Consider the following 56,862-nt stretch of genomic DNA (forward strand, 5'->3'; position numbering starts at 1 on the left):
TGGCCAAGGAGAACCGGGCCAGCCGCGACTGACCAATGCCGGGGGGTTAATTTTCCCGGAACCGCGCGGGGTCACTATCGCGCGTCCGTTGACAGTGGAGAGTCACCCAGAGGGACGGACGCTCCCAAGCGATGCGGCCTCCAGGGTCGTGACTCGTTGGGGTGCGGTCCGTGCCGCAGCGCTCCCAGTACGGCCGTCGTTGGCGAGGATCAAGGAAGCGAGAGATCAATGGACTTGAGTAGGGCCGAGTGGCGGAAGTCCAGCCACTCAGGCGGGGATGGCGGACAGTGTGTCGAGGTGGCCACGAACCTCCCCGGCGTTGTTGCAGTGCGTGACTCCAAGGACCCGAACGGCCCTGTCTTGTCGTTCACCACAAACGAGTGGAGAGCGTTCCTGAAGAACGCGAAGGGCGGCATGCTCGGCATCTGACCCCGCACGCTGAGGCCCTCACCGCCCTGGTGGGGGCCTCCTGTCCGCGTACGACCTCGCATGTAGGTCGGGTCGGCGTGATCAGTCTGGCCGCGCGGCGGCACATGCTAGTTCCGGCCGCGCTCGCGTCGCCGTCGGCGTGTTCTACCCGCGGCCCGTCAGAGTGCTACATCCCCCACCATGACCAGCCCCAGTGGGGCCGGCTCAAAGTGCTGCGGTGGGTCCATTTCAGAGTGGCACGGCTACACGGGGCGTTGGGCGCCTCGGCTTCCGGGAAGCTGCCTCCACTTGCCTACCTTCGTACCGATCTCGCTAGCCGGTCCTACCACGCCCTCTCCGAACATGGGTTAGGAATCGGCGATACCCCAACCCCGGTACCAGTCAACTCTGCCCCTCCGCTGGATAGCCCCACGCCGCTCCCGTTAGGGTGATGCGAATGAACGTCCCATCGGCTGACCTCGGCATACCCCGTAGCTCTGCCTACTCGGCCAGATCAGACGGGAACCTCGATCATGGAGAGGTGTTCACTCGGCGCTGGGTCGTAGAGATGATCCTCGATCTTGTCGGTTACACCAATGACCGCGATCTGGCACAGCTGCGGCTAGTGGAGCCGGCCTGTGGCGCTGGCGCGTTTCTCGCCGTGATCGCACAGCGGGTCAGTGACGCCTGCCGTAAACATGATCGATCGATTGCTGATGCCGCCGATGCCGTCCGCGCCTTCGATCTGCTGCCTCGTAACGTCACCCATGCTCGTGCGGTCGTACGCGATCTCCTTGTGGCACAAGGATGGGCTGGCACGGCGGCCGAGCATATAGCCACGACCTGGGTGCAGCAGGGCGACTACCTACTCCGCACAAGTGACGACGACGTAGATGTCATTGTGGGAAACCCTCCCTATATCCGCATTGAGGATGTGCCCGAAGAACGGATGGCACGGTATCGATCGCTATGGTCCTGCATGACCGGCCGTGCCGACATCTACGTAGGCTTCTTCGAAGCTGCTCTTCGTTCGCTTGCTCCTGGCGGCGTGCTCGGTTTCATCTGCGCTGACCGGTGGATGCGCAACCAGTACGGCGGTGCTCTGCGGGAGCTGATCAGCACATCCTTCGCGGTGGATGCCTGCATCATCATGCACGATGTGGACGCCTTTGATGAGCAGGTGGCCGCCTATCCGGCAATCACCGTGCTCCGCCGCGCCGCGCAGGGCGAGGCCGTGGTCGCCGACACAACCAAAGGTTTCGGCCCATCCGCCGCCACGCAACTCACCAACTGGGCCCGTGCTCCCCACCAGCCAGAGCCGGTCGACACTGAGTCCTATCAGATCGCGCGCCTGCCCCACTGGTTCACCGGTACCGACTCCTGGCCTCTAGGATCACCGGCCCGGCTAGCAGTACTGGAAGACCTCGCCGATCGCTTCCCGGCCCTGGGCGATGAACAGGCAGGGGTACGCGTGGGCATCGGTATTGCCACCGGCGCCGATAAGGTCTTCATCACGACGGATGATCAGCTCGTCGAGGGCGACCGGCTTCTCCCATTGGTGATGGTCCGCGACACCACCACCGGCTTCCTGCAGTGGGGCAAGCGCTACCTCGTCAACCCCTGGGATGAGCACGGCCAACTGGTCGACCTGGATGACTACCCCCGACTGAAGCGCTACTTTCATCAGCACCACCAGGCCCTATCAGGCCGCTATATCGCCCGTCGGAACCCCGCCGTCTGGTACAAGACCATCGATAAAGTCGAAGCCGCGCTCACCGCCCGGCCCAAGCTGTTGTTTCCGGATATGAAACTCACCAGTCATCCGGTGCTCGACGAAGGCGGCCACTATCCCCACCACAACCTGTACTTCATCACCTCTGACGTATGGGACCTGGAAGTCTTGGGAGGGCTGCTGCTATCCAAGGTCGCCGAAGGCTTCATCGAGGCTTACGCGGTGAAGATGCGTGGTAAAACGCTGCGCTTCCAGGCCCAGTACCTTAGGCGTATCCGTGTGCCCAGCCCTGAGACAATCTCCTCCCACCATCAGCAAGCGCTCATCTCGGCTTTCCGTGCTCGTGATGTTGACGCCGCCACCGCCGCCGCGTTAGAGATATATGGCTTGAGTGAATGGCCGGGCTGAGGCGACCAGGAGGATACGCAGGTGGCGGTGACGCGGGCCGATTTCGAAGCCGCTATGCTCGCCTACTGGGGGGCTAAGGAGCTGCAGTTGCAGTCCTCGGCGATCGCTGAGGCAGTCGGGGCCGGCACGGCGGGATCGGTACGGGGCGGCAAGCACTTCGATGCGATCGCCGCCCTGCTCGCGAAGTTCTTCGTCGAGGCGGGTTACCCGCCCGCCGCCATCAGGATCAAGAAGAGCGACCGGCTTGAACTGCCAGGCTACTACCGGCCATCCAAGCAGTGGGATGTCGTCGTCGTGCACGATAACACCCTGGTCGCGGCCTTCGAGCTCAAGGCCCTCGGCGGCCCATCCTTCGGTAACAACTACAACAACCGTGTCGAGGAAGCCCTCGGCAGCGCCATTGATCTGCGCCGCGCCGAACTCGCGGACATCTTCCCCGGCGAGAAACCCTGGCTGGGCTACTTCTTCATCATGCAAGATGCCGAAGGGTCACGCAGACCGGTGGCTCCCCAGGTCGGTGCTTTCGACGTCGACCCGATTTGGAAGAAAAATCAGTCCTACCAAGAGCGCTTCGCGGTTTTTTGCCAGCGTCTGCTGGACGAGCGGCTCTACGATGCAATCTGTTACCTCACCTCCTCGGCAGAGGATCCTGCCCATCCCGGTGAGCCTGTCGATGAGCTGAACTGGCAACACTTCGCCGCCCATATCAACGCCCGGATCCGCTACCTGCACGACGTGGGTATCCCTCGCTAGCCGGACCTTAGGCTGATCTGGGATCGCTTCGACAGCAGTTCGCGGCCATGTCGTCGGGGAAACCGATCCGCGTGGCTGGTAAGCGGGCCTTCCTGGACTGGCGCGGGGCCTCGATCGCCGGGCCGGTACAGCCGGCCTTCGGCGTGAAGCCGTCGGCGACATTCGTCGGCAGGCGAAACCAAGCTGACCGTGCCGTCGATCTACGGGATCCCCAAGGCGGGCAACGGCAAGTCCGCCTACGAGTTGTGGCCGGCCGCAGGCAACACCGGCACCGAGGCCGACTTCCTGGACTCGCTGAAGGCCCGCCGGAACCTGCCCGCCCGGTTCGCGATGACGTTCGAGGGCGTCACCGTACGATGAGCGAGGTGTTGGTAATGGTGGTCACGAGCCGGCCGCCGGGGTTGAGCGCGGCCGGCCAGGAGCCGGGGATGGGCCGCACCGACACCACCGCCACGATGCGATCGAAGCTCCCCGGGATCGGCCCGGTGGCGTCCACGGTCGCGACGTGCGGGTGCAGCCCGAGCTCGCCCAGCCGCCGCGCGGCGGTCGTGGTGAGGTAGTCGTCCACGTCGACGCTGTTCACCCGCGCGTCGCCGAGCAGGTGACAGAGCAGGGCCGCCGTACCCCGAGCCGGTCCCGACATCCAGCACGGCGTCCTCCGGCCCGATGCGGGCGTGCCGGTACATTTTCAGCACCAGGCCTGGCAGCGTGCCGAAGGGGTGGGCCAGGGGCTGCATCGCCGGGAAGAGAGTGCTGCTCGGATGTCCTATTTCTTCTTGCCGCCGCGCTTATCCGGATTTTTACCTTGCTGCTCGCTCTGCGTAGTGGCCGGAGGCTTGAATTCGCTAACCGGAGTCACTTGCATTATCGCAGCGCAGTTCTGAAAAAGGCAGTACTGCACCATGTTATCGCCTACCCGTTGTATTGGGCCTGGTCTATGCGCACCCCTACACGTCATGAGTCTTCCTTGTGCGAGAGAAGAATTTAGCGTGTGGTTTTCAGTGGCGTTTGGGCTGGCCGCCTGTGCCGAGGTGGCGAGTGCGGGCTGATCCCGGCGGCCTCGCGGCCGAAATCCTCCAGCGCTGATCGATCGGCAGGGAGCCCGGGATGACCGCCTGGCGAGGATGCACGGGCGGGCTGCGGGCCCGCTCCTCCAGGATTGCCTGCCGCCGCACCCGCTCGGGCATTCTGTCTCCTTCCGTTCAGTGGAACTCACCGAGCAGGTGCCAGTCGATGTTTTTGGGATGGAGATCCAGTTCCAGGACGATTCCGTAGTGGTCCGAGTGGCACTTCGGATCGATCCGGTTGTAACTCTTGAGGGCGCGCCGGAGCGCCAATACCGCCTCGAACCGGTCGACGCGCATCTGCCCGTACACGCCTGTGGGGGCACGTAGCTCCGGTCGGCCGTCGCGGTCGGCGATGAATGCGGCGGCGTCGACCATCTCGCCGGCCAGAAGCTGTTCTGCGACCCGTGTGTTGGGCCGCCAGGGGCCCTCCCACGGGCACAGGGGGTCCTCCGGGACGCCGCGGATCATCCGAAGGTGCGGCTGCAGGGCGGCGAAATCGGGGGGCGGGTCGTCCAAAGGGGGATGATTGAAGTCACCCGCGATGAGACCCAGCCCGCCATGGCGACGGGCCCGCGTCACCAGTGGCTGCACGTCGATGAGACCCTGCTGGACGCTGTATGGGCTCACGTGAGCCGATATAACGACTAAGGGGGCGGGTAGGTCGGCGACGGCGAAGCGCCCGGCGCTATACCCGCGGGAGACCTCTTTCACACGGCCGGCGTCGAAGCCCTCCAGGGAGAGCCCAGGCTTTGGCCGGTAGGCGATGGCCGTGTTGGCGGTTCGGCCCACGCGGACCTCCATGCCGAGGTCCTCGGCGGCTTGCTTCGCCAGCGCGTAGCCGTTGTGGTCCCACCGGTGGGTTTCCTGCAGGCACAGGATGTCCGGCTTCTCCTGGGTGATGAGACGCACCAGTCCTGGCCAGCGGCCTTCTGGGATAGCGAATTTCTGAATGTTCCAGCTCATGATGCGAACCAGAGGCCCCTGCTCTGAGGGCTGATTGCTGTCTTCGCTGGATTGCGACACTGCGATGGGCACGCTGACCCCCTTACACGTCACAGGGAGCAAAGCTCCTGGAAGGTGTAAAAGATGACGAAAGCGGCGAAAGCGATGATGAGCAGGATCACTACGACGTGCACAGCGCTGCGGAGGCGGGAGGAGCGGGGGTCGTCATGCCTGCCCATGGCCACCTCCGAGGGCCCGGCAGTACCAGGCGCGCATCCGGAAGGGGGGATGCATGGGCAAGATCCGCATGGGCAGCGCGAGCAGGCGGGCCCATGCAGACATCGCGGACCGCAGGCGTCGCGCCTGGTCGATCCGTCGGTTCCAGTAGGCTCGGGCCCCAGCCCCGTGGCGTCTAGCGGCACGGATGTCGCAGCCGATTTCATTGATCGCGTACCAGAGGCTGCAGAAACAGCGCCAGGCCACGAACCCGGTGATCAGTGCCAGGCCATCGGCGTGGAGACCGATCACCGCGAACCCCAGGGAGTTCGCTGCCGCCCATCCGTTCTGGGACAGCCGATGCGGGCGGCCGACCAGGTGGCCGACCTCGTGTGCGAGCACGAAGCGCAGCTCCGCAGGAGCGTCGAGGCGATCCCCGACGGCGAGGATCGCGTAATCCTTGCCGAACGGAGCTACCGCAGCTCTGACCCGCCCTTCGCACACACACTGCCGGGTGCGGCCGCAGGTGCACGTGATGCGGTACAGGTCGACCGCATACCCGTGCGCCTTGCACTCGGCGACGGCCTCTTCCAGGATCTCCATCGCCGTGGAAGGCGTCTCCGCCTGGAGCCGTTGGGCATATGTCGTCACGCTGGCGGGGTCGAAGCCGGGCCGCCCCCTTCTCCTGGTCACGAGGTAGCCCGTGATCAGGACGCCGGTGCCGATCAGAGACCCGTACGGCAGGCCGCCCAGCAGCAGGCCTACCACGGCGCCCACCGCGGTCATCAGCGCGGGCAGCAGGTAAAGCCCGGCGTACCGCCGCGGCAGTGTGTCCTGGAAGACGCGTCGCCCGAACTCTTCGAACGTTACAGTTGAGCGTTTTCTTGAAGCAGTACTCGGGGGCATGATCCTCGTTGTTTTATTGGTCTAAGCGATCCCGCCCCCGAGGCGGGACCGTAACCGGGGTGATCTCCGTGCCGGACGGCACGGGCAGGGTGCTGCTAGCGGGTGACGACCTGCGTATCGAGCCGGCGCCGCCGCGCCATGTTCCGGGCGAGGTCGGCTCTGGTGAAGACCATCAGGACCATGTCCAGAGGGAGTGTGGCCCTTCTGATGAACTGAAACCCAGCGGACTTTGCGAGCGCGCGGTATTCCTCCTCGGTCCGCTCACGTCCCCCGGCGAGGCCCAGCATCACCAGATCGAGGTCCAGCGCCAGGCCCATCTGCCTGTCCTGCTCGGGCAGCGGGGTCTCGATCACCCACAACTCCGAGTGGTTGGGCATTACATGGGCGATGTTCCGCATCAGGTCCAGAACGCGGTCTCTCGGATGGTTGTGGATCACCCTGGACAGCAGGTAGGCGTCCGCTCCCGCGGGAAGTGGGCTGGAGAAGATGTCTGCCGCTCTGGCCTGGACGCGAGTCGCGAGATTCTCGGTCGCGAACAGTCGGGCAGCGCGGCCCGCGCTTTCCGGCAGGTCCACGAGGACGCCCTTCACATGCGGGTTGGCGTGCGTGATGGCGCGCAGCATGGTGCCGGTGCCACCGGCCACGTCGACGATGGTCTTGATGGCTCCTCGGGTGAGCTCCGGCTGACTCGCCAGGGCGCTGCCGACCTGTCGGGCACCGGACTCCATCGCTGCGTCGAACAGGGCCCGAAGCTCAGGCTCCTGCTGTAGGAGTCCGTAGATGCCGCCGTGTTCCAGCACCATCGGCGCCGCGCCGCGCCGCACGGTGGTGGACAGGTCCGCCAAGGCGTCACGCCAGGGCTTCAGCCCGCGCATGATGACCATGGGCCACTGCGAGTCGGGGTGATGAGTTATGAGAAGCTCACCGACCAGCGTGAGCTCGTACATGTCGCCATCGGTGATGACACCGTCCACCTGCACCCGGCGCAGCACACCGAGGCCGGCGAGGTACCTCATGATCCGTCCCAGAGGCGAGGCACTCACTCCGAGATCGTGGGACAGGTCCGCTGCCGTCCTCGGCCCGGGCACCATGTAGTCGGCGACCTTCAGCGCCGCGAAGGTGTAGAGCGCCTCGAAAGCGCTCACGCCGCCGATGATCTGGCGCACGGCCTTGGCCGCCTGATCGGTACTTGTCATGCCACCCTCCCGGACGCGGCGCGTCCCATCGCGCGCATGCCGACCTTGATCGGCTCACCGCTGACCGGGGTTGCCGGCTCGCATACGCCGCCACCCGAGGCGAGGGCGGATGGCGGCGATGTGCGCGCCGTTGTGAATAGCGCCGATACTGCCGTAAGCAGCATCGCCACTACAGTACGTAACCACATGTGATGTGTTGCCTCCATCGCTATTGATGACGGGGGTGCGCGCCCCGAAAAGGGGCGGCGACGTGGAGGGGAGGAGGGTTCGAACCTCCGAAGGCGCCTTTCGCAGGCTGTAACGCGTAACAGCCCTTTTCGTCGATATTGCGGAAGGTCGCCGCCTTCCGGCATCGCATGCGAGGTTTCGCTACTCGGCCCTGCATCCGCGCATGGCGGATCGCCCTTTCTTCCGCTTATTTCCCCTCCGGGTGCCCCTGGCCGCTGTTACGGGGTGTGGGGTGGCGAGCCAGGGGCGTTCCCGGCGGTGGCTACCGGGACACCCGGCCCAGGTGCTCGCTTGAGCGTCACGCCTGGGCGGGAATTTCCATACCGATCAGTGTCGTCTTGGGTCCCTGGAAGCGGTGCCGGCCCGACTCGACCTGAGCGACGAACCGATCCCAGGCGTGGACGGTGGTGATCACCACGCTTCCGCGCCCGAAAATCGGCGCTGAATGCACCTTTCCCTCCAGGTAGACGGCAGCCACCTCGCCCCGCGTCTGCGGGGTGAAGGCGCCGCGCCTGATGTCGTCGAGAAAGGCGTTCCACTCGGGCATGGCGACCTTCACATGCCCGAGATGGGCAATGGTTGCGCTGTCCCGGAGCCGGACGTGGTTCCGGTGCTCATCAAGCTCGATGTGGATCATCGGCTCAGCCCGTGCGGCCGACGACGCACAGCAGCGGCAGCCGCGCCAGCGGGCCCTCGTCAAGGACGCTGCCCACGTCGAACTCGTCGAGCTCCAGCCAGGCACGGACGTGATCGACACCCGGCGGGACGAGTTCCAGCCCCTCGAACAGGTCGGCGATCTCGGCCGCGGTGCGGGCCCGGACCGGTGTGACGGTCTCGGAGTACACATCCTGCGCGCCTTGGACATCGTGGCCCGCGATCGCGGCGAAGTGCGACATCACGATATGGCTCCCGGCGGGGAGCTGTCTGCGCAGGATCTGGACGATCTCCCTGGCGACGCCCTGCCGCGCTACGAAGTGCATGACGGCGATCAGGAGCACCGCGATGGGCTGGGTGAAATCGAGGTGGTCACGCACATCCGGGTTTTCCAAGATTCCCCAGGGATCGCACAGGTCACCCTTCACGACGAGGGTTCCGGGATCCCCCTCCAGGAGGGCTCGGCCATGGACCAGTACCACCGGATCGTTGTCGACGTACACGACTCGCGCATCGGGGGCGACGCGCTGGGCGACCTGGTGGGTGTTGTCCACGGTCGGCAGGCCGGCGCCGATGTCGAGGAACTGACGGATCCCGGCCTGGGCGGCGAGGTGGCGGACCATCAGCCGAAGGAAGCTGCGGTTGATCACCGCGCCGAACTTCGCGTCCGGGAGCTGCTGCAGGAGTCGCTCGGCCGCATCCCGGTCTGTCTGAAGGTTGTCCTTTCCGCCCAAGAAGTCACGCAACTTGGGGCTAGGTACGGCCTCCCTGGCCAAGGGGTCGATGTGCGGCCTGAGCTGGGAAGATGCGATTTGTGAGGTTGGGGGTTGTCTCACTGGTACTCACCGAATCTCACTGTGGATCACGGTTCGCGGGCCATGCACGGGCCGGATTGGCGGCCTGAACTGGGAGGTTGGCGGGGGTGCGGCACGCATGCGGCGGTGCCCGCCTGTCATCCCGTCCGCCGTCGCCCACCTGGAAGGGAGCGGGCCACGGGCAGGGGGGCAAGGTGGAGCCCCCGACTGGAGGAACGACCTTGCCCCCCTGCCCGTGGTCTGCTCGGCTCGTCCTGGGCGACGGCGGGCGGGATGACAGGCCGAGCCTGGCCACAACGGATCTCGGGCGTGTCCCGGCGATCCCGGAGCCGGAGCCCCCGCCGGAGGCGTGGCTGACTCGGCGTCAGGGCCACGGTCCTATATCCCTGCGGCGGGGTATGCCGGGCAGGGGCCGGACACCCATCCCGGCTCTCCGATGATGACGACCTCCCGTTTGGAGGTCAGGGCGCGCTCGATCACGTCGAACACGTAGTTGATCTCGAAGACGCTGCCCCGCTCGGTGATCTCGCCGTCCCTGCGGAGCGCGGCCTGATCACCGCAGCGAAGCTCCTCCAGCGTGATCCCCTGGACGTTGAGCGTCCGCTCTACTCGCCACTGGTTGGTTTCCATGCCCCCCAGGAAACACGGATGATCGTGATTGGGGAGTAGCCACCGGGGGTGGCCGCCGGGGGACGATCAGGCATCAACGGGCACAATGTAGACGTTCGCGAACCATGTTCCGACATGGGCCGCGTGCAGGTGACCCGATATGCCCTTGTCGCCCTCGACGGCCATGACGGCGTGAACATGCGGGTTGCCGTTAACGATCTCACCGGTTCCGGTCATCTCCGCCGGAAGGTCGTAGTCGGTGACGATGTCCTTGGTCGCGTCATCAGCGGGCATCGTCGAGATGCGGAACGAATCGACGGCACCGATCAGTGAGACGATCGCCCCGCTGGCGATGCCGAGTTCGGCAACGCGCGTCTTGAGCGTCTCGATCAGCTCACCGTTCTTGATCTCGATCAGATACACGGGTCTACTCCGTTCAGGATCATGCCGATGGTCCGGATGTTCTCCGGAATGGGCTCAGATCGTAGAGCAGCGCGAAGCGCCGATGTGACCACCGGGCTGTCTGTGTTCCGCAGCAACATCGCCGAGCACCATCGCGCCCCCGCGTCCCGTGTGTTGTACAGCTCTTTGAGCAGCGCACGAGGGTCGGTACCCACTCGGTTTTCGACCGCTCGCAAGTAGAGGTCACGGATCTCTGCGTCTCGCCGTAGCGCATGGGCCGCCGAGTCGATCAGGTCGAGCTTGGCCGTCTTCGCCACGATGCCGCAGGCGTTGACCCTAAGTACGGCCGGACCTTCGTCAAGCCAGTGGGCCAACCGGCGTACGGTGGTGACGTCCTGTGACGCCAGGTGCGAGATGAGTAGGTCCGTCTCGTGGGATGTCTGTACGTTGGCCAGTGGGCTGGGGTCTCCGCCCGCGATCGATGACACGATCTCGACTGCCGTGTCCTTTGTAATGTCCGACATCAGCGGGCTTACCGCAGACAGAGCGGTACTGACGACGAACGTTCGCCGCTTCACTTCCCCGATCTCCAACACGCTCAAGGGAACGTCCAGAGCCGCCGCAAGATGCGGAAGCCAGAACGTTGGAGTCCGCTTCCCGTTCTCCCATCGGGAAACCATCTCACGCGTGACGGTAGATCGTCCCGATACATCACATAGGAGACGGGCAAGTTCGGATTGCGATAATCCGGCTACTTCGCGAAGTTCCTTGAGCAGGGGGCCGATGGACACGTCAGGATCGTACGTGCGGTGGCTCCCATGTGGCGAGGGTTTACCGGGCTCAGAGCGCGTATTGCCGCTGGTACCAGTGGGGCATCGGGCTGGCGGAGGTTCGGGCAGGTTGGGGATGGGATGTGGAGCGGCCGGCGGAGTGCCCGGAGGGCACCCGTAGGGCGAGCGAAGCGAGTTCGGCCGGCGGCGGAGCGGTGCGGTACGGGTGAGGTGCCGGTGTTCCGGGCGCGGTATATGAAGAACGTGTGTGTGCACGCTTCCGCAGGAACCTGAGCGGGAGAGTTCCGGCGCGTGGTCCTGCGGTGGAAGGGGTGGGCGGACGGTTGGTGTGTCGGTGATCCCCCCGGGTATCGCCGTGTGTCCAGCCGTCGCGCCGTGATGATCGGGAGTGTGGTGATGCGATCTCGATCACCACGCAGAGCATAGCATTACGGTGTGTCGCCGATGCCCCGCTTTAAGTGATTATCTGGTCGGGTTTCGTCGTGTGTGCGGGCGGGGCCGCTCTGGAGCGGCGGGCGGCGGGCGAGCACGGCCCCCCAGGGCCGCGCGCAGGCCCGCCTGGCCCGGGAGCGGAGGCGCGGCGGCTCCGCCCGTGGCGCGCGGAGCGCGCCCTTGAACCAGTAAAGAACCTTTGAGCCAGCTATAGGGCGAGGATGACCGGGCCGTCTGGGTCGATGGTGGGCCATCGGCCGGTCTGCTGGCGGTGCTCGTCGATGTCGATGTTCTGGTCGAGCAGGTATTCGGCGTATTCGGCGGAGTGCTCGGGGTCGTCGTCGTGGATGTGGGCGGTCTCGAACTCTTCGGCGGGGGCTTTGACTTCGGTGACTTCGATGGGCTGGCCGTCGCGGTTGGTCATGGTGCGGCGGATGAGCAGGATGGGCGCTCCGACTTCCAGGTGCAGGCGTAGGCGTTCGGTTTCGTAGGGCATGCGGGCGGTGACGGTGGTTCGCCAGATGATCGGGGTGCGGCCGGAGTCGGCTTGAATGGCCTTGTAGAAGGCGTGCGGGGTGGTCTGGTATTCGGTGGCGCGGTTCGGCCAGTCGGGGATGAGGTCGGCGTTGGTGTAGGAGTTGACCTCGATGTAGCGCTGTTTGGTGTGTTTCCACAGGCTGTAGCGGTGGAAGACGCGGTGTCCGATTCGGGTGTACAGCAGGCCCGCGATGTCGCGGTTGGCGGGGATGAAGGTCTGTCGGCCGTAGACCTCGGGGTCGTCGTCGGTGGCTTCGTCGGGGATGGGCGCGCGCTGCCATCCCCATGTTTTGGCGGTGTCGGTGAATGTGGGGCTGGCCAGGTCGGGGGCGGGTCGTGCGCCAAGCAGGATGGTGAAGCGGTCGGGGATGGGGCGGACGAAGGTTCCCCGTCCGCGTACGACGCTGACCAGCCCTTCGAGGACCAGAGTCTTCAGGGCGTCGCGGACGGTGGGGCGGGAGACGCTGTAACGCTTGGCGAGATCGTTCTCGCTCGGCAGAGGGCTGCCGGGGGTGTGGTGGCCGTCAAGGATGTCGGCGCGTAGGGCTGAGGCGATCACCTGCCAGAGCGGGGGGTCGTCGGGGTTGTGCGTCGGGCCGGTGGTGTGGGCCGGTTCGGGATTCATACCTACTCCGCATGTCTGGGGTGCCGGATCGTCTCGTCCCTCCACTTGTACTACATGTCGCGCTACACTAACAAGCAGGACGACATGTCCTACAGGTCGGATGACAGGTCGGGTGAAGTGGAGGTGATGCCCCTGTGAGCACGGGGGCAAAGGACGGGGCGGGCGACGGCGAGGCGCATCGGCACGGCTGGATGATCGATCCGGTCATTGCCGGGGAGCTGGCGGATGTGGCGCGGGTGATGGCCGATCCGGGTTATGTCCGGTGGCGGTCGATGGTGGCGGCGACGGGCGGGTGCGCGCACCCGGTGCACCTGTCGGGACGGTCGATGATCGTGGACACCACGACGGGCGAGGTGCTGCACGAGTACCGGACGGCGGATGAGCCCTCGGGGCGGCTGCTGGTGGCGTGCGGCAACCGGCGTTCTGCGGTGTGTCCGGCGTGTTCGCGGGTGTATCAGGGCGACACCTTCCAGTTGATCCGTGCGGGGTTGTCGGGTGGGAAGGGTGTTCCGGAGTCGGTGAGCGGGCGGCCTCGGGTGTTCGTGACGCTGACCGCGCCGTCGTTCGGGCCGGTCCACACCCGGACCGAGAGCCCTGATCCGTCCGGGGAGAGGGTGATCGTGCGGGCGTGTCGTCCGCGCCGGTCGGGCGGGGTGTGTGAGCACGGGCGACCGGTCGGCTGCCCGGTGCGGCATGAGGCGGGGGATGCGCGGCTGGGGCAGCCGATCTGTCCGGAGTGTTACGACTACGTCGGGGCGGTGCTGTGGCAGGCGCACGCGGGCGCGCTGTGGCACCGGTTCACGTTGGGGGTGCGGCGGGAGCTGGCGCGGCTGGCGGGGATGAGCCGTCACGCCTTCGGCAAGCGGGTGCGGGTGTCGTTCGCGAAGGTGGCGGAGTATCAGCGTCGGGGGCTGGTGCACTTTCACGCGATCATCCGCTTGGACGGCCCGAAGGGAGCCGGGCAAGATCCGCCTTCCTGGGCGCATCATGGGCTGCTGGCGGCGGCGATCCCGGCGGCGGTGCGGGCGGTGGAGATGACCTCTGCGGTGAGTGCGCTGGGCCGGTGGCGGCTGGCCTGGGGCGATCAGCTTGATATCCGCCCGATCATCCTGCCTGACGGCCTGGAGGGGCTGAGCGAACGGGCGGTCGCCTCCTACATCGCCAAGTACGCCAGCAAGGGGGCCGAAGCCTCCGGCACCGTGCAACACCGCATCTCGTGCGCGGCCTGCAAGGGGCGCGGCGTACACGCCGAATCTCTCGCGGCGTGCTCGCGCTGCCGGGGCACGGGGCTCAAGCCGGGGTTGCACCTGGAGGAGTTGCCGGTGACCGAGCACGCGCGGCGGATGATCCGCACGTGTTGGGAGCTGGGGGGCCGGGTGGAGTTCGCGCATCTGCGGCTGCGGCCGTGGGCTCACATGCTGGGCTTTCGGGGGCATTTCTCGACCAAGTCACGGCGGTACTCGGTGACGCTGGGCGAGTTGCGCAAGGCGCGGGCCGAGTATCGCGCCGACCAGGCCCGGCAGCGTCATGGGCTTCCGGCGGTGGATGACGTGACGACGCTGGTTGTGGGTCATTGGCGGTTCGCCGGGACGGGGTACACGGCCGGTGAGGCGATCTTGGCCGGGCACATCCGGGAGAGGATCGCGCAGGCCCGGGTGATCGCGTGGAAGCAGGCCGACCACGACGGGCACGGCAAGGACACCGGCGGTGATGAGGGGGCGGGCCGCTGATGTCGGCCGGTGTCGTCCCTGGTCAGGGCGATGATCGGGGCAGTGCTCCCGGTGACGGGTGCTTAGTCTGCGGGTCGGGCCGGACGGTGCTGGGTGAGGGTCGCCGCAGAACAAGGCGTGCCGAAGGCTCCGACTGCATTGCGTGTTGCCCGCTGGGCTCCGGCACGGGCGGACGGGAGGCGAGCCACGACGGACCCCCGGGCGGGTGGGCGGGCTCGCCGCCGTTGACACAGGGTAACTGTGATCATTCGAAGAGTGGGAAGGGGGACAGGCCGGGGCCTGGGCCGTCGGTGGCTGGCCCGCTGGGCGCGGACCGTGGATGCGCCTTCCCGGGAAAATCGGCCGAAAGCGCAGGAATGCGCGATTCTAATCATCGGGAAGGGCCACTTTCCCAATCGAGGAACGGCGATCAGAGTGAGGATAATTCCGCGGGGGCCGCAACGGGGCATGCGACCGCTGGCCCGTGGATGGCCCGTGAGAATCGGACGACAGAAAGGCTGCCATTGGCGGATAGAGAATTCCTGACCATCGATGAAGCGCGGGCTGTCCTGCGGGTTCCTCGCTCGACTTTCTACCGCTGGCTTTCTACCGGAAGGGGGCCAAAAACAGTCAGAATGCCGAACGGTAAACGTAGAATAAAGCGAGAGGAATGGATAAAATGGTTGCAGGATCGCGAAACCGATTAAGGGGGTCGCATTAATGGCGGCAAGCCTGGACCTGCAATTCTGGGCCATTCGTAAGCGGGCGGGCCGGAAAAAGCCCTGGGAACTGCGCTGGCGCGTCGGCACGAAACAGCATTCTAGGTCGTTCCTCACCAAAGCCCTAGCCCAAACCCATCAAGCCAAGCTCACCAAAGCGGCAAAGGAGGTCGGGGAAGAGTGGGACCCCACCACCGGAGAGCCGGTGAGCTGGGGCCGCGCCCACCGCTCCTGGTTCGATCACGCGGTGGAACTGGTCACCACCGAATGGGACCAGGCCAGCGCCAACTACCGCAAAATCCTCGCGGGCATGCTCACCGACGTCACGATGACCATGGTCGAAGACTCCGCGCGGGCCCGCCGCACCCGTCCAGACGACAAGATCCTCCGCAAGGCACTCAACCTGTGGGCCTTCCGCCCCGGACGCGCCGACAACGAACCGGTCCCCGAACCGATCGCCCAAGCCCTCACCTGGGCGGCGGCACACACCCGCCCCGTAGCCGACCTCGCCGACGACGAACACCTACGCGCCGTGCTGGCCCGCCTCGGCAAACTGCAAAACGGCAAGCAAGCCTCGGCGGGCACCCTCACCAGCCGCCGCGCCGCGCTCTACCGGGCGCTGGATCTGGCCGTACAACGCAAACTGATCAGAACCAACCCCCTACCGGCGATCAAGACCAAACGCCGCGTCCGCGATGAGGCCCTGTCCCCGGTCGTGGTCCCCACCCTCGACCAGGCCCGGCGGCTGCTCGCCGCGCTCCCCGCGCTCACCAACCGCAAACCCGCCTGCGAAGATCGCGGCAAGCGGCTGCATGCCTTCTTCGCCATCATGTACTACGCGGGCCTGCGACCCTCGGAGGTCACCGCCCTGTGCGCGGCCGACTGCACGTTGCCCCCAACCGGCTGGGGCAAGCTCACCCTGCGCGGGGCCTGCCCCTACGTCGGCGAACTGTGGACCGACGACGGCCAACGCCACGACCCGCGCGGGCTCAAACACCGCGCCGACAACGCCATACGCGTCGTCCCCATCCCCCCGCTGCTGGTCGCCATCATCCGCGACCACATCGACACCCACGGCACCGCCGACGACGGGCGGCTGTTCTGGGTGGAAGGGCCACAGCGCCCACCCCTGCCCCGATACGTCTACGTCGCCACCTGGAACCGCGCCCGCAAGGCGGCGCTGACCCCCCAGGAGTACGCCTCCCCGGTCGCGCGGCGGCCCTATGACCTGCGGCACGCCAACGCGTCCATGCTGCTCGCGGCAGGCGTGGACTCACTACAGGTCGCCCGTCGGCTCGGCCACACCATCCGCGTCCTGCTGACCGTCTACGCACACTGGATCGACACCGGCGAAGACGCCGCCAACACCAAGATCGAAGCGATATTCGACACCCCCACCCTCAAGGCTGTGACCAGCGAAAACGACCCTGCGGGCCACGGGCCACCCACGGGCCAACACCCCCAACACCCCGCAGCATAGCCACAAAACACCAGGTCAACCGCCTAGTCCCCAAGTCGCGCGATTTCTCCGCCCAGCAGGTAGTCGTAGACGCGGGCGACGTTCGGTTTGTTGGGATCGATCGCCGGGGCGGGGACCGCCCCGGCGCGGGGAAAGGCCGCAGCAAGAAAGCTCCGCGACCCGCCATCTTCGACGTTGGTGTGTGGCACAGATCGACCTCCAGGTGGCCAAGGGGGAATTTGCCGAGTTCTTCTGGGCCGGCATGTGGGGTTTCTAGCAGTGGGGCGTTGAAAGTGCGACCGGCCTGCGCACCAAGGGTTCACCCTTGGTTATGTGGCTGACCAGGTCATCTCATTGCCATCCACCCGTCGTCTTCTCTACCGTCAGGTGGGCATCTACCTGACTTCTACCTGACTTCCTTGACGCATCCCGCAGCCCGGCCACATGACCGCCTAGCCGTAACCCGTGATGTGCTCTACGGTGGGGAGTTAAGAGTCGCGCTCGATGCAGATACATGCCCGTGAGGACAATGGCCGAGAACGGAAATAGTGCCCTGAAACGGGCACGAGAGGAACTGAACCTCTCTCAAGAGGCTGTCGTGGAACGCCTCGCAGAGCTAGGGCGCCAGATGTACGAGATGCGTCAGTTTCGGCGACCGATGTCTATCGGCATTCGACAGTACGCACGCTGGGAGTCCGACTCGCCCCCATGGCCATATGCCGATAATCGTCGACTCCTAGAGGAATTCTTCGGCAAACCAATCACCGAGCTTGGTTTCAAACCGCCGCGTCAGCGAACCAGTCGACCTGAGCTGGAACCGTCAGAAAATGTGATTCTTGATCGGCGAGAGCTGATCGTCGAGGCCGGGCTTCCCTGGTTGCTGTCGAGTGGCTCACCTCTCGAAAAGGGTGAGAGGGAACTGAAGGTCGGCGAAGACGAAGTCGGTCTATTGCTCTCTATCGCCAGGGACCTGGACGAGATTGACCAACAGTTTGGCGGCGACCGGTTGTGGCGCTCGGCAACAATCCATCTTAAGTGGGTGCACTATCTGATTGAGCAGGGCACGTATCCCCCCTCCATCGCCAGCGACCTACATGCGATCGCTGGCCAACTCACGACCTCGCTCGGCTGGTACTGCTACGACGCCAACCAACAGAGCCAGGCGCGAGTGTACTTCAGCGAGGCTCTGAATACTGCGATGCTCAATAACGACGACATGCTGGCTACGCGGACTCTTGCCAACATGAGCCGTCAGTCCGTAGATCTTGGCAAACCCCGTGAGGCGATACGGTTCGCGCAGATCGCCCAGGCACACGCCAGGAAATGGGCGACGCCTCGCGTAACTGCTCTTCTCGCCATCCGGGAAGCCCAGGGGCACGCGCGGAACGGCGATGATATCTCCTGCCGCAACGCGGCCAGGACCGCTCGGCAAGCGTTTGAAAGGGGCCCCGACGAACGTGACCCGCACTGGGTCGCGTTCCTTATCGAGCCCGAATTAACCACGCTGGAAGGCATGTGCATGCTGGACCTCGGCCAACACGGCAGCGCGGTACCTCTGCTGGAGGAGGCCGCCCGACAGCAACCCGCTAAATACTCCCGCAACCGGGGCATAGCGTTGAGTCGCCTGGCCCACGCGGTACTGGCTCACGGAGACCTGGACCGCGCAATCGACATCACCCAAAACTGTTTGAGCCTCATCGCTAGTGGCGTAAGTTCCGCCCGCGTCAAGAATCATCTGGCGATCGTTCGCGGCGGCCTGGAACCATACAAGAACAACAACAGCAGGGTCCGTGATATCACAGAGCAAGTTGGGCTCGCTATCGCGTAGCCTCCATTAGGAACAGGAACATGCTCGATCTTCAAGTCTGTGACCGCAATGCCGTGGCAGCGATGTTCAACGAGTTCGTGGACGTCTACGCCGAAGTCTACGGTGTGCCCCCATACGCGGATGACCCGTTCTTCTCGGTGGAGACCTTCGCCGATCGGCTGCGCGCCACCATCGAGCTCGATGGTTTCGAGGCTGTCATCGCCAAAGTGGGCGGACAGCTCGCTGGCTATGTGTACGGCCCTAAGCTGCCGGCCACTCAGCCATGGTGGGTTGCGCTTGCGGAGGCTCGCCCCAAGGCGGTGGACGAGGCCGTATGGAACGGACAGGTGTTCTGGCTGCGCGAATTGATGGTCTGTGAAAGCTTTCGCAGCCAGGGCCTTGGTCGACGACTACACGACGCCATCCTTGAGGTTCGCGCCGAACCGTACATCGCACTGACGTGCATAGTGGGCAACGAGCCCGCGTACAGTGCGTACCTACGTTGGGGGTACCAGATTTTGGGTCGGATTAAACACGCTCCAGAATCGCCACTATACGACGCAATGCTATTTGAGAACTCAACGAATTAGAGGCTCACAAAGATGGTCCTTGGTTGCGAGGCATTTATTGTGTCACATGCTTTGATATGGCCATCTAGAAGTGTGAGGAGTCCATCCGAAATATCGGCGGAGAGAACTGGATACCACCATGCATAAAGGCAAGCCTTGGGGGCTGCGGTTCATGAGCAACCGGCTCTCGGCGGCACCCGCCTCGTATGAAAAGGTCGCACTAGACCCGGTCACGCAGACCGCTCAGTATTTCGACGCGACCGGCCGACTGTTGGAGATGATGGGCAAGCATGGAACCAACAAGGAAGTGAACACTCCATCCAGATCGATCCCTCGAGGAGACGGTGGAGCTCCTCCGGCGGAAGTGACCGATGATCAAAACAAGGATTACGTCCCGGACTGATCATGGCCGCAGTGTTGATCCTCACGGCTCTTGAAGACATCACGGCCGATCTGGTCATCCACGTGCTCAACGGCCGCGGCATACCAGTAGTCCGCGTCGATCCGGTCGATATCGGCCCCGACCTTCAGTTCAATGCCAGGATCGGCCCGGATCGACAGTGGGCAGGCCGGCTCCGAACCCCGAGCAGGAAGGTGAATCTAGAGGAAATCACGGCTGTGTACTACCGTCGCCCTACTCCTATTCGTTTCCCTCACCTGGAAGCGTTCGGGCAACAGGTTCATGACTTCGCGGTAGATGAGGCAAAATACGGGTTCAACGGCCTGCTATGGCATCTACCTAATGCCGTCTATGTCAACCCACCCTTCTCCTCTACGCGGGCCGAATTCAAACCCGCACAACTCCAAGTCGCCACCCAGATGGGATTCCAAATTCCGCCGACGATCATCACGAACGATGCCGCCGAAGCCCGAAAATTTGCGTTCGAGCATGCACCCATCGTCTACAAGACGTTCAGAGGTGTCCCCCCATCCAACGACGGATACTACGGGGTGATTTGGACTCAAAGGGTGGATGCGGACTGCTTCGATGACTCAATCGCGGTGACCGCACACATGTTCCAGGCAGAGATACCCAAGATGGCCGACGTACGACTCACCGCTATCGGGCCGCAGATTTTCGCGCAGCGAATCGAGACCCCGGACAGAGCGTTGGACTGGCGGTCCGGCGACTGGGACGACCTCATCCACACTCCGATCAAGGTCCCGGATACGATCGCAACGGCGGTCCGCTCCTACCTTGACCACTTCGATCTTGTCTTCGGCTGCTTCGACTTCGCCTTGGTCGGCGATGGAACGTCGCCAGAGCACTGGATCTGGATGGAGTGCAACCCCAACGGCCAATGGGGATGGCTACCCGACGCGGACGATATCGCCGAGGCGTTCGCCGACGTTCTTCAGGGAGGGCTTGGCAGTGGGTGACACTCAGGCCGATGCGCAGTTGCTTCGCATGCGACTAGCGGAAAAACTGACCGTTGAAGGGCGCGATCCCGAATGGTGCAAAGTGGTGGGGAGTGTCCCTCGCCATAAGTTCCTGCCCGGCTTCTTCGTCCCCGCCGGAGAACAGAACGGGATGACCGTCTGGGAGCCCGTCACCGAAGCGCTGGATCGCGAGCGGTGGCTGACATCGGCCTACGCTGACGAGACGCTGATCACGCAAATCGACGAAATCGAACCGGGTTGGGACGCTCCGACTCCCCACGTGGGCGGTCGCGCGACCTCCTCCGCCACCTTGCCATCCCTGGTGGTCCAGATGTGGGAGGACGCCCAACTGGAGGACGGCCATCGCATCCTAGAGGTCGGCACCGGGACGGGTTACTCCACAGCCCTGCTTTGCGAGCGTTTCGGGTCCTCGAACATCGCCTCAATCGAGATCGACCCTCATCGCCTGGCGCAAGCCGCAGACGCCATCCACTCCTGTGGCTACGCGCCATGGATCGCCGCCGCTGATGGCCTGTACGGATACTGGCCTCGTGCCCCCTATGACCGAATAGTGGCGGCCTGCTCAGTACGGGCGGTCCCAAGGGAATGGGTGAACCAGACGCGCAACGGAGGAAAAATTCTCACCACTCTCGGTGGGTGGCTGTACGGCTATGCACGAGTCCTACTGACGATCAGAAGGGACGAAACGGTCAGTGGCCCCCTGCTGCCGGGAACCATCTCGTTCATGTCCGCTCGGGGACATGAACGGCCGGCGCCCGGGAACCCGGCCCATTGGGAGAGCCTTCCCGCATCTGATCCGAAGGAAGCCCGCCACGCCCCGTGGTTCCTTATGGAGGCGTCGACGGATGCCTTCGCCACCAGATTCATCGTTCAAGCCGCGATTCCCAACGCCCAGCACATGCCGGGCCTGGACGGGTGCCTTCACCTTGTCGATGTCGTCTCTGGATCCGTGGCGACCCTTACCCCGAACGACGGCACATGGACGGTACGACAGGGTGGTCCACTCCGGCTATGGGACCGAGTAGAGGAGACACTCGATCGGTACGAGACCGCTGGGCGACCCCCCTTGGACACGTTCAGCCTGGACGTTCATGCCGACGGCCAGTACCTTTCCCACCCCGATATGCCTCGGCTGAGGATCTCGGCCTGAGTCGTTTCGTCGCTCACCTTGTCTCGGTGTAGCCCTGGCTACCAACTAGTCACGAACGACATCGCCCGCCTCGTGTCGCCCATGTAGAGGAACCTCAACCGGTCCCGGTCGGCCTTCGCCTGGTGGTGATGTCGGTCACGCCGCCCACTTCTCCTTCTGAGATTCCACCGGACCCCTGCTGCGACGCCGAGCGTCGTTACATAGATCGCGCAGATCAAGAAGGCCTGGCAGGCCCGGCGGCGGGCGGCGCGTCTACCGGCCGTGGGTGCCCGAGCCGGGGATGTGGCTGCAGTGGGACTGGGGCGGTGCGACACGACGTGGCGCATAGCGAGTGAACTCACAGATTGGAGGTCGGCCATGTCGGATGCGTAGTTCCCGATGAGTGTTCGAGATCGGTCCCCGCCCTGACGTGCGTCCGCAGGTCCTGCCTGCCGGGGTGCGGAGCTCAGGGAAGACGCCCAAGGGCCTCCGTTCCGTCCGGAGGAGCAACCATCGGTCGGCCTTGATGCGGTCGATGGCGACGAGCGTGCCGTCCAGGATCAGGTGGTCCAACCCGTTCTTGGCGGCGGCCGACAGCAGCTTGATCGCCTCTTGTACGTACCGCCACGCGGTCACGAACGAGACTCCGAAGCCTGCGGCGAGTTCGGTGAAGGTCTCGCCTTGCGCAGGTGAACCAGGACGAGCAGGGCCTGCTGGGCGGGGGTGAGTTGGCGCTAGGGCGAGCCGATCGTCTTGCGGTGGTCCCTTCTTTCTGGCAAGCGACAGCCTGGGCTCCGGAGACGGAGGGCGGGCCTTCGATCGTTCCGGGCTGTGTGGCGGCCGACGTGATGCGGGCACATTCTCCGTGGTGACGATGTGCGGTGGGCACATACTTTCCGCAGGTCATGAAGGTTAGCGTGGGGTGGAGCGCGCGTGGACCGCCGTCTCCGGTGGACACGCCCATCACCGTTTGGAGGGCTGCTCCATGACCGCCTACCGTCATTCCGACTGCCGTGAAGCCGCCGCGCAGCAGAGTCGGGAGAAAGGTGTGTCTGCGGGCGGGCCCGGGGTGAGGTTGTCCCCGGAGCGGCGTGGGCGCGTGGTGGACGAGGCGGTGGGGGCGACCAGGATTCCGGTACGGGTCGCCGCCGGCTTCACGGTCAACGGCAGGGATGTGCCGGTGCCGATGGCGATCGAGGATCCGTCGGTGGTTGCGGGGGCTGCGGAGATGGCTCGTGTGGCGGGTGCCAAGGGCGGGTTTGAGGCGGTGTCGATGTCGCCGCTGGTGCAGGGGCAGATACAGATTCTCGATGTCGCGGATCCCGCTGCGGCGCGGATGCGGCTGTTTCAGGCCGCGCCGGAACTGATCGATTTGGCGAACGCGCAGGAGCCCCGGCTCGTTGCGCTGGGTGGTGGTGCCCGGGAGATCATCGTACGGCTGGTGCGTGGCTCGCGTCAGACCTACGTCGTCCTGCACCTTCTCATCGATGTGCGGGACGGGCTTGGGATCGGGCCGGTCGAGACGATGATGAGGGCGGTCGTCGCGCGGGCGGCCGAGGTCGCGGGCGGTCGCGCCATCGTGCACGGGGTGGCGGCTAAGGCCGATTTGTTGCTCACGCGGGTGCGGGCGGTGTTCGACGCCGCCTCGCTCGGTGGGGCGCGGGTGGTTGACGACATGATCGACGCCGCTGAGTTGGCGGAGGCGGACGCGTACCGGGCCGCCGGGCAGAACAAGGAGATCATGGACGGCGTCGCCGCCGTCGTGCTCGCCACGGGGAACGACACCCGGGCGGTGCAGGCCGCCGCGCACGTGCACGCGGCCGGAGAGGATGGTCGGTACACCTCGCTGTCGCACTTCGCGAAGAATGAGGACGGCGATCTCGTCGGCACGATCGAGTTCCCGGTTCCGGTCGGGCTGGCCGACGTCGCGGCGCACCCGATGGTCAGGGCGAATCTCGCCCGGATGCGGGTGCGCAGCGCGATGGAGCTTGCGCAGGTCATCCTGGCCGTCGGGCTGGCGCGGAACGTGGCGGTCCTCCACGACCGCGTCGCTGGGAATACCGAGCACGACAGGGGTGCCGAGCACGGTAGGGGCGCTGCATACGACAGGGCCGCTGGGGACGGCGGGTCGAGCGGGGGATCGAGCGGGTCGAGTAGCGGGTCGAGCGGATCGAGTGGCGGATCGAGCGGGTCGAGTAGCGGGTCGAGCGGATCGAGTGGCGGATCGAGCGGGTCGAGTGGGTCGAGTGGCGCGGGCGGCAGGCGAGGCGGGTTTCGCGCCCGGTTCGACGCCGTGACCGACGCCGTGACTGGGGTGGAGGCGGGCCTCGACGTGGGCTACGGGATTGACGGGGCGGACGGGATCGACTGGGCGGACGCACGGGTGTGCGCGCCACGTCGTGCCCATGAGCAAGACCGTTTCCGTGAGCGTGAGAAGGTCGAGACGGCTTTGCGCTCCTGACCGCCTGCGAGCCTCACGCCGTTTCGGGTGCCCGTGCGGCGCTGAGGCCGTCGCCTTTCAGCTCCTGTAGCCGCAGGGCGATGTGCAGGTCGAGCCGGCGCGGCGATTCGCGCCAGCCCGCGCCGAGCAGACGGTCGATCCGTGTGATGCGCTGCGACACGGTGTTGGCGTGGATGCCGAGCCTCGCTGCGGCGGCGGCCGGGCTTTGTCCCGCCTCCAGGTAGGCGGCGGCGGTCTGCACCAGCGTGGTGCCGTGGCGGGAGTCGTAGTCGAGGAGCGGGCCGATCTGCGTGTCGATGAGGTGGTCGAGGCCCTCGGACGCGCCCTCGGTGAAGAGCATCGCGTAGATGCCGAGCTCCGCGGTGGTCGCCCAGAAGGAGGTGCGTCCCAGCCGGTGCATCAGTCGCAGGCATTGGACCGCCTCCCGGTGGAGGTGACGCAGGTCCAGGGGCGAGGCCGCCGGGCCCGCGGCGGCGACGGTCGCGGGGGCGCCGGCGGCGGAGCGTAGCCGCTCCCAGAGCAGCGCGGCGACCTTGGTGGGTTCGGCGGGCTGGATCACGACCAGGAGGTCGTCGTAGCGGGCGGCCAGGCCGCCCTGTTCCGCGCAGAGCGCGGTGGCGGCGGTGAGCTGGGCGTTCGCGCGCTCGCGTACGGGGTCGGCGACCGCGACCGTGATCGGGCCGGTGGAGAGCCGATGGCGGCGGGTGACCCGGTCGAGTTCCTCCGGGCTGTATCGGCTCGGGTCGATGAGCCGTCTGACCAGCTCGGCGGAGGCCCGGATGTCCGCCTCGGCGATGGCCGCGTCGGCGAGGCGGGAGACGGAGACGGTCTGGGCGACCTGTTCGAAGGTGCGCAGCTCGGTGTCGGTCAGCTCGCGGTCCGCGGTGAGCAGGACCGTGCCGAGGACGGTGTTGCCGGCCGCGGCGGTGCCGACGTACCAGAGACGGCCGTCGGGCCCGTCGGCGCGCGCCGGCCGTCCCGTTCCCCGGCTGCGGTCGAGTGCTTCGCGGATCGGCGGCGGGAACGGAGGCTCCGGTGGGCACGTTCCGTGCCGGGCCAGGACGACGTCGTCCGCGTCGAGGATGGTGGTCGGCATGCCGAACGTCTCGCCGACCACCGCGGCGATGGGCCCGGCGCCCTCGCCGCGCAGCAGCACCTGGGTGAGCCGTTCGTGGACCTGGACCGACGCCTCGATGGCGGCCTTTTGGGCCTGCAGCAGCAGTGTGGATCGTTCCAGGGCGGCCATCGCCTGTTTCTGCGCCTCGAACAGCTGCGCGTTGTTGAGCGCGACCGCGGCGTGCGCGGCCAGCGAGGACATCAGCGCCACCTCGGCGTCGGTGAACAGGCGCCTCTCCCGCCGGGCGGCGAACAGCAGGCCGAGCAGGCGGCCGTCGAACTCCAGCGGGACGCCCAGCAGCGTGTGGAGGTCTTCGGCGCCGACACGGTGGTCCAGGTAGTCGTTGTGCTTGATCGCGGCCGCCTGGACGTAGTCCTCCACCTGCAGGGGCTGCCGGGTCGCGGCCACCGCGCCGCCGACGCCGACGCCGATGCGCACCCTCGTGCCCTTGAAGTCCGGCGAGAGCTTGCCGGACCAGGCGCGCACCGCGAACCACTCCTCGTCGATGCGGTCCGACAGGTAGGCGGCGTCGCAGCGCATCAGCCGTTTCGTCCGTTCGCAGACGGTACGCAGGGCGTGGTCGACGTCGCGGATTCGGGTGAGGTCGTGGGCGGCGCCGTACAGCTCCTCAAGCTCGGCCTCGCGCCGGACGTGCTCGGCCATGACCTCGCGCAGTCGCGTCACCACCGCCGCGGTCTGGGGCGCGAGCGCCCGTCGTCCGTCCACCGCTCGGCCGTCGAGGGCGGGCGTCCCGTGGCGGAGGCGGGTGGCGTCGTCGATCAAAGCGGTCACGAGATCGTCGAGCTCCCGCGCTCCGGGCGGTTCGGGGCGATGCCCTGTCATGAAATCGGTCCTCCATGCGGAACCCTCCCCAGCAGAGTCTGACACGGATAATCAACCCATTACGCTATTGATTGCTCATTTAACCGCAAAAGACGCCGAGGCGTACCCGCGCCGTGCCGCCGGGACGGCCAGGCTATTGGCCGGGGTGTCGGCCGGGTAGGTCTCAGATCTCACGGGGTGGATCACCGGACGTCCCCGGTCGTGTCGCCGCTCCGGGCCGCGACACGACCAGGGGGCTTGATCGGCGACGGGTGGGAAATAGGTAGTATGCGTGGTATCGCCCATATTGCGATCCGATGAGCTTGGTGGCCGACCTCGCTGCCCGCCGTACCTGGGACCGCCCTGAGGCTTCGCGGATCGCCGCGTGAAGGAGGACGATCGCGCGTGGCCGGTACGGGCAAACTCCTGTACGTGATCGTCTGTGCGGCGGCCCCGGCCCGCCAGGCCGGTCGTCTCGTCGCGCTCGCGCAAGACGAGGGCTGGACCGTGCAGGTCGTCGCCACGCCCTCCGCGCTTCGCTTCGTCGACGTCCCCGCCCTTGAGGCGCAGACCGGGCGGCCCGTACGCAGCCGGTATCGCGATCCGAGCGAGCCCAAGCCTCCGCGCGCGGACGCCATCGTCGTCGCCCCCGCCACTTACAACACCGTCAACAAGTTCGCCAGTGGCATCGCCGACACCTATGCGCTGGGCGTGCTCGCCGAGGCCGTCGGCCTGGGCATCCCCGTCGTGATGCTGCCCTGCGTCAACGACGCGCTGGCCTCCCGCGCCCCCTTTCGCCGGGCCGTCGATTCCCTTCGGGCCGAGGGCGTCCGGGTCATCTTCGGCCCCGGCGAGCTTGAACCCCATCCGTCGAACTCCGGGCCGAGTCTGATCGATACCTACCCCTGGCACCTGACCCTGCGGAGTCTTTCGAGCTGAGGCGCGCGGCGGCCGGGTCGGGCGGGCCGGATCAGTCCGATATCAGCTTCGTCGCCACCCTCATCGCCACCGCCGCGCGTTCCTCCTGCGAGAGCTCCGGGCCGAACAGCACGGGGACGCCGGTGAGGATCACGGCGATGACGGCGAGTTTGGATTCGAGCTGTTTGACCGGATCGGCGTCGGGACTGGTCAGGACGGACAGCAGGTCGAGCATGTGATCCCGGAGGCGTTCGCCCGCCGGGATACTCTTGATGACGGTCTCGTTGAGCCGGGCGAATCTCGCCAGGTGGCCCATGCTGCCGCCCATGAAGTCGGCGATGCGACGCAGGATCTCCTGGCGGGCCTCGGGGGTGGCGGGCTGGGCGCGGGCCCACTGGATGAGTTCCTCCATGGAGGCGGTGAGGTCGTCGATGACGCTGACGAGGATGTCCTCCTTGGCCTTGAAGTGGTAGTAGAGCGCCGGGCGGGTGATCTGAAGGCGGTCGGCGACCTCGCGCAGCGTCGTCTTGTCGTATCCCTGCTCGGTGAACATCTCCAGTGCGACCTGCTGAATCCTGGCCCGTGTGTCCGTGCGCCGGCCGACCATCGTGCCCTCACTCCTTGACGCTCCCGCCTTCATTGCTTACTTTCGTGTAAGTAAGCAATGAAGACCACCATGTAAGGAGCAACCTTATGGCGCATCCCTTCCCGATCAAGCGCACCTGCCCGGTTGCGCCCCCCGACGAGTACGCGGCGCTCCGGGCCGAGGCCCCGCTCGTGCGGGCGCAGTCGCCGGGCGGCCCGCTCTGGCTGGTGACCCGGCACGCCGAGGCGCGGCAGGTGCTCATCGACCCCACGGTCAGCACCAGCCCGGCGACGCCGGGTCATCCTCAGAACCTCATGCGGACCGCGCCGCCGCCGGGGGAGGAGGGCGAGAGCGAGGGGATCGGCGGGGCGGAAGCGGGCTTCTTCATCGACATGGATCCGCCGGAGCACACCCGGTTCCGTCGGCTTCTGATCCCGGAGTTCACCGTTCGCAAGATCAAGACGATGCGTCCGGGCATTCAGCGGATCGTCGACGCGCTCATCGACGACATGCTCGCCGCCGGTGACCGGGCCGACCTGGTCGAGGCGTTCGGGTTGCCGGTCCCGTCGCTGGTGATCTGCCAGTTGCTGGGCGTGCCGTACGAGGAGCGGGAATTCTTCCAGTCGAGGACCAGGACGATGGTCAGGGACATCGAGGACCCGGAGCGGGGGGCGGCGGTCAACCGGGCCATGCAGGAGATCGCGGAGTTCCTCTCCGGGCTCGTCACGGCGGCGGAGAAGAGCCCCGGGGACGATCTGCTCGGCGTGCTGGTCTCCTCGGGCGAACTGTCGCATCAGGAGATCGTCGGCGCCATATTCCTGCTGCTGGTCGCCGGGCACGAGACGACCGCCAACATGATCCCGCTGAGCGTGCTGACGCTTCTGCGTCATCCCGATCAGCTTCAGGAGCTCAAGGCGGATCCGGAGCTGTGGCCCGCGGCCGTCGAGGAGTTGCTGCGCTACCACTCCATCGTCGACTGGATCGCCTTCGACCGGGTCGCGACGCGGGACCTGGTGGTCGGCGGGCAGGAGGTGAAGGCGGGGGAGGCGATCTTCGTGCTGGGCGCGTCGGCCAACCGGGACGAGCGCGCCTTCGAGCGGCCCGACGAGTTCGACATTCATCGCGACAGCCGCCACCATGTCGCCTTTGGGCACGGCGTACACCAGTGCCTGGGCCAGAACCTCGCGCGCGCCGAGCTGGAGATCGCCCTGCGGACGCTCTTCACGCGCATCCCGGACCTGCGCGTCGAGGCCGCCGACGAGGAGCTTTCCTTCAAGTACGACGCCGCCGTCTTCGGCCTGTACGAGCTGCCGGTCGCATGGTGAAGATCATGGGCAGGATCATCGCGGATCGGGATCGGTGCATCGGCGCCGGGCGATGCGCCTACACCGCGCCGGAGCTGTTCGACTCCGGCGACGACGGGCTGGTCTGGGTGCTGGACCCGGAGCCGTCCGGGGAGCGGGTGCGGCGGGCCCGCGAGGCGGTCCGGCTCTGCCCGGTGGGCGCGCTGGCCCTGGACGAGAGCGACGGCGCGGGCGGGGGCGACGGCGAGGGCGCGTAGCAGAAGCCGGTACTCCGCCTCCCGGCGAGGGGAGGCGCCTGTGCGGAGGGGAGACGGGGCCACCGGGGCCCTGAAGACAAGCCCGAAATGTGCTTGTTTATGACGGTGAAACCCTGGTGATGATTTCTACGCCCTGCTAGATACCTTTATAGGGTGATCGTGCCCCTTCTCCCCACTTCAGCATGACCTCGGCAACGCTGACCCGTGCCCGTCGCCTGCACCTCCTCGTCACCCTGGGCGTGCTCTCCGCCTTCGGCCCCCTCTCGCTCGACCTCTACCTGCCCGTCCTGCCGGAACTCGCCGCCAGCCTGGACACCACCGACTCCCTCGGCCAGCTCACGATCTCGATGTGCATGATCGGCCTGGCCACCGGCCAACTGCTCGCCGGGCCGCTGAGCGATCGCACCGGCCGCCGCGTCCCGCTGCTGGTCGGGGTGGTCCTCTACGTCGTGACCTCGGTGCTGTGCGCCCTCGCCCCCAACATCTGGACGCTCATCGTCCTGCGCCTGCTGCAGGGCCTCGCCGGAGCGGCCGGCCTGGTGATCGCCCGCGCGATCGTCCGCGACCTGTTCGACGGCGCCGAGGCGGCCCGCGTCTTCTCCCTCATGGTGCTGGTGACCGGGCTGGCCCCGATCCTCGCCCCGCTCGCCGGGGGGCAGATCGCCCGTTTCACGGACTGGCGGGGCCAGTTCGTCGCGCTCGCCGTCATCGGCGCCGTGATCGCCGCCGCCGCGTTCACCCTCCCCGAGACGCTGCCCGCCGCGCGCCGCCACGACGGCGGCCTGCGCGAGGCGCTGCGGCACTTCGGCCTGCTGGTCAGGGACCGCTGGTTCCTCGGCCACGCCCTGGTGATCTCCACGAGCTTCTGCGCCCTGTTCGCCTACATCTCCTTCAGCTCGTTCGTGCTGCAGAGCGCGTACGCGATGAGCCAGCAGGGCTTCTCGGTCGTCTTCGCGGTCAACGCGCTGGGCCTGATGATCGCGGGCCAGGTCAACGGGGCGGTGGTGCGCCGGTTCCCGCCGCGTCGCATGCTCGCCTTCGGCGTCGCCTACGGCCTCACCGGCACGTGTCTCGCGGTCGCCGCCGTGCTGCTCGGCTGGGGGCTGCCCGGCCTGCTGCCCGGGATCTTCGTCACGGTCTCCGGCATGGGCCTGATCATGCCGAACGCGACCGCGCTGGCGATGGAGCCGCACGCCGAGCGGGCGGGCACCGCGTCCGCGCTCATCGGCATGCTGCAGTTCGTCACCGGCGCCGCCGTGCCGCCGCTGGCCGCGCTGGGCGGGGCCACCGCCCCGGCCATGACGTTGACCATGGTCGGCTCGATGGCGGTGGCCCTGCTGCTGCTCCTGCTCCTGCGGACGATCCGTCAGCCGATCACCACCCCGACACCGCGGTGATGTGACCGAACCCGCCGTCGCGCCGCCGGTAGAGGAGGGCCCCCCGCCCGGTCAGCGCGTCGGCGTAAAACAGGAAGAGCCGGTCGGCCGGCGCGAGGCGCTCGATCGCCTCGTCCAGCGTGAGCGCGGGCGTCGGCTCCTCGTCCACGGACACCGGCAGGTACGTCACCGGCGGCCGGACCGCCTTCAGCCACGCCATCCGGTACCCGTCGCCGGAGCGCCACACCACCGCGTCGCCTCCGGTCGCCGCGTCCGTGAACAGGTAGAAGTCGTAGTCCCGCAGCTCCATGTCGAAGATCGCGTGGTCCACGGTGGTCGGCTCCGGCTCGACGTACTTGCGCCGCAGCACCGCCTGGCGTCCCGGGGCGAGGGCCGGGGTGGCCGTCCGGATCGTGTTCCGGTGCCGCCTCCCCTGCAGGGACCGCCAGTCGCGGGCGGTGCGGTCCAGCCGCACCCGGAGCCGTTCCAGCAGCTCGGTGAGGGCCTCCCGGACGGTCATTCCCTCCGCCTCGGCGCGGACCATGCGACCGTTCACGTTCAGGCTCGCCTCGGCGATCGGCAGCCGGTCCGGGCCGGGCTCGGCGGGCCGGGTGAGCTTCACCCGCGCGGACAGGACGGGTTCCCCGCAGTTCTGGGCGAGCGCCGCCACCTTCTCCTGCGCCCGCGTTACGACCGCCCGCGACACTCGGCCACGCGTCACCGTGTGAACGTCCTGGGCGGCCAACGCGGCATGCGCCGTTCTGGTCATAACGGCCCCTCCTTCTCAGTGGTCCCACTGATGAGCCTTCCGCCCTAGACGATCAAGCAAAAGGGACCTTCGTCCCCCGCGCCGCCGGTCCTAGGTCCCGCCGCCGGGCGGGCCGTACGCGATGAAACCGCAGGTGGCGGCCGGTCAGACGGCCTCGCGCGACGCGGCGATCGCGTCGGCGAGCCCGGAGGGGAGCGGATAGGGCCGCTCGGGCGGCAGCAGCGCGGCGGCCCGCTCAAGGTCGCCGGCCCGCACCGCCGCGTGCACCGCCCGGGCGTCCTCGGTCACATCCGTGATCGCCACCGTCCACTCGTCCACGTACCGGCGCACCGCCTCGCCCGCGAGCCCGATCTGCACCGACCGGTAGGGCAGCGCGTTGAACGCGAAGTCGCGCTCCGGATCCCACTGAATGCGCACCGGGCTCTCCCGCAGCCGCCGCGCCCACGCGTCGTGGTCGGCGTGCACGTCGGCGTCGAAGTGGCTCAGGCACGCGTGCGCCAGCGCCCACTCGAACCCGTCCCGGGCGATGTCGACGGCGAGCACGTGCTCCTGCCCGGGCTTGGTCGCGTAGCCGCACCGGTACATCATCCACAGGAACGACGGCTTGATCCACGTCATCCGCTCGCGTTTGAACGGCGGCACGAACCGCTGCGCCTCGACGGCGGGGACGGCGATCTCCGGTCGATACGCCTGATAGACCCTGACCGTCGTGTCGGTGTACGCGGCGCGGATCTGCCGATAAGGAACATCCATGTCGCCCGAGGGTGCCCGTCGCACGGCCGCCCCGGCAACCGCGATTTCCACCGGGCGGTCAGCTCCGGGTCGGCGCGCGTCGCTGGGGGACCTTCTCGATGACGGTGGTGCCGGTCTCGGACTCCAGGATCGGGGCGTACCCGGCGGCGCGCAGGCCGTCCAGGGTCTCGCGTTCCGGCGCCGAGCTGATCAACACCGTGGGGGCGATGCGGCGCAGGCGCAGCGTGCGGAGGGCGCGGGCGCGGACGAGTTCGTCGAGGAGGGCCTCGTCGTCGGAGCGGATACAGCAGCCGGAGCGGACGACGCGCATCCGGCCGTGGGTGCGGCCCACGTCCTTGATCAGGTATTCCAGGGGCTGGGGGAGCGGGGATTCGGCGACGTCGGCGAGGCGGGTCAGCAGGCCGTCGGCGGTGTGGCCGGAGTCGAGGGCGCGACGGATCGTGGCGGGGGTGAAGCGCCAGACCACGGCGTGGCCCTCCGACTCGCGGTCGGCGGCGGCGTCGAGGAGCTCGGCGAGTTCGGGGGCGGGGGTGCCGCCCGCCATCGCGGTGAGGTCGGCCTGGAAGACGGCGGTGGAGCGGGCCCGCGGCAGGAGTTCGGTGAGCGCCTGTCGCAGGGACTCGTCGGCGGCCCGCCACGGCCGGCCGCCGCGGAGCAGGTCGAGGACGGCCCGGCCGACCCGGGTCAGCGCCCCGTGCGCGACCACGCCGAGCAGTTCGGCCTCGTTCAGGGTCGCCAGGACGCGTTCGGCGACCTGGGGGCCATCGCTCACCTGGTGCGGGCGGTGCCATCGGGCCCGCTCAAGCACGTACGGCACGGGCGCCCCCGGCGCCGCGTCGAGCGCCTCGAGCACGCCGTGCCGCAGCCCGACGGCGGTCCAGTCGGCGGGCCGGACGAGCGCTACCCGCGTTTCCTCCGGATCCGGCCAGTACGTGAAGATCTCGTTCGCGCTGGCCCAGGCGGCGATGATCGGCGCGAGCCGTTCGGCGGGGGGCAGCCGCAGCCAGTCGTCGTAGGCCGTGGTCGGCATCGCCGCGCTCGGCGGCTCGGACTGGCGTCCCCGCCGGCCCCGGACCGCCTGAGGCTGTTCGCTCAGCACCCCGAGCAGATCCGCCTGGGCGCACAGGTCCAGCCACAGCCGGGCGACCCGCTCCTCGACCCCCGCCGCCTTCGCCGCCCGCTTGGTCTCCCGCACCGCCACCCCGCCGGCCTTGCGCAGCCCCAGCGGCTGGGCGGCGCAGGCGGCGAGCAGCCGGTCGATCTGGGCCGCCGCCGCGATCGCCGCCGCCTGGGCGGAGCCGTCGACGTCAACCGGCGCGGGCGGCTCTGCCGGAGGCTCGGGCGGGTGGGGCGCGAAGGGCGCGCGCACGCCGCCGAGCAGCGCCACCGCCACCTCCCGCGGCAGCTCGGCCATGTCGGGGAGCCCGGCGGGCAGCAGCAGGCCACGGGCGGCGAGCCAGTCGGTGGCGGCGTCGCCCTTGCCGGCCGCGTACGCGTACCGAGGGTTCGCCAGGTGGACGAGGCCGCCGAGGGGGCGGAAGGCGAGCGTGCGCAGCCGCGACCCGTGTTCGAGGATCTCCCGCGCCCAGTCCACGACCCCCTCGGGGGCCTCGGCGAGCAGGGCGAGCACCCGCTCCGGATCGGCCAGCGTCGCCAGCACGGCCCGCTCGGCCGTGTCCCTGTTGGGGGCCTTGGGCAGGCCGAGCGCGTCCGCGACGCGGTGCACCTCGCCCGCGTTCAAGTACGCCGCCATGAGCTCCCCGGCCGTACGGCCGAGCCCGAGCCCGCCGCCGAGGTGCAGGTGGGCGAGGTTCGACACGATCACTTGGTCGCCGTGCGGCGGCAGCACCACGGCCGCGTCCTGCAGCGCGGCGAGGACGGCCTCGGCGGCGGACCGCAGCTCGGGGTCCGAGCCGCCGACGATGTCGAGCACGTCGGCGCGAGGCACGGCCCGCCGGGCGGGGTCGTCGTGGCTCCAGTAGCCCTCCTGGAACGGCCCGTACGCCTGCTCGGCCAGCCAGACGACGGCGGCGAGCACCTGGGTCTCGGGCAGCGTGCAGTGCGCGATGAGGGCGGTCGCGGCGGGGTGCCGCAGCAGCAGGTGGGCGGCGTCGTGGTCGGCGTTTCCGCGCATGACGAGTTCCGCGCGGGCGAAGATCGCCGCCTGCTGCTCGGGGGTCCGGGTGCTGAGCCAATCGGCCAGTCGTCGCTCGGTGCTCACCGTCGAAGCCTAGCGACCGGGGACGACAGCGGCGGGGAATCTCCGCTGGTCAAAACCGACATCCCGGTTGATAGGTTTTGCCGGTAATAGCGTAGACGTATGGACAATCGGAGGATTGGCGGGGTGGAAGTCGAACAGACCGTGCTGCCCGGCATCGGGTTGCGGCACGAGTTCACCACGCGTTCCGGCCGTCGGATCGGCGTCGTCTCACATCGTACGGGACGCCGAGATCTCGTGATCTACGATCCGGACGATCCGGACAGGGTATGCGAGACGGTCAAACTCAACGACGAGGAGGCGGACGCGCTCGTCGAACTGCTCGGCGCCCCGCGCATCGTGCAGCGCCTCAACGCGTTGCACCGGGAGGTCGAGGGCCTGGTCAGCCTGCAACTGCCCATCCCCTCCGGCACGCCGTACGTCGGCCGCCCGATGGGCGCGGCGAGGGTGCGGACCCGCACCGGCGCCTCGATCGTGGCGGTGGTCCGCGGGGGGCAGGTGTTCGCCAGCCCCGGGCCCGACTTCACGCTGGCCGCTCAGGACATTGTCGTCGTCGTCGGCAGCCCGGAAAGCACCGCGGCGGTCGCCGACATCTTCTCCCACGGTTAACCGATAAGGGCGGCGCGTGCACCATACGGCGATCCTGTTTCTCGAATTCGGCGCGGTCCTGCTCGGCCTCGGTGTCCTCGGGGCACTGGCCTTGCGGGCCGGAATATCCCCCATCCCCCTCTATCTGATCGCGGGCCTGGCCTTCGGCACCGGCGGTTTCCTCCCCCTGGCCACCAGCGAGGAGTTCATCGCCACGGGCGCCGAGCTGGGCGTGATCCTGCTGCTGCTCACCCTCGGCCTGGAGTACAACGCCGACGAACTGGTGACCAGCCTGAAAGGCAACGCCCCGGCGGGCCTGGTCGACCTGGTGCTCAACGCCGCGCCGGGCGCGATCTGCGCCCTGCTGCTCGGCTGGGGGCCGGTCGCGGCCGTGGCCATGGCGGGCGTGACCTACGCCACCTCCTCGGGCATCACCGCCAAGGTGCTGTCCGACCTGGGGTGGATCGGTAACCGCGAGACCCCGGTGGTGCTGTCGCTGCTGGTCTTCGAGGACCTCACGATGGCCGTCTACCTGCCGGTGCTCACCGCCATGCTCGCCGGGGTGGGCCTCGCCGCCGGAGCGGTGACGGTGGCGGTCGCGCTCGCCACGGTGAGCGTCGTGCTCCTGGTGGCGCTGCGCTTCGGGCGGTGGATCGAGGCGTTCGTGTCCAGCCCCAACTCCGAGGTCCTGCTGCTGAAGGTGGTCGGCCTGGCGCTGCTCGTCGCCGGCATCGCCCAGGAGCTCCAGGTGTCCGCCGCGGTCGGCGCCTTCCTGGTCGGCATCGCCCTGTCCGGCGAGCTCGCCGAGGACGCCCAGGCGCTGCTGGCCCCGCTGCGCGACCTGTTCGCCGCGGTCTTCTTCGTCTTCTTCGGATTGCAGACCGACCCGTCGAAGATCCCCCCGGTGGCCGGGCTCGCCATGGCGCTCGCCCTGGCCAGCATCGTCACCAAGCTGCTCACCGGCGTGATCGCCGCCCGCCGGGCCGGCATCGCCAAGGCCGGCCGGATCCGCGCGGGCATCGCGCTGGTTCCCCGAGGCGAGTTCAACATCGTCATCGCCGGTCTGGCGGTGGCCGCGGGCGCCCACCCCGATCTGGGGCCCCTGGCGGCGACGTACGTGCTGATCCTCGCCGCGTTCGGCCCGCTGGCCGCACGTCTTGTCCAGCCGCTCGTCGAGGCGATCGCGAAACGGGCCTGACGCCGGGCCGGTTGCGCCGCCAGGCCCACGCGCCGAGCGCCGCCGCTCCGATGAGGAAGGCCACGTTGTGGGCGTACTTGGCGGTTTCCGGCACGTCGCCGAACGGTACGGCGAGGAACCCGATGACCGCCCGCGCCAGCAGAGCGCCCGTCACCAGCGCGACCAGGTGACGGGTGCTCCACCGTTCCGAGCGCGAGAGCGCGGCCACGCCCGCCGCCGCGGCGGTCAGCAGGGCGAGCCCGGCGGCGACCCCCGGCCAGGTCTCCGGCAGCAGGTTGAACGCCAGCGCCGCGGCCAGCGAGACCAGCCCGGTCACGATCGGCGCGGATACGGCCCGCTCCCGTCGTGGCCGTTCGCGGCGCCACACGGTGACGGCGGCGGCGACCAGCAGCGCGATCACGACGAGCGCGCCGACGATCTGCGCGGCCGAGGCGTGGTCCCGCTCGCTCGCCAGATGGCCGCGCAGGACCAGCCAGGCCGCCGCGACGTACAGCAGCGCCGTGACGGTCAGGCCGGGCAGGCGCAGCCAGGGGCGCTTGGCCACCGGTGCGGGCCCGGCCAGCGACTCGACCAGGGCGATCGGGATCGCGAAGCTCCAGATGACGTGCCCGGGGATGAAGTTCAGCGCGTGGCTCGCGCTGATGCCCAGCGGCTCGATCAGGGTGCCCAGGCGCTGCTCGTTCCAGCCCTCGTAGCCCTGGTAGCTCTCGCTGAACAGCGACTGGTCGATGACGCCCGCCTGCGCCACGCCGAGCGCCGCCGCCAGGGCGAGGATCCCGGGCCAGTGCAGGCCGAACCGCCGCGCGAGCTCGCGGATCAGCAGGGCGGGCGCGCCGTACAGGGGGGCGAAGATCAGCAGCCCGGCGGCCAGCGCCGCCGGGTCCCCGGTGATCTCCAGGTAGCCGGTGATGTACTCCGCGCACAGCGGGGCGAGCAGCACCAGCCCCGCCGCTAGGGCCCACCGGGTCAGCCGGGGGTACGGCTCGCCCCCCGCGCTCATCGGCGGCCCGCCGATGCGGCGGCGAGCAGGGCGCCTCCCAGCACCGCGATGGACAGGTTGGCGAAGATCTCGTAGCCCCGCAGGGCGGCGATGTACGGGATGACGAACCGGTTGAAGACGTTCACCCTCAGCCCCCCATGATCTGTCGTCGACGAGACGGCCCCGGCGGCCGAGCGTGGCCTCCACCTGGTAGCGGTCCTCAGCACTCATGTTCCCTCCTTGGTCTCGTCAAGGAGGTTAGGTCCGGGGGCGGCCCGCGTAATTTACGTTCTCGCGAGCTGTGGATAACTCACCGCTGTGGAACCAGATGCCAGGCGCCCCCGATAACGGTACTGGCCGGAGGTGCCGATGTTGAGACACACGTGGTACTCGTCGTGCGCGTGGCTGGGCAGCGGGACCTTGGGGCCGCGCGGGTAGCGGTAGCGCTGCAGCAGCACATCGTCCTAGAGCCGCCCCTGCACCCGGGTACGGCCCGGCCCGTCGTCGTCGGCGCCCATGACACCCCCTGCCAGCTGATAACCGACATCCTGCGCTTGTATCCATAAACCAGATCGAAACGCCATGCGGGATCGGCGTCCTGGTGGCGAGCGGGTCGCGAGTGTCGGTGGCGTCCAATACGGTCGTGGACTCGGAAGGGGGTGTCGTGTGGCGGACCAGCGGGCGCTGAGTCTGGACTCGCTCGCGGTGAGCGACCGGTTCAGGCTGTTCAACTTCACCCGGCGCGACGATCACGTGGAGTACCTGTGGGTGCTGCGCGCGATGGACCGGCTGCGCGAGGTGCATCACGTGCAGGTGGACGGCGAGCAGGTGGCGGCGGCGCTCGCCGAGTTGGCCGAGCTCCACGACGACGTGCCCACGTTCGACGGCAACCTGCGCGACCGGCTGGACGCGCTGTACGAGGACGGGGTGGTGCACCGGTTCGACGACGCCTCGCGGGCCGGCAGCCTGATCCGCTACCGCAACCGGCAGTCGGTGTACCAGTTCAGCGAACTGGGCTACTGGGCGTACACGGCCGTCGAGGGGCTGCTCGCCGCGCGGATCCAGGACGCCAACCTGTCGCGGCTGGTGTTCTCCGACATCCTGGAGGACCTCAAGGCGCTCGCCGCCGCCAACCGGGCCGGCCGTCCCGAGCAGGTGTACCGCAGGCTGTCCCGCCTGGACTCGGTCATGGAGGACATGGGGCGCCGCTCGGCCCACTTCCACGTGACGCTCGGCGAGATCATGCGCTCCACCGACACCTCGCCGGACACCTTCCTCCGGCACAAGAACGCGCTGCTCACCCACATGTCGGACTTCATGTCCGAGCTGGACCGCTACCTGCCCCGTCTCGACCGGGCCGTACGCGAGGTGGAGGAGACCGGCCTGGCCACGCTGCTCTCCCGGGCCGCCGAGGCCGACGAGCGGCCGTTCATGAGCGAAACCGACCGGCTGGAGGACTGGCGGCGGCGGTGGGACGCGCTGCGCGCCTGGTTCGCGCCCCCCGCGTCGCCGTCCGGGGGCGGCACGTCGCGGGCGCGCGAGCTGCGCGCCGCCACCCGCACCGCCGTGTCCGGGGTGATCGCGCTGCTGCGGCAGATCACCGAGGCGCAGCGCGGCGGCGTCAACCGGTCGTCGCAGCTTCGGCACCTGGCCGAGTGGGTGCACAACTGTCCCGACGAGGGGGCGGCCCACGCGCTGATGGGGGCCGCGTTCAACCTGCGCTCGGCGCGGCACGCCGGCGGGGCGCATGACGACGACGAGCAGATCTCACCGCGATCCACCTGGTGGGACGCGCCCGGCGTGGAGATCTCGGTCACCCTGTTCCGCAGCGGCAAGGCGCCCACCCCCGGCCTGCCGCAGCCGGTGCGCGCCAACCGGGGGGCCCGCGCCGCGCTGCGCGAAAGCCAGGCGGCCGAGCGTGCCGCCGAGCGCGCCGCCGCGGGCGGGCTGGTCGCGGCGGGGGCGTACGACCGGGTGCTCGACCCGACCGAGACCCGCGTGCTGCTGAAACTGCTGACCAAGGCGCTGGAGAGCCGCTCGGTGGTGGCCGGGCGCCTGCGCGGCGGCACGGGGGCCAACGACGTGATGATGATCCGCCTGGTGCCCGACGCGGCGGGGAGCACGATCGCCACCACGCAGGGGCGGCTGCATCTGCCCGGGTTCCGGGTGGAACTCGGGGGACGTCCGTCCGGGCAGGGGTCGTCCGGACCGCTGGGGGTGGTGTGATGGCGTTACGGACGCGTGCCGCGCGCGATGTCGAGCCGGGCGACCTCGGGTCGTACCAGCAGGCCGTACGGCGGGTGCTGACCTGCGATTTGATCACGCCGACGCGGCCTCGGCCCGGCGTGCTCGACCAGGTGCTGCGCTGGGCCGACGAGCTCACCCGTGACATGCGCGAGTTGTTCGGCTACACGCTCATCGCCAGCACGCACATGGTCAGGCTCGTGCGACGGCTGGACGCGCTGGATCCGACGCAGCGGTCGGTGTTCGCGCGCAAGGGCAAGCCGTTCGACCGGCGCAGGCTGGCGTACCTGTGCCTGGTGCTCGCCTCGTTCCAGCGCTCCCGCGTCGAGATCAGCCTCGCCGACCTGGTACGGGTGTTCACGCCCGCGGCGAACGCGATCGAGGGGCTGGGCTTCGATCCGACCGTGGTCGCGCACAAGGCCGCCGTCGTCGACGTGCTCGACTGGCTCGTCGACCGCGGCGCGTTGCGGCTGTCGGACGGCTCGCTGGAGTCGTGGGTGCGCGACACCGAACAGGGCGACGCGCTGTACGACATCGACCACGAGATCTGCGCCGTGCTGTTCCGCCCGGCCCGGCCGATCCAGCATTTGACCAGCGTGGCCGGGCTGCTGGACGAGCCGATGGGGCCGGGACTGCCCCGCGACGCCGTGTTGCGCCGGGCGCGGCGGCTGCTCGTCGAACATCCCGTCGTGTACTTCGCCGACGTCGACCCGGCCATCGCCGACGCGCTGCGCACCCCGGCCCTCGCCGCCGATCTTGCCCGGCTCACCGGGCTGGTGGTGGAACGGCGGGCCGAGGGCATCATGCTGGCCGATCCCGGCGGCACGTTCACCGACCGGCCGTTCCCGGGGCGCGGCGGGGCGGTCAACCGTACGGCCGGACTGCTGCTGGCGAAGATCGCCGATCTTTTGGAGGACCGCTCGCACACGCCCTCGCGGCTTCCGGCGCCGCCGCCCGCCGAGGACCACGCCGACCTGGTCGCGCGCGTCGACGCCGGGCTGCCGCGCGAGGGTGTCGTGGCCGAACTCGCCTGGACCACCCCCGAGCCGGAGTACGGCGCCGCGCCCGGCCCGGAGCCGTTGCCCCCCGCCGAACTGCCGCTGGTGGAGATGAGCCGGCTCGAGACGATGATCGACGAGCTGTTCGAGGAGTTCGGTCCAGCGTCGTTCACGGGGCTGTGGCAGCAGGATCCGCGTGGCCTGCTCACCGCCGCGATCTCCTACCTGTCCGACCTTTCGCTGCTGCGCCCGGTGCCCGGCGGAGTGCTGGTGCCGCCCGCGGCGCTGCGCTACCGCAACATCAGGGCGGCCCTGCCCGAACGACCCCAGGACGACCAGCTTCCGCTGGAGCTGCCCACCACCGAAGGACGAGGAGCGTCGTGAACCTCCGCAGCGACCGGTTCAAACCGAGCCGGGCCGGGATCATCAACCTGTGGGACTACGCCGACGAGGAGTTCGTCTTCGGCGACGGACGGCTCGTGCTGCGCGGGCACAACGGGTCCGGCAAGACCAAGGCGCTGGAGGTGCTGTTCCCGTTCGTCCTCGACGGCGTGGCCGACGCCCGGCGACTCGACCCGTTCAGCGGCGAGAACCGGACGATGAAGTCCAACCTGCTCTACCGGGGGCAGGAAGCCGAATACGGCTACGTCTGGATGGAGTTCGCTCGTACTGCCGACTCGGGCAACGGCGCCGACTCCCGCGACGGCACCGGTTCCGGTTCTGGCCGCGGGTCGGGCATCGGCAACGGTTGTGGCCCCGAGTCCGGCGCCCCTCACCGCACCGACGCTGACACCGCACGGGGTCCCGGAGCCGACGGCGTCGAGACCGTCACACTGATCATCGGGTTGCGGGCGCACCGCAATCGCGATGGGGTGCGTACCTCGTTCTTCGTCACCGGGCGGCGGCTCGGCGTCGACTTCGGGCTGCTCACGCTCGACGGGCGTCCGCTCACCGAGAATCAGCTCAAGACGATCCTCGAACCGGGATCGAGCTTCTCCACCGCCACCGAGTACCGGGCCGCCGTGGACGCCCGGCTGTTCGGGCTCGGCCGTGAGCGCTACACGCAACTGCTTGACCTGTTGCTGGCGCTGCGCCGCCCGCTGCTCGCCAAGGACCTTGACCCGGGCAAGGTGTCGGACACGCTCACCGCCGGACTCAGCCCCATCGACGAACTGCTCGTCGACCAGGCGGCCCGCGACTTCGAGAACCTCGCGGCCGTGCAGAAGCAGTTCGACGACTACAGCGTCGCCGACGCCGCCGTCCGGACGTTCCTCGCCGACTACACCGAATACCTGCGTACGCACGCCCGGCACCGGCTCGACCGCATCGAGGCGTCCAAGGCCGTCGCCGTCGAACACGCCGGGACGATCGCGCGGGCGACCGCGGAGCTGAGCCGGGCCACCGCCGCGCACGAGGCCGCCGTCGAGGCGAGGCAACAGGCCGACACGGAGCGGCAGGCGCTGGAACGGCGGCTCGCCGCCCTCCGGGAACACGACGCATACCGAGCGCAACACGACATCGAGCTGCAGCGGCGGCAGATCGCCCGTACCCAGGAGGAGATCGTCAAAGAGCGGGCCAGGCTCGCCGCCGGCGCCGAGCACCTGGCCGCCCTGGAACGGGAGGCGGACGAGCTGGCCGAACGCCTCGAACGGGGGCGATCGACCATCGACACCCTCGCCACCCACCTCGCCGACGCCGCCGAACGCGCCGGCATCGCCTTCGACGGCGACGGCCCGGCGGACACCGGCGCGGACCTCGCCGTCACCTCGCGGGCGCGCAGCACCGCCCGCCGTGACGACATCGCCGAGGTGCGTACGCACCTGCGGCAGATGCGCGACGCCGAGCACGACCGGCAGCGGGCGGAGAGCGATCTCCACACCGCCGAGGAGGCGCTCACCGAAGCCGAAGGCCGCTGCGAGGAGGCCGGCCGCGACTTGGCGAAGGCCCGCCGCGCCACCCGGGACGACCTGCGGCGGTGGGCCGAACGATGGACGTCCGCAGACGAGCCGGTCGCCACGCCGGACGACGCCGAAGCACTGACGGAGGCGGTCGAACGCCTCGGCGAACCCGGCGCGCCCACCCTGGTGGAGATCTTCACCGCCCGCTCGGACGCCCGCCGCCTGGAGATCGCCGCCCGCGCCGAACGCCTGGCCGCCCGCGTCTCCGCGATCGACGCCGACCTGGACCGGCTCGCCCGGGAGCGGGCGGCGATCGCAGCCGAGCGGGACGACGCCCCTCCGACGAACGACCTGCGCATCGCCGACCGGGACGGGCGGCCCGGTGCGCCGCTGTGGCGGCTCGTGCGGTTCGGCGACGACGTGGACCCGGCGCGGGCGGCGAGCATCGAAGGCGCCCTGTACGGAGCCGGGCTGCTCACCGCCTGGCTCCACCCCGACCCGGCGCTCACCGAGGCCGCCGTACGGGCGGGGGAGGCGGACGGCTACCTGATCGCCGCACCCGAGGACCACCGCCCGGCCGGCCCGACGCTCGCCGACGTCCTGGTGCCGGAAGACCAGGACCTCGTCCCCGCCGAGGTCATCACCGCCGTTCTCCGCTCGATCCGCCTGGCCGACGACCTCCTCCCACCGCCGCACGATGCCGCCCCGGCCCCGGCCACGACCGGCCATGTCGCGGACCCGTCGGGCCAAGTCGCGACTCCGTCGGCCTCCGCCATGACCTCGCAGGGCGCGCTTGCGGCGGACCGGATCGCGGCGTCCGCTGCTCCGGTTTCTGCCGTGTCCCACCAGGATGTGGTTTCGGCTGGTCAGAATGGGGGTCGTGCCGGCCAGGTCCCGGGTTCGGCGGGCCGTAACGCGCTGCCCACCGCTTTGGTCCCCGTCGTGACCGTGCGGGCGCAGTTCGGGTACGGCGTGTACGTCGGCGCACGCCCCAAACCGGCTCCCGAGTTCATCGGCGCGACGAACCGGGCGAACCGGCGGCGTGCCCGGCTTTCCGAGTATGACGAGCTGCTCGCGGGCCTGCGTGCCGAGCGGGAGATCGCCGAGGAAGAGTCGGCGCTGGTGGCCGCCCTGGTGAAAGACTTTCGCCGGGCCCAGGACGAGCTGCCCGCAACCCAACCGGTCAGCAGGGCCGTACGCGCTGTCGAGCACCACGCCACGCTGCTCGCCGCCGCACGAGAGACCCGGGCACGGCACGCCCGAACTCTGGACTCGGCCGTCGCCGAGGTCGATGCCCGCCGTCGTCGGCTGCGGCAGGCCGCGGCGGAGCGGAACATGCCCACCGCTCCCGACGACGTGGACGCCGTGGCCCGTGCCGTCGATGACTTCGACCAGACCGCTCAGCGCCTCGACGCCGAACGCCGCCAGATCACCATCACCGAGAAGGACGCCGCCGCCCGCCAGGCTGCGATAGCCCGCCAGCGCGGGCAGCACGCCGACGACAGCGAGGCTCTGCGCGTCAAGGAGGCCGAGCACAAGGCCTCCGTCGAGGAGTTCGAGGCGCGTGAGCAGTCCCTCGACGCTCCGCTGAAGGAGGTGCTCGCCCAGATCGAGGGCATCGAGACCCGCCTGAAGGCGGTCCGCGCGGCGTACCGGGACGCCGACGGCCGGGCCTCTACCGAACACGACAACGTGATCACGGCGAGGAGCGACCTCAAACACGGCCGTACGTCCCTCGCCGAGGCACTCGACCACCTGTACGAGCACATCGCCGCCTTCGCGCCGTACGCCCACCGCGACCTTCGCCCGATGCTCGGCGTCACGGCCGCCGCCCCGTGGCCCGCCGAGCTCGGACGCCCCGACCCCGAGCAGATCATGGCCCCCGTCCGGGCGGCGGCCTCCGAGAGATCGCCGGGGCGTGCCTCGACGGATGATCGCGCTGCCGATCCCGCTGCGAAGACCGACGCGAGAGAGCCGAACGGCGGGCCCGGCGTCGCCGGGGCGGCCGAAGGTGGCGGGGCCGCCGGGCAGGGCGGGGCCGCTTCCGGCGTGGGGGATCACGCAGGTCCGGCCGGGGGCGCGATCGATCCCGATACGGCCGTTCGTGCGGCTCTGCCGGAGGGGGTCGCCGAGTTGCTCGACGCCTTCCGGGAAGCGTTGAGCGGCGTCCGGGTCGTCGGCGAGAGCGCGTTGAAGAGCGTCTCCGGCCAGATGTCGGCGGCGTTGCGTGCCTTTCAGGAGGCGCTCGACGGCTGCGGCGAGGACTACCGCGTCGACCACGATCCGGGCGCGACCGGCGTCGTCATGGTCTGGGTCAACGACGAAGGCGGACGCAACCCGGTCGCCGCGTTCGCCCGCCGTATCGCCGACCGCGTGCAAGAGCAGGGCGTGTTGCTGGAGGAACGGGAGCGCACCGTTCTGGAGGACGAGCTGCTGACCGGCCTCGCCCAGCAGATCCACGACCGCGTGCTCGCCGCCAAGGATCTGGTCGTCGGCATGAACCAGGACACCCGCTCGCGGCGCATGTCCTCCGGCACCGCCATCGGCATCCGCTGGGGCCGCTCGGATCGCATGACCGACCGCCAGCGCGCCGCGTCCCAGCTCCTCGAACGCGACGCGCACGGCCTCGGCCCGTCCGGCCTGGCCGAGCTGCGCGGCCTGCTGCGCGAGATGATCCGCGACTATCGCGCCACCCACCCCCGCGCTACCTACCGCCAGGCCCTCGCCGACGTCCTCGACTATCGCACCTGGTACACCTTCGAGCTGCGCCTCGCGGTCCCGGGCGAGCCCGAGGTGAAGCTCACCAAGGCCAAGCACGAGGAGATGTCCGGCGGCGAGAAATCCGCAGCCATCCACCTGCCGCTGTTCGCCGCCGCCAACGCCCTGTACTCCTCGGCGAAGCCCACCTGCCCCCGCCTGATCGCCCTCGACGAGGCCTTCGCCGGCATCGACGACCGCTACAAGCCCGAACTGCTCGGTCTCACCGTCAAGTTCGACCTGGACCTGTTCATGACCGGCCACGACCTGTGGGTGCACTTCGACACCGTCCCCATGGCCGCCCACTACGACCTGCACCACGACAAGTCCGCCCACGCCGTCTCCGCCATGCTCATGCTCTGGGACGGCACCCAGACCATCGACGCCGACGCCGGCTTCGCCGGCAACGACGACCTCGCCACCCTCCTCCTCGGCATCGCTCCCACCCGCCACGCCCCGCTCAGCGCGGACGACACCCTCCTGTCCGCGATGGCCGCGGCGGAGCCCATCCCCGAGGAGACCGGCTCCGAAGAAGTGGACGCCACCGCATGACCATCCCGCCTGCTCCGAACATCCCGCCTGGTCCGGCCGTCTCGCCGGGTTCGAGTGTTCCGTCTGGTCCGGTCGTCTCGCCCGGTCCGGTCTCGCCGGGTTCGACCGTCTCGCCTGGACCGACTGGTGTCGCGCGCTTCAACGACCCTGAGTTCCACCGTCTTCTCAAAGCCGTCAGGCGTTCGCTGGAGCGTACGGGCTGGGACCTCGGCCGCACGATCGTCGTCAAGGACCCCACGGAGGCCGAGCGCAAGGCCATCTCCGGGATCACCGGCAAATATCATCGCCCCGGCATCGGCCGTATCGAGATCCCGCTTCGCGACCTCGACGCCGCCGTACAGGCGTCGACGGGTCTCACCCTGCCGGCCCTCTTGGAGGAGATCGGCCCTCCGCTGCGCGATCGCCCCGCCGAGAACGCCGCCGACGCGGCCGCCCGATCGGCGGTGCTGGAAGCCGCCCGATCCAGCCCGTTGCACTCGTCGGCGTCCTGGTACCGCGACTGGCTGACGTCGCTGGTCAAGGACGGCACCGTGAGCAGACTGCTGCGGCGTCCCGAGACCGCTGACGCCCTTGCGCAGGCCGTGAGGGTGCTGGAGTTCCTCGAAGCCCGGCCGACAGCCGAGACGCTGATCACGCTGGCGGAGTTGGCCGTTCGAGTGACCGGGGACACCAAAGCCCTCAACATCGGACGGGGCCGGACGGCTGAGGCCCTGCCGAGGCTCGTCCTGCGGGCGATCGCCATCCGCACCGCCACCCCCAGGCCGGACAGCGCGGAGGAGCGTCGCCGGCTGTGGGAGTCCGTCGGCGTCGTCCCCGACGATCTCGCCAGCCGCGTACTCGTGCTCAATCTCCCGGCGGAAGGCGCGGGGCTGGGGGAGTGGCTCACCGGGGCGGCCGGTCTCGGCGTTCCCTTCCACGTCACCCTGCACCAGCTCACCGCCCTTCCGATCACCGTCCGCCACCCGGTCGTGCACGTCTGTGAGAATCCCGCGGTCCTGCGCCGCGCGTCCGCCGAGCTGGGCTCCGCCGCACTCCCGCTGCTCTGCACCGAGGGCCGCCCCTCAACGGCCTTCCACCGTCTTGCCGAGATCATCACGTCGGGCGGTGGAACCCTGCGTTACCACGGCGATTTCGACTGGCCCGGCATCGCGATGACCAACTCCCTCATCACCCGCCATGGGGCCGTCCCCTGGCGAATGTCCGCCGCCGACTATGTCGCCGCCGTCACCGCCGAATCAGACCACATCTCCCTCGATGGCACACCGCAGCCCACGCCGTGGGACCCCGCGCTCGCCGAGCTCATGGCCCACCACCGCCACGCCATCTACGAGGAGGCAGTCGCGGATCCCCTGATCGCCGACCTCTCCCGTCATGGCTGACGCCCCGCCGCGCGGCTCCGCCGTACCTGGGCCGCGCAGCCTCGTCCCGCAATTCGATTTGTGCTGGTTCAAGGGAACGGGTGTGACGTCCTTCGGGTGGCTCGGCGTACCGTCGTGTGGACGAGGAGGGCGGAGATCGCGCCTACGGCGTACCAGAGCAGGTCCGGGGGGTTGAAGGTGGAACCGAGGACCAGGCGGGCGAGGGTGCTCTGCCGGGACAGTTCCGCCGGGATCGGGGTGAGCTGGAGGAATTCGATCGCCCAGCTCAGGCCGAGGGCGGCGAGAGTGGCCGTGAGCGGGCGGATTCTGGGGATCGCCAGGACGCACAGCGCGTACAGCAGGACGGTGTAGAGGGCGTCGCCGACGTACTTGGCGAAGGAGCCGTCCGACAGGGCGCGGATGGCCAGGCCGGCGGCCACCGTCGCAGCCACGGCCGCCAGCGCCGTTAGGCGGGCTTGTGTGAGGTGGTTTCTCACAACTGGTCCGGAGTGTTGCGATCGGCGGTGGTCTGGTGGCGCACTTGTTGGTGCTTGTGGCTGTACGGACCAGCGGGGGCGCGGTCGGCGGCGTGGCGCTGTGGCTTGGGCTCGGCGGCGGGTCCGGTGGCCCGGGGAACCGGGGTGGTGTCCGGGTGGGCGTGGACGCGCATGTCGTGGACCTCATGCTCTCGCGGCGGGGTGGTCACACGGGATTCTGCTGGACTCTCGGGGACAGATGCGGATATTTCAGGATGGAAGGATGCCATTTCGGGGGTGAACACTGGAAATCAGTGGAAGGGACTGGAAGCGGCGGGTTTTGTGGGTGGCCTCTGCTACTGTGCCGCGCGTGGAACTGGACGTGATCGAGGCGCGCATCGCCGGGCTTCGCACGCAGGTCAGGCAGGCTGTGGCGGCAGGTGACCGCGAACGCGCCCGCTGGTTGCGGGCCGAGTTGCGGGCCGCCGAGCGTGCCTGGGAGGAGGCGCTCGAACCCGAGGCGGAGAGCGGGCCGAGTTCCGGGCCGTACGCGGGGCCGTATGAGGGGCCGAATTTCCGGCCGGATGCTGTGCCGGATGCTGTGCCGAATGGGGGGCCGCGATCGAGGCTCGGCGCGGAGGGCGGTGGGGCGGTGTCGCGGGCGCCGTTGTTGCCGGTGCGGGAGCAGGTGCATCAGGCGCTCGCCCTGCTGGGCGTGCCCACCGCCGCGCGGCTGATCGTGGCCGTGCACGAGGCGTTCTTCGGCGGGAACGTCACCGCCGCGCAGCTCAGCAGCCTGCGCCGGGACGAGGAGCGGTCGTTCCGCGCCGCGCCGTACGCGCGGCCGTACTATCTGTGCGCCGCGCTCACCGCCGACCTGTTGTCGCCGGCGCGCGGGCTGCTGGCCAGCAGCACCTGGCCGATGGCGACGCGGATCATCGGGCCGCTCAGTTCCCGTACCGGGTTTCTCACCTCGGCGATCCGCATCGCGGAGCACATCATGCGGCTGAGAGAGGCGGGCAAGGACGCCTCGCCGAGCGCGCACACGCTGCTCGCGCGCATGGCGCGCACCATCCCCGGCGCGGTCGAGGGGTACGGCGCGGCCGACCCGGCCACCGTGGTCGCCGCCGCCGGGGCCGAGCTCGCCGTGCACGAACCGGCCGACCGGGCCCGCCGGGCCGCCGCCGCGGAGCGGGCGGTGCAGCATCTGGACGCGGCCGCCCAGCTCTTCGGCGCGGGCCTGCGGACGGCCGCCAGGACCGGGAGGACCGCGTGAGCCGGCTGGACTTCCTGCGAGGCCCCGTGCCCGCCGTGGACCACAACGCGCGCACGATCGCCGCGCTCGCCGCCAATCCGGGCTGCAACCGGCGGGCGGTGCTGGACGCGGCCGGGGTGGACAAGCAGGCCACCGCGCGTCATCTGGGGTATCCGGTGCCGTTCGGGCAGTCGGTGTTCGCGATCACGCGGGCGAAGGCGTTCGAGGAGCAGGTCAAGGCGGGCGGCTGCGCCGACCTGCTGCGGCTGCTGCGCGAACTGCTCGGGCTGACGATCCCCGAGGTGGCCTACGACGACATCGCCGACGTCGGCGGCAACGCGAGTCACGCCGTACGGCACGCCCGCACGAGGACCCTGCTGCGCCGCGCCGCCGAGAACCCCGAGAACCCCGAGAACCCCGAGGACGCGGGGACGCTGTTCGACCACCCGCTGCTCCGGCTCGACGTGGGCGGGCAGGAGGTCTACCTGGAACCGGACGTGATCGCCTTTCAGGCGGCGGGACGGTTCCACGTCGTCGCGATCAAGTCGTTCGCGGTCGTGGACGGGCAGGCCGAGCCCGCGAAGGTGGCCGCGGCGGCGCGGCAGGCGGCGGTGTACGTGCACGCGCTGCGCACGATGTTCGAGGCCGAGGGCATCGACCCCGGCAGGGTCGCGCACAACGTCGTGCTGGTGTGCCCGAAGGACTTCGCCAACACGCCCACGGCGACGCTGGTGGATGTGCGCCAGCAGCTCACCGTGCTGACGCGGCAGCTCTCCCGGCTCACCCGCGTCAACCGCATCCTCGACGAACTGCCGCCGGACCTCACCTTCGACCTGCGCGTGGACGCGGACGGCACGCCCACCCGGTCGTCGGCCGACCTGGCACGGGCGATGCGGCGGGTGGAGGCCAGGTTCACCCCCGAATGCCTGGCGAGCTGCGAGATGGCGTACTTCTGCCGCGCCGAGGCGCGGGAGTGCGGATCCACCGGTGCCCTCGGCCGGGCCGCCCGCGACGAGCTCGGCGGCGTTGAGTCCATCCCGGTCGTCATCGGCCTCGCCGACGGCACGCTCGAACCCTCCGAGGACCAGGCGGAGATCGCCGGGCAGCTGCGGCTCGCGCACCGGCTCTACGCGGATCTCGTCACGCGGCTCACGCCCGACGCCGACGCGCCGCTCCGCGCGGAGTTCGTCGCCGAGGTGCACGCGGGGACCGTCGCATGAGCGTGCTCACCGCGTACGCACGGGCCAGGGCCGTGCGGGAGGGGCGCGCGCAGCCGATCGCCACCGTCCGGCATCTGCACCTGTCCGAGCGGCCGATGGTGTTCATCCCGCTGCGTCTGGCCGGGGAGGCCGCCGCGCCGCTCGCCGCGATGATCGGCACCGACCCGGCGGAGCCGTACCTGCTGGCGGTGCCGCAGCCGCGCGACCGCGACCTGCGCTTCGCCTTCATGGCCGAGCTGGCGTCGATCCTGCTCCCGTACGTCGAGGGGTTCGCCGCGCGGACCGAGACGGTCGAGGGGAGGAACCCGTACGAACGCAGCCTGGACGCGCCGCAGATCCTCGTGCCGAACCGGCGGGGGATCGCCTTCACCAAGCTGCTCGGCCGCTCCTCCCGGTTCCGCCGCGCCGACGGGCCCTATCCGGTGCATCCGTCGGTGCCGGTGCTCGGGCAGTGGCTGACGTTCCTCGCCGACAGGGGCGAGTTTCCCGGATCGTCGATGCTGGTGGCGATGACCGAGGCGCTCGCCGCGCACTGGGCGACCGGGCAGAGCCAGGTGGAGGACGGCAACCTCGCCGCGCTCGTCGGCTGGATCGCTCCGCCCGACGGCATGACCGGTCCGGAGGCCGCCGCCGCGGCCGAGGACATGCTGTGGTCCCCGCCCGCCGGGCCGGAGACCGCGCCCGACTTCGACTCCCAGGTGCTCGCGCCCGCGATCCGCGCCTTCGCCGCGTCCGGCTCGGACGCCCAGGTGCGCGACGCCGTACGGTCGCAGCTCGAACCGACCTGGGAGCTGATGTGGCGGGCCGTCGGGTTGCTGCGCGGGCTGCCCGCGGCGGCGGGGGTCGCCGGGCGGTGGGAGCGGGACCGCGCCGAGTTCACCCGGGAGGCGACGCGGCTGGCCGAGGGCGGGCCGCCGCGGGGCAGGCACGACAGCGCGGTCGGCGCGGCCGTGCGGCTGTCGAACATGGAACGGGCGCTACAGGACTTCGAGGCACGGCGGGCCCTGGACGATCCGCTCGTGATGGCCGAGCACCGGATGGCGGGCAAGGCGTTCGAGGGCACGGTCGTCGCCGTCGAGGCCGAGCGGAGGATCATCCCGCCGGGTGGGGCGCGGCCGGTCAACCGGCCGCTGGTCACCGTTGAGACCTCCGATCCGGTACGGCTCGCGCCCGGCGACCGCCTCGTCTCCCCGTCGCGGCCCAAGCAGAAGAACGAGGTGGTCGAGGTACGGCCCGGCACGGTCGTGCTCCAGGTCAACGACGGCATGGGCCGCGGCGCGCGGCCCGCGCCCGGCAGCGTCCCGGACGTCGGGGAGATCGTCTGCTACGCCGATCTCGACCTCGGCGAGGGGCGCGGCTTTCCGTTCCCTTCGCGGGAGGAGACGCCGTGGACGCACGGAGGTCCGCCCGCTGAATACGTCCCCACCGACGAGGACGCCATGGAGGAATGGTCGTGAGGTCCTCTCCCGCTCCCGGGCAACCGCATCTGATCACCCGTGAGACCTACGGGAAGAAGTGGCCCGGCACGGATCCGGCGAGCGGGCGACCGCGCCTGGCCTCCCTGCGGCAGTGGGGGGCCCGTGGGAAGAGTTCGCCCGGCACGGATCCGGCGAGCGGGCGACCGCGCCTGGCCCCCCTGCGGCAGTGGGGGACCCGTGGGAAGAGCTCGCCCGACACGGATCCGGCGAGCGGGCGGCAGCTTCTGATCACGCCGTCTCACGGCGAGGGTCTGCCGGGAGGTGTTCGATGACCGGCCCGGGCGAACCGCTCCGCGTGGCGGCGGTCGCGCCGTCGCCCGCGATCCCCGCCGCGGCCCTTCCCGGCGAGGACCGCACGGCCACCCCGGCGCAGGCCGCCGCCGCGGCGACCGCCGACGTGCTCGCCGACTTCACCGGCGGGCGGCACCAGGGCGTCGTCGTGGACTCGCCGCCCGGCGCGGGCAAATCCACCCTGGTCGTGACCGCCGCCCGCGCGATCGCCGACGCCGGCGAACCCCTGATGATCGTCGCCCAGACGAACGAGCAGGTCGACGACCTCGCCGTCCGTCTCACCACGGCCGACCCCCGGCTCCGCGTGGGCCGCCTCAGCGCCCGCGGCTACACGCCCTCGCCCCGGGTGGAGGCCCGCGACGGCATCACGATCTCGCACGCCCTCGACGACCTCAAGGGCTGCCCGATCGTGATCGCGACCGCCGACAAGTGGGCCTTCACCAAGGCCGAACGCCTGCCGTGGGCGATCGTCGACGAGGCCTACCAGATGCGCTCGGACAAGCTGCTGCCCATCGCCACCCTCTTTGACCGGGCGCTGTTCGTCGGCGACCCCGGCCAGCTCGACCCGTTCTCGACCGTGGGTGTGGACCGCTGGGCCGGGCTGTCCTGGGATCCCATGCAGAGCGCGGTGGCCGTCCTCGCCCGCCACAACGAGCTGCCCGTGCACCGACTGCCCGTCTCCTGGCGGCTGCCCGCGAGCGCCGCCCCGCTCGTTTCGCGCGCCTTCTACCCCTTCACCGGCTTCCGCTCCGGCACCGGCCCGGGGGAACGCCGCCTGGAGTACACCGCCGCCGGATTCCCCGTCGCCCACGACCGCACCCTCGACGAGGCCGCCGCGTCCGGCTGGGCCCTGCACGAGCTTCCCAGCCGCCACGCCGTACGGACCGACGCCGAGGCGGTGCGCGCCTGCGCCCTGCTCGCCGTACGGCTGCTGCAACGCGGCCCGGTCGCCCACGACGAGCACGGCTCCCACCCGGTCGGCCCCGACCGCATCGCGATCGGCTGCGCCCACAAGGACCAGGTCGCCGCCCTCCGCGCCGCCTGCGCCGCCGCCGGAGCCCCCGACGGCATCACCATCGACACCGCCAACCGCCTGCAAGGCCGCGAATACGACGTCACGATCGTCCTGCACCCGCTCTCCGGCCGCCGCGACGCCACCGCCTTCCACCTGGAGTCCGGCCGCCTGTGCGTGCTCACCTCCCGCCACCGTCACGCCTGCATCGTCGTCGCCCGCGCCGGCATCCCCGAACTCCTCGACGCCCACCCCTCGACCGGCGGCGTCCACCTCAACGTCCCGGTCAAGTTCCCCGACGGCTGGGAGGCCAACCACGCCGTCCTCGACCACCTTTCCCGCCACCGCGTCCCAGCGTGAGGGCGCGGACGGGAAGGTCAGCCGCCGCCGTACGGAACCGTGATGATCTCCAGGAAGTGGCCGTCGGGGTCCTCCCAGTAGACGCCTCGGCCGCCGTCGTTGGTGTTGTACTCGCCCGGGCGGTGCTTGCCGGGGTCGGCCCAGTAGGGGAGACGCAGCTCGCGGATGCGGCCGAAGATGTCGTCGAACTCCTTCTCGGTCACGAGGAACGCGTAGTGCTGCGGGCGGATCGAGCCGGGGACCTCCATGAAGTCCAGCGACACGCCGTTGGCGCACTGCACCACCATGAAGGGGCCGTACGGCTGGGGCTCGTCCAGGCCGAGCAGGTCGGCGAGGAAGCGCGCCGAGCGCCGCTTGTCGGTGGCGTGGACGATGGTGTGGTTGAGCTGTGCAGGCATGTGGGCCTCCGGAATGGGTCACTTCATCGGGTTGTGTGCCCGCTGTCGCTTGAGTGACTCACCCGCCCGCGCCGCAGGCGCACTCGCTGGCCTGCCACACCTGGTGGAAGGCGTCGGCGGGCAGCTCGGCGAGGCCGTCGTCGTGCGGATGTAACGGCTGGTCGGTGAGGAAGCCGTGGTCGTCCTGCGGGTGGCGCCACCAGTACCGGCGGACCTCGCCGCCGGGCGTGATCTCGATCTGCTTGACGGCCCACAGCTCGCCCTCGTCGCCCACGATCGACTCGAACAGCCACCGGCCGCCGCGGCCGTCCACGCCGTACCAGTGACGGCGCTCGGCCTGCGACTCCTCCCATGCGCGGACGAGCACGCCGCGCGGATCCTCGAACATCACCCCAGGCTCTCATCCGGCACCGACAGTTCCGGCGCGGCGAGGATCCGGTTGAGGCGGACGGCCAGGGACGTGTTGCGCCGCATGCCCCGATTGCTCACCGCGATCTCCAGCGCCCGCGCCTGGCCGACCAGCACGACCGTCCGCCGCGCCCGCGTGATCGCCGTGTAGAGCAGGTTGCGCCGCAAGACCAGCGACCCCGCCGCCGTCGTCAACGGAATGATCACGTACGGATACTCGCTGCCCTGCGAGCGATGCACGGTGATCGCGTAGGCGTGCAGAATCTCGTCGAGCTCGTCGTAGCCGTAGACGACCGTCTGCCCGTCGTCCATGGCGATCTCCAGACGCCGCTCCTCCGGCACCAGCCGGGTGATCGTGCCGGACGCGCCGTTGAAGACCCCTTCGGTGCCCTTGTCGTAGTTGTTGCGGATCGGCATGACCTTGTCGCCGGGGCGGAAGACGCGGCCGTCGGTCCAGTACTCCGGCACGCCGGGCCGGTGCGGATTGCGGCGCTCCTGCAGCAGCCGGTTCAGCTCCTCGGCCCCCGCGGCCTTCTGCCGGCCGGGGCACAGCACCTGGATGTCGTCGGGATCGACGCCGCGCCGCGCGGGGATGCGCCGGGTGGCGAGGTCGGCGAGTCGTTCCTGGGCCGCACCATCCGGTGCACGGTCATCGCGGGCAGACCGGTCAGCTCGGCCAGCCGTTTCGCGGCGCGTCCCGTGGGCGCGGCGAGCGCCACCCGCGCCCCTCCGGCCCGCGCCACCTCGGTGATCACCCGTACGGTGAAGCTCTTGCCGCACCCCGGCCCGCCGGTGAGGACGGACACGGTCTCGCGCAACGCCATCTCGACCGCCCGCCGCTGGTCCGGGTGAAGCGCCTCGACCTTCGCCCCTTCGGCCGCCCGCCGTACGCGCTCGGGCAGGCGGGAGGCGGCCTGATGCAGCCGGATCAGCTCGCCGGCGACCGACGACTCGGCCACGTGCAGCCAGCGGGAGAACACGACCGGCTCGGGCTCGGACCGGCCGCCGTCGGTGCCGCCGTCGGTGTCCGGCAGCAGCTCGACGACCGCCTTGCCGTCGGCGCGCAGCCCGTCGAGCCCGGCCCGCAGCGGCTCGGGGTCGGCGTCCAGCACCTCCATGGACTGGGCGATCAGCGACTTCTCGGGCAGGTAGCAGTGGCCCAGCCGCGCGTTCGCCCGATCCAGCACGTGCAGCAGCCCGGCCCGCATCCGCTGCGGGCTCTGCTCGGGGATGCCCACCGCCATCGCGATCCGGTCGGCGGTGTGGAAGCCGATCCCGCGCACCTCCTCCGCGAGCCGGTACGGCTCCTCGCGCACGATCCGCAACGCCTCGTCGCCGAAGACCTGGTGGATGCGGACGGCCAGCGCGGGCGAGAGCCGTACCCCCTGAAGGAAGGTCATCACCTCGCGGATGGCCTTCTGCTCCTGCCAGGCCGCGAGGATCATCCGCATCCGGCCCGGCCCGATGTTGTGCACCTCGACGAGCCGCTCGGGCGCGCCGTCGATGACCGTCAGCGTCTGTTCGCCGAAGTGCCCCACGATCGCGTCGGCGAGCTTGCCGCCGATGCCGCGAATCAGGCCCGAGCCGAGGTAGCGGCGGATCGCGTACACGCTCGCGGGCAGGATGGACACGCACTCGGCCACCGCGAACCGGTCGCCGTGCTCGCCGCCCCGCGACCAGGATCCCGTCAGGCGCACGGTCTCGCCGGGCTGCACCCCGATCAGCGCCCCACCGGCGGCGATCACCATCTCCGCGTCGCCGGAAGCCGCGCCGGCGTCGGCGTCCACAGGGGCGACGCACGCGACGGTGTACCCATCCGGGCCGACATACCGCAGATGGTCGACGACGCCCTCGATGACCAGCCGCGGCTCGTTCATGAGATCCCGTACCACTCCCTCGTTCGCACTTTACTTAGACTTACGTCCATGCGACGACTGAGCAGCACGGTGGTCGTGGTGGCGGGGGAGCGGGCCGCGGAGATCATCCCCGGCCTGGAGAGCCTGCACAACGTGCGCTCCCTCGTGCGCGGCGACCGCACCCCGGCCGAGGTCACCGCCGCGCTCGGGCGGGCCGCCTCGACGTACGTGGTGCACGACGCCGATCCGCTGGCCGCGATCGGCGACGCCTGGACCGGCTTCTTCGACGGCACGGAGCCGGTGGGCGGCCTGGAGGTCGCCATCGAGACCACCCTCGCCGATCTGAACGCCGACCGCCTCGTGCTGCCCGACTACTACATCGTCCTGGAGCCCGATGATCTGTCGCCGACCCGGCGGCACTGGTGGCTGGGCGTACTGGCCGGGGCCGCCCCCGCCCGCGTCGTGCCCGCCGCCGCCTCGGTATCGGCGGTCGCGGCCACGCTCGGCAATCTCTCGGCGGGCCGCTGGTGGCCGTCCGACCTCGGGCGCTGGCTGCGCGAGCTGCCGCGCGTCGTGCCCGATCGGGCGGGCCTGCAGAGCGGCTCCCTCGCCTGATACGCACCGACAAATCGCCGCCCTTTTGGTTTGCCTATACTGATAAGTCCGACATATCGGAAAAGATGCTTTGCCTCCGCCGGGGAATGCATGGGTGCGGACCTGGCTAGGGTGGAATGTGGCGCTAGCCGCCTTTATGGCGTATTCGGGACAACAATCAAGCGCCGCGTCGAGTCTCAGCCTCCGCTCTGGGACCTTCTTCACTCGAAATCATGGAGCATTCATGCTGAAACGAGCACTTGCCGCCGCCGTGGTGGCCGCACCCGCGTTCCTCGTCACCGGCACGATCGGGGCGCAGCCCGCCGGGGCCGTCGTCTCCGCCCCCTGCGCGACGATCGAAAAGGGCACCCCCAGGAGTGCGGACACATCCCAGCAACGATGCCGATGGCGATACAGGTATGGCAGGTACTGCAAGGAATGCTACCGGTACGGCAGTTGGCGTGTGGAGTACTGCAGAGACCGATACCGCGACTACTGAGGAGACGACCGATGCCTCGCGGGCATCGCACGTATGCCGCCCTGCGGGACCTTTCCCGCAGGGCTCCCGGTCCCATCGGTCCGATCGCGCTAAGGGCGCTTGGCCGCGTCCGCCGGTTATCGATCCTTTCAGGCGGTGCTGTCCTTGTTTAGCCGACCCATCACGTTCCGTCCATAGTCCCGTATATGCAGTTCACGACTGTATCGGACGTAGTGATCCGCACTACATCGATTGCCGGATAGCTCCCTCGTTAGACCAAGAAGCTCCGGTATATGCCCTGCCTGCGTACTCTGAGGTAGTCGACTGCGTCCAGTCCGCCGATGACCATGCGTAACCGATGATAATTCT

Annotated in this window: 51 protein-coding genes and 1 pseudogene; 29 read left to right on the forward strand and 23 right to left on the reverse strand. The window is 69.3% G+C overall.

Features of this window, described 5'->3' with window-relative positions; genetic code table 11:
* Nucleotides 1-228 precede the first annotated feature (228 nt).
* The 4 genes from AB0K60_RS35375 (at nt 229) to AB0K60_RS35390 (ending at nt 3,661) form a co-directional block, all read left to right on the forward strand.
* Nucleotides 229-429, forward strand: coding sequence for a DUF397 domain-containing protein (locus tag AB0K60_RS35375; RefSeq protein ID WP_364065435.1), 201 nt, complete (start codon nt 229-231; stop codon nt 427-429).
* Between the two features lie 436 nt (nt 430-865).
* Nucleotides 866-2,548, forward strand: a complete 1,683-nt coding sequence (locus AB0K60_RS35380) for an Eco57I restriction-modification methylase domain-containing protein (RefSeq protein ID WP_364065437.1) — start codon at nt 866-868, stop codon at nt 2,546-2,548.
* Nucleotides 2,549-2,569: 21 nt separating this feature from the next.
* Nucleotides 2,570-3,301, forward strand: coding sequence for a PaeR7I family type II restriction endonuclease (locus AB0K60_RS35385; protein ID WP_364065440.1), 732 nt, complete (start codon nt 2,570-2,572; stop codon nt 3,299-3,301).
* Between the two features lie 189 nt (nt 3,302-3,490).
* Complete coding sequence (locus AB0K60_RS35390) at nt 3,491-3,661, forward strand: hypothetical protein (RefSeq protein WP_364065442.1); 171 nt, start codon at nt 3,491-3,493, stop codon at nt 3,659-3,661.
* On the opposite strand, the gene AB0K60_RS35395 is transcribed toward AB0K60_RS35390, so the two are convergent.
* From AB0K60_RS35395 to AB0K60_RS35440, 10 genes are all read right to left on the reverse strand, one after another.
* Nucleotides 3,648-3,944 (reverse strand): hypothetical protein, encoded by a 297-nt coding sequence (locus tag AB0K60_RS35395; protein WP_364065445.1) that lies wholly within the window; start codon nt 3,942-3,944, stop codon nt 3,648-3,650. The genes AB0K60_RS35390 and AB0K60_RS35395 overlap by 14 nt on opposite strands.
* 559 nt (nt 3,945-4,503) lie before the next feature.
* On the reverse strand, nt 4,504-5,403 hold the full coding sequence (locus AB0K60_RS35400) for an endonuclease/exonuclease/phosphatase family protein (RefSeq protein WP_364065448.1): 900 nt from the start codon (nt 5,401-5,403) through the stop codon (nt 4,504-4,506).
* Between the two features lie 132 nt (nt 5,404-5,535).
* The gene (locus tag AB0K60_RS35405) at nt 5,536-6,432 is read right to left on the reverse strand and encodes a M48 family metalloprotease (protein WP_364065451.1); all 897 of its coding nucleotides are present in this window, start codon (nt 6,430-6,432) and stop codon (nt 5,536-5,538) included.
* Between the two features lie 95 nt (nt 6,433-6,527).
* Entirely contained in the window at nt 6,528-7,628 is a 1,101-nt protein-coding gene (locus AB0K60_RS35410) for a methyltransferase (protein ID WP_364065454.1), read from the reverse strand.
* Nucleotides 7,629-8,154: 526 nt separating this feature from the next.
* Nucleotides 8,155-8,493 (reverse strand): hypothetical protein, encoded by a 339-nt coding sequence (locus AB0K60_RS35415; protein ID WP_364065457.1) that lies wholly within the window; start codon nt 8,491-8,493, stop codon nt 8,155-8,157.
* Nucleotides 8,494-8,497: 4 nt separating this feature from the next.
* Nucleotides 8,498-9,286 carry an SAM-dependent methyltransferase gene (locus AB0K60_RS35420; RefSeq protein WP_364065460.1) on the reverse strand — a complete coding sequence of 263 codons (789 nt, stop codon included), beginning with the start codon at nt 9,284-9,286 and terminating at the stop codon, nt 8,498-8,500.
* Nucleotides 9,287-9,703: 417 nt separating this feature from the next.
* Entirely contained in the window at nt 9,704-9,955 is a 252-nt protein-coding gene (locus tag AB0K60_RS35425) for a hypothetical protein (protein WP_364065463.1), read from the reverse strand.
* Nucleotides 9,956-10,021: 66 nt separating this feature from the next.
* Complete coding sequence (locus AB0K60_RS35430; RefSeq protein ID WP_364065467.1) at nt 10,022-10,357, reverse strand: DUF296 domain-containing protein; 336 nt, start codon at nt 10,355-10,357, stop codon at nt 10,022-10,024.
* Nucleotides 10,348-11,127: a helix-turn-helix transcriptional regulator gene (locus AB0K60_RS35435; protein WP_364065470.1), complete on the reverse strand. Its 780-nt coding sequence runs from the start codon at nt 11,125-11,127 to the stop codon at nt 10,348-10,350. The genes AB0K60_RS35430 and AB0K60_RS35435 overlap by 10 nt, the downstream gene beginning before the upstream one ends.
* A gap of 640 nt (nt 11,128-11,767) precedes the next feature.
* Entirely contained in the window at nt 11,768-12,721 is a 954-nt protein-coding gene (locus AB0K60_RS35440; protein ID WP_364065472.1) for a GntR family transcriptional regulator, read from the reverse strand.
* A gap of 134 nt (nt 12,722-12,855) precedes the next feature.
* Between AB0K60_RS35440 and AB0K60_RS35445 the strand changes: the two genes are divergently transcribed.
* From AB0K60_RS35445 to tgmC, 8 genes are all read left to right on the forward strand, one after another.
* The gene (locus AB0K60_RS35445) at nt 12,856-14,451 is read left to right on the forward strand and encodes a replication initiator (protein WP_364065475.1); all 1,596 of its coding nucleotides are present in this window, start codon (nt 12,856-12,858) and stop codon (nt 14,449-14,451) included.
* 467 nt (nt 14,452-14,918) lie between these two features.
* A complete protein-coding gene (locus tag AB0K60_RS35450) occupies nt 14,919-15,137 on the forward strand; it encodes a helix-turn-helix domain-containing protein (RefSeq protein ID WP_364065478.1) in 219 nt (72 codons plus the stop codon).
* Between the two features lie 13 nt (nt 15,138-15,150).
* Complete coding sequence (locus AB0K60_RS35455; protein ID WP_364065481.1) at nt 15,151-16,629, forward strand: tyrosine-type recombinase/integrase; 1,479 nt, start codon at nt 15,151-15,153, stop codon at nt 16,627-16,629.
* A gap of 508 nt (nt 16,630-17,137) precedes the next feature.
* Complete coding sequence (locus AB0K60_RS35460; RefSeq protein WP_364065484.1) at nt 17,138-18,436, forward strand: hypothetical protein; 1,299 nt, start codon at nt 17,138-17,140, stop codon at nt 18,434-18,436.
* Between the two features lie 20 nt (nt 18,437-18,456).
* On the forward strand, nt 18,457-19,005 hold the full coding sequence (locus AB0K60_RS35465; protein ID WP_364065487.1) for a GNAT family N-acetyltransferase: 549 nt from the start codon (nt 18,457-18,459) through the stop codon (nt 19,003-19,005).
* Between the two features lie 118 nt (nt 19,006-19,123).
* Entirely contained in the window at nt 19,124-19,387 is a 264-nt protein-coding gene (tgmA, locus tag AB0K60_RS35470) for a putative ATP-grasp-modified RiPP (protein ID WP_364065490.1), read from the forward strand.
* A 2-nt stretch (nt 19,388-19,389) separates the two neighbouring features.
* Complete coding sequence (tgmB, locus tag AB0K60_RS35475) at nt 19,390-20,364, forward strand: ATP-grasp ribosomal peptide maturase (RefSeq protein WP_364065493.1); 975 nt, start codon at nt 19,390-19,392, stop codon at nt 20,362-20,364.
* Complete coding sequence (gene tgmC / locus AB0K60_RS35480) at nt 20,357-21,535, forward strand: ATP-grasp peptide maturase system methyltransferase (protein WP_364065496.1); 1,179 nt, start codon at nt 20,357-20,359, stop codon at nt 21,533-21,535. The genes tgmB and tgmC overlap by 8 nt, the downstream gene beginning before the upstream one ends.
* Nucleotides 21,536-22,027: 492 nt before the next feature.
* On the opposite strand, the pseudogene AB0K60_RS35485 reads toward tgmC, so the two are convergent.
* Nucleotides 22,028-22,293: pseudogene (locus AB0K60_RS35485) on the reverse strand (transposase family protein); the annotation flags it as partial.
* Nucleotides 22,294-22,499: 206 nt separating this feature from the next.
* Between AB0K60_RS35485 and AB0K60_RS35490 the strand changes: the two are divergent.
* A complete protein-coding gene (locus tag AB0K60_RS35490; RefSeq protein WP_364065499.1) occupies nt 22,500-23,975 on the forward strand; it encodes a 3-hydroxy-3-methylglutaryl-CoA reductase in 1,476 nt (491 codons plus the stop codon).
* A 13-nt stretch (nt 23,976-23,988) separates the two neighbouring features.
* Here the strand turns inward: AB0K60_RS35490 and AB0K60_RS35495 are convergent, their stop codons facing one another.
* A complete protein-coding gene (locus tag AB0K60_RS35495; RefSeq protein WP_364065502.1) occupies nt 23,989-25,935 on the reverse strand; it encodes a GAF domain-containing protein in 1,947 nt (648 codons plus the stop codon).
* 384 nt (nt 25,936-26,319) lie between these two features.
* On the opposite strand from AB0K60_RS35495, the gene AB0K60_RS35500 reads away from it, so the two are divergent.
* Nucleotides 26,320-26,853: a flavoprotein gene (locus AB0K60_RS35500; RefSeq protein ID WP_364065505.1), complete on the forward strand. Its 534-nt coding sequence runs from the start codon at nt 26,320-26,322 to the stop codon at nt 26,851-26,853.
* 31 nt (nt 26,854-26,884) lie between these two features.
* On the opposite strand, the gene AB0K60_RS35505 is transcribed toward AB0K60_RS35500, so the two are convergent.
* Complete coding sequence (locus AB0K60_RS35505) at nt 26,885-27,439, reverse strand: TetR/AcrR family transcriptional regulator (RefSeq protein WP_364065508.1); 555 nt, start codon at nt 27,437-27,439, stop codon at nt 26,885-26,887.
* Between the two features lie 86 nt (nt 27,440-27,525).
* Here AB0K60_RS35505 and AB0K60_RS35510 point away from each other — a divergent pair, with 86 nt between their 5' ends.
* The 3 genes from AB0K60_RS35510 to AB0K60_RS35520 all read left to right on the forward strand — a co-directional run bounded on the left by AB0K60_RS35510 (nt 27,526) and on the right by AB0K60_RS35520 (nt 30,376).
* Nucleotides 27,526-28,743 carry a cytochrome P450 gene (locus AB0K60_RS35510; protein WP_364065511.1) on the forward strand — a complete coding sequence of 406 codons (1,218 nt, stop codon included), beginning with the start codon at nt 27,526-27,528 and terminating at the stop codon, nt 28,741-28,743.
* A gap of 5 nt (nt 28,744-28,748) precedes the next feature.
* Nucleotides 28,749-28,979, forward strand: coding sequence for a ferredoxin (locus AB0K60_RS35515; protein WP_364065514.1), 231 nt, complete (start codon nt 28,749-28,751; stop codon nt 28,977-28,979).
* Between the two features lie 182 nt (nt 28,980-29,161).
* Nucleotides 29,162-30,376: a multidrug effflux MFS transporter gene (locus tag AB0K60_RS35520; protein WP_364065517.1), complete on the forward strand. Its 1,215-nt coding sequence runs from the start codon at nt 29,162-29,164 to the stop codon at nt 30,374-30,376.
* Here the strand turns inward: AB0K60_RS35520 and AB0K60_RS35525 are convergent.
* From AB0K60_RS35525 to AB0K60_RS35535, 3 genes are all read right to left on the reverse strand, one after another.
* A complete protein-coding gene (locus tag AB0K60_RS35525; RefSeq protein ID WP_364065520.1) occupies nt 30,354-31,124 on the reverse strand; it encodes a sigma 54 modulation/S30EA ribosomal C-terminal domain-containing protein in 771 nt (256 codons plus the stop codon). The genes AB0K60_RS35520 and AB0K60_RS35525 overlap by 23 nt on opposite strands.
* A gap of 144 nt (nt 31,125-31,268) precedes the next feature.
* Nucleotides 31,269-31,877 carry a DUF4291 domain-containing protein gene (locus AB0K60_RS35530; protein ID WP_364065522.1) on the reverse strand — a complete coding sequence of 203 codons (609 nt, stop codon included), beginning with the start codon at nt 31,875-31,877 and terminating at the stop codon, nt 31,269-31,271.
* Between the two features lie 58 nt (nt 31,878-31,935).
* Entirely contained in the window at nt 31,936-34,098 is a 2,163-nt protein-coding gene (locus AB0K60_RS35535; protein ID WP_364065525.1) for a helicase-associated domain-containing protein, read from the reverse strand.
* Between the two features lie 123 nt (nt 34,099-34,221).
* On the opposite strand from AB0K60_RS35535, the gene AB0K60_RS35540 reads away from it, so the two are divergent.
* Together AB0K60_RS35540 and AB0K60_RS35545 are read left to right on the forward strand one after the other, a co-directional pair.
* Nucleotides 34,222-34,704, forward strand: coding sequence for a cation:proton antiporter regulatory subunit (locus tag AB0K60_RS35540; RefSeq protein ID WP_364065528.1), 483 nt, complete (start codon nt 34,222-34,224; stop codon nt 34,702-34,704).
* Nucleotides 34,705-34,720: 16 nt separating this feature from the next.
* Entirely contained in the window at nt 34,721-35,881 is a 1,161-nt protein-coding gene (locus AB0K60_RS35545) for a cation:proton antiporter (RefSeq protein ID WP_364065531.1), read from the forward strand.
* A 996-nt stretch (nt 35,882-36,877) separates the two neighbouring features.
* Here AB0K60_RS35545 and AB0K60_RS35550 read toward each other — a convergent pair.
* On the reverse strand, nt 36,878-37,006 hold the full coding sequence (locus AB0K60_RS35550; protein WP_364065534.1) for a hypothetical protein: 129 nt from the start codon (nt 37,004-37,006) through the stop codon (nt 36,878-36,880).
* Between the two features lie 520 nt (nt 37,007-37,526).
* On the opposite strand from AB0K60_RS35550, the gene AB0K60_RS35555 reads away from it, so the two are divergent.
* Genes AB0K60_RS35555 through AB0K60_RS35570 form a run of 4 tightly spaced genes read left to right on the forward strand, consistent with a single transcriptional unit; the run spans nt 37,527 to nt 46,688 of the window.
* Nucleotides 37,527-39,086 (forward strand): TIGR02677 family protein, encoded by a 1,560-nt coding sequence (locus AB0K60_RS35555; protein ID WP_364065537.1) that lies wholly within the window; start codon nt 37,527-37,529, stop codon nt 39,084-39,086.
* Complete coding sequence (locus AB0K60_RS35560) at nt 39,086-40,486, forward strand: DUF2398 family protein (protein WP_364065540.1); 1,401 nt, start codon at nt 39,086-39,088, stop codon at nt 40,484-40,486. The genes AB0K60_RS35555 and AB0K60_RS35560 overlap by 1 nt, the downstream gene beginning before the upstream one ends.
* Nucleotides 40,483-45,309, forward strand: a complete 4,827-nt coding sequence (locus AB0K60_RS35565; protein ID WP_364065543.1) for an SbcC/MukB-like Walker B domain-containing protein — start codon at nt 40,483-40,485, stop codon at nt 45,307-45,309. The genes AB0K60_RS35560 and AB0K60_RS35565 overlap by 4 nt, the downstream gene beginning before the upstream one ends.
* On the forward strand, nt 45,306-46,688 hold the full coding sequence (locus tag AB0K60_RS35570; protein ID WP_364065546.1) for a TIGR02679 family protein: 1,383 nt from the start codon (nt 45,306-45,308) through the stop codon (nt 46,686-46,688). The genes AB0K60_RS35565 and AB0K60_RS35570 overlap by 4 nt, the downstream gene beginning before the upstream one ends.
* A 68-nt stretch (nt 46,689-46,756) precedes the next feature.
* Here AB0K60_RS35570 and AB0K60_RS35575 read toward each other — a convergent pair whose 3' ends face one another.
* Nucleotides 46,757-47,119 carry a DUF2809 domain-containing protein gene (locus AB0K60_RS35575; protein WP_364065549.1) on the reverse strand — a complete coding sequence of 121 codons (363 nt, stop codon included), beginning with the start codon at nt 47,117-47,119 and terminating at the stop codon, nt 46,757-46,759.
* A 41-nt stretch (nt 47,120-47,160) separates the two neighbouring features.
* Nucleotides 47,161-47,373: a hypothetical protein gene (locus tag AB0K60_RS35580; protein WP_364065552.1), complete on the reverse strand. Its 213-nt coding sequence runs from the start codon at nt 47,371-47,373 to the stop codon at nt 47,161-47,163.
* 140 nt (nt 47,374-47,513) lie between these two features.
* On the opposite strand from AB0K60_RS35580, the gene AB0K60_RS35585 reads away from it, so the two are divergent.
* The 4 genes from AB0K60_RS35585 to AB0K60_RS35600 all read left to right on the forward strand — a co-directional run bounded on the left by AB0K60_RS35585 (nt 47,514) and on the right by AB0K60_RS35600 (nt 52,759).
* Nucleotides 47,514-48,419 carry a hypothetical protein gene (locus tag AB0K60_RS35585; protein ID WP_364065555.1) on the forward strand — a complete coding sequence of 302 codons (906 nt, stop codon included), beginning with the start codon at nt 47,514-47,516 and terminating at the stop codon, nt 48,417-48,419.
* On the forward strand, nt 48,416-49,618 hold the full coding sequence (locus AB0K60_RS35590) for a hypothetical protein (RefSeq protein ID WP_364065558.1): 1,203 nt from the start codon (nt 48,416-48,418) through the stop codon (nt 49,616-49,618). The genes AB0K60_RS35585 and AB0K60_RS35590 overlap by 4 nt, the downstream gene beginning before the upstream one ends.
* A complete protein-coding gene (locus AB0K60_RS35595) occupies nt 49,615-51,075 on the forward strand; it encodes a hypothetical protein (RefSeq protein WP_364065561.1) in 1,461 nt (486 codons plus the stop codon). Before AB0K60_RS35590 ends, AB0K60_RS35595 begins: the two co-directional genes overlap by 4 nt.
* 289 nt (nt 51,076-51,364) lie before the next feature.
* Nucleotides 51,365-52,759, forward strand: a complete 1,395-nt coding sequence (locus AB0K60_RS35600; RefSeq protein WP_364065564.1) for an AAA family ATPase — start codon at nt 51,365-51,367, stop codon at nt 52,757-52,759.
* 17 nt (nt 52,760-52,776) lie between these two features.
* Here the strand turns inward: AB0K60_RS35600 and AB0K60_RS35605 are convergent, their stop codons facing one another.
* The 4 genes from AB0K60_RS35605 to AB0K60_RS35620 are packed head-to-tail and all read right to left on the reverse strand — an operon-like array spanning nt 52,777 to nt 55,442.
* Nucleotides 52,777-53,157 carry a VOC family protein gene (locus AB0K60_RS35605; protein WP_364065567.1) on the reverse strand — a complete coding sequence of 127 codons (381 nt, stop codon included), beginning with the start codon at nt 53,155-53,157 and terminating at the stop codon, nt 52,777-52,779.
* Between the two features lie 58 nt (nt 53,158-53,215).
* Complete coding sequence (locus AB0K60_RS35610) at nt 53,216-53,545, reverse strand: hypothetical protein (RefSeq protein ID WP_364065570.1); 330 nt, start codon at nt 53,543-53,545, stop codon at nt 53,216-53,218.
* On the reverse strand, nt 53,545-54,120 hold the full coding sequence (locus AB0K60_RS35615) for an ATP-dependent RecD-like DNA helicase (RefSeq protein WP_364065573.1): 576 nt from the start codon (nt 54,118-54,120) through the stop codon (nt 53,545-53,547). The genes AB0K60_RS35610 and AB0K60_RS35615 overlap by 1 nt, the downstream gene beginning before the upstream one ends.
* Entirely contained in the window at nt 54,075-55,442 is a 1,368-nt protein-coding gene (locus AB0K60_RS35620; RefSeq protein ID WP_364065576.1) for a helix-hairpin-helix domain-containing protein, read from the reverse strand. The genes AB0K60_RS35615 and AB0K60_RS35620 overlap by 46 nt, the downstream gene beginning before the upstream one ends.
* A gap of 48 nt (nt 55,443-55,490) precedes the next feature.
* Here AB0K60_RS35620 and AB0K60_RS35625 point away from each other — a divergent pair, with 48 nt between their 5' ends.
* Nucleotides 55,491-56,036, forward strand: coding sequence for a hypothetical protein (locus tag AB0K60_RS35625; protein ID WP_364065579.1), 546 nt, complete (start codon nt 55,491-55,493; stop codon nt 56,034-56,036).
* A gap of 223 nt (nt 56,037-56,259) precedes the next feature.
* Nucleotides 56,260-56,514 (forward strand): hypothetical protein, encoded by a 255-nt coding sequence (locus AB0K60_RS35630; RefSeq protein WP_364065582.1) that lies wholly within the window; start codon nt 56,260-56,262, stop codon nt 56,512-56,514.
* The last annotated feature ends 348 nt before the right edge of the window (nt 56,515-56,862 follow it).

The sequence above is a fragment of the Thermopolyspora sp. NPDC052614 genome, from assembly GCF_040678635.1.
Classification (GTDB): Bacteria; Actinomycetota; Actinomycetes; order Streptosporangiales; family Streptosporangiaceae; genus Thermopolyspora.

What these genes read in the sequence shown, in the direction of transcription:
- AB0K60_RS35415 (WP_364065457.1), bottom strand. Translation starts at nt 8,493, where the DNA reads ATGATCCACATCGAGCTTGATGAGCACCGGAACCACGTCCGGCTCCGG.
- tgmA (WP_364065490.1), top strand. Translation starts at nt 19,124, where the DNA reads ATGCATAAAGGCAAGCCTTGGGGGCTGCGGTTCATGAGCAACCGGCTC.
- AB0K60_RS35425 (WP_364065463.1), bottom strand. Translation starts at nt 9,955, where the DNA reads ATGGAAACCAACCAGTGGCGAGTAGAGCGGACGCTCAACGTCCAGGGG.
- AB0K60_RS35455 (WP_364065481.1), top strand. Translation starts at nt 15,151, where the DNA reads ATGGCGGCAAGCCTGGACCTGCAATTCTGGGCCATTCGTAAGCGGGCG.
- AB0K60_RS35620 (WP_364065576.1), bottom strand. Translation starts at nt 55,442, where the DNA reads ATGAACGAGCCGCGGCTGGTCATCGAGGGCGTCGTCGACCATCTGCGG.
- AB0K60_RS35465 (WP_364065487.1), top strand. Translation starts at nt 18,457, where the DNA reads ATGCTCGATCTTCAAGTCTGTGACCGCAATGCCGTGGCAGCGATGTTC.
- AB0K60_RS35560 (WP_364065540.1), top strand. Translation starts at nt 39,086, where the DNA reads ATGGCGTTACGGACGCGTGCCGCGCGCGATGTCGAGCCGGGCGACCTC.
- AB0K60_RS35495 (WP_364065502.1), bottom strand. Translation starts at nt 25,935, where the DNA reads ATGACAGGGCATCGCCCCGAACCGCCCGGAGCGCGGGAGCTCGACGAT.
- AB0K60_RS35380 (WP_364065437.1), top strand. Translation starts at nt 866, where the DNA reads ATGAACGTCCCATCGGCTGACCTCGGCATACCCCGTAGCTCTGCCTAC.
- AB0K60_RS35570 (WP_364065546.1), top strand. Translation starts at nt 45,306, where the DNA reads ATGACCATCCCGCCTGCTCCGAACATCCCGCCTGGTCCGGCCGTCTCG.
- AB0K60_RS35490 (WP_364065499.1), top strand. Translation starts at nt 22,500, where the DNA reads ATGACCGCCTACCGTCATTCCGACTGCCGTGAAGCCGCCGCGCAGCAG.
- AB0K60_RS35605 (WP_364065567.1), bottom strand. Translation starts at nt 53,157, where the DNA reads ATGCCTGCACAGCTCAACCACACCATCGTCCACGCCACCGACAAGCGG.
- AB0K60_RS35375 (WP_364065435.1), top strand. Translation starts at nt 229, where the DNA reads ATGGACTTGAGTAGGGCCGAGTGGCGGAAGTCCAGCCACTCAGGCGGG.
- tgmB (WP_364065493.1), top strand. Translation starts at nt 19,390, where the DNA reads ATGGCCGCAGTGTTGATCCTCACGGCTCTTGAAGACATCACGGCCGAT.
- AB0K60_RS35450 (WP_364065478.1), top strand. Translation starts at nt 14,919, where the DNA reads ATGGCCCGTGAGAATCGGACGACAGAAAGGCTGCCATTGGCGGATAGA.
- AB0K60_RS35520 (WP_364065517.1), top strand. Translation starts at nt 29,162, where the DNA reads ATGACCTCGGCAACGCTGACCCGTGCCCGTCGCCTGCACCTCCTCGTC.
- AB0K60_RS35610 (WP_364065570.1), bottom strand. Translation starts at nt 53,545, where the DNA reads ATGTTCGAGGATCCGCGCGGCGTGCTCGTCCGCGCATGGGAGGAGTCG.
- AB0K60_RS35505 (WP_364065508.1), bottom strand. Translation starts at nt 27,439, where the DNA reads ATGGTCGGCCGGCGCACGGACACACGGGCCAGGATTCAGCAGGTCGCA.
- AB0K60_RS35530 (WP_364065522.1), bottom strand. Translation starts at nt 31,877, where the DNA reads ATGGATGTTCCTTATCGGCAGATCCGCGCCGCGTACACCGACACGACG.
- AB0K60_RS35600 (WP_364065564.1), top strand. Translation starts at nt 51,365, where the DNA reads ATGACCGGCCCGGGCGAACCGCTCCGCGTGGCGGCGGTCGCGCCGTCG.
- AB0K60_RS35460 (WP_364065484.1), top strand. Translation starts at nt 17,138, where the DNA reads ATGGCCGAGAACGGAAATAGTGCCCTGAAACGGGCACGAGAGGAACTG.
- AB0K60_RS35630 (WP_364065582.1), top strand. Translation starts at nt 56,260, where the DNA reads ATGCTGAAACGAGCACTTGCCGCCGCCGTGGTGGCCGCACCCGCGTTC.
- AB0K60_RS35625 (WP_364065579.1), top strand. Translation starts at nt 55,491, where the DNA reads ATGCGACGACTGAGCAGCACGGTGGTCGTGGTGGCGGGGGAGCGGGCC.
- AB0K60_RS35395 (WP_364065445.1), bottom strand. Translation starts at nt 3,944, where the DNA reads ATGTCGGGACCGGCTCGGGGTACGGCGGCCCTGCTCTGTCACCTGCTC.
- AB0K60_RS35405 (WP_364065451.1), bottom strand. Translation starts at nt 6,432, where the DNA reads ATGCCCCCGAGTACTGCTTCAAGAAAACGCTCAACTGTAACGTTCGAA.
- AB0K60_RS35410 (WP_364065454.1), bottom strand. Translation starts at nt 7,628, where the DNA reads ATGACAAGTACCGATCAGGCGGCCAAGGCCGTGCGCCAGATCATCGGC.
- AB0K60_RS35515 (WP_364065514.1), top strand. Translation starts at nt 28,749, where the DNA reads ATGGGCAGGATCATCGCGGATCGGGATCGGTGCATCGGCGCCGGGCGA.
- AB0K60_RS35525 (WP_364065520.1), bottom strand. Translation starts at nt 31,124, where the DNA reads ATGACCAGAACGGCGCATGCCGCGTTGGCCGCCCAGGACGTTCACACG.
- AB0K60_RS35595 (WP_364065561.1), top strand. Translation starts at nt 49,615, where the DNA reads ATGAGCGTGCTCACCGCGTACGCACGGGCCAGGGCCGTGCGGGAGGGG.
- AB0K60_RS35440 (WP_364065472.1), bottom strand. Translation starts at nt 12,721, where the DNA reads ATGAATCCCGAACCGGCCCACACCACCGGCCCGACGCACAACCCCGAC.
- AB0K60_RS35510 (WP_364065511.1), top strand. Translation starts at nt 27,526, where the DNA reads ATGGCGCATCCCTTCCCGATCAAGCGCACCTGCCCGGTTGCGCCCCCC.